We start from the raw sequence: 57,671 nt of genomic DNA on the forward strand, positions 1-57,671 counted from the left end.
CGGCAGCTCTGCTGTACGGCAGCGGTGCACTCGGCGGCGTGATTTCTTATGAAACAGCCGATGCCAGCGATTTGCTGTATGAAGGCCAGAACAGTGGTTTCCGCGTGTTTGGTAGCGGTGCGACGGGCGATCACAGTGTCGGAATGGGTGCCAGCGCCTTTGGTCGCACGGATGACCTTGATGGACTGGTTGCGTGGTCGAGTCGCGACCGTGGCGACATTCGTCAGAGCGACGGCGAAACTGCGCCAAACGACGAAAACATCGGTAACTTCCTGACTAAAGGCACCTGGTATATCGACCCGGCGCAGTCACTTGCAGGCTCTTTGCGTTACTACAATAACGCCGCGCAGGAGCCTAAAAACCCGCAAACCACGAATGCAGACCCGAGTAACCCGATGGTTGACCGCTCGACCATTCAGCGCGACGCACAGCTGAAATACCACATTGGGCCGGACCAAAGCGATTGGCTAAATGCCGATGCCACCGCCTACTGGTCTGAAGCGCGCATCAACGCGCAGGGCCAAACTGATGGTGCTGAGTTCCGCAAGCAAACCACCACTGGTGGAAAAGTCGAAAACCGCAGCCGTGCATTTACCGACAGTTTCGCAGCCCACCTGCTGACTTACGGCGGTGAGTATTATCGTCAGGATCAAAAACCTGGCGGCAACACTACGGGCTTCCCACAGGCCAACATCGACTTCGGCTCCGGCTGGTTGCAAGATGAAATCACCCTGCGCGACCTGCCTGTTTCCCTGTTAGCCGGTACGCGTTATGACAATTACAGCGGCAGCAGCGACGGCTATGACGATGTGAATGCCGATAAGTGGTCATCGCGTGGCGCACTTTCCATCACACCAACCGAATGGTTGATGCTGTTTGGTTCTTATGCGCAGGCGTTCCGCGCCCCGACCATGGGCGAAATGTATAACGACGCGAAACACTTCTCTATCGGTACGCGTTACACCAACTACTGGGTTCCGAACCCGAATCTGCGCCCGGAAACTAACGAAACGCTGGAAGGCGGTTTTGGTCTGCGCTTCGACGATTTGATGCTGGCGGATGATGGCCTCGAATTTAAAGCCAGCTACTTCGATACCAAAGCAAAAGACTACATTTCTACCACTGTCGATTTCGCCAAAGCGACCACCATGTCCTATAACGTTCCTGATGCCAAAATCTGGGGTTGGGATATGACGGCGAAGTACACCAGCGCGTGGTTCAGCCTTGATCTGGCTTATAACCGCACCCGTGGTAAAGACACCGGCACCGGCGACTGGATTTCAAGCCTGAACCCGGACACTGTCACCAGCATCCTCGATGTTCCTGTTGCACAAAGTGGCTTCTCCGTAGGTTGGGTTGGCACTTTTGCTGAACGCTCAACGCATATCAGCAGCAGCTACAGCGCGCAGCCGGGTTACGGCGTGAACGATTTCTATGTCAGCTATACAGGCCAGCAGCAGTTGCGCGGGCTAACTACTTCCCTGGTACTGGGTAACGCCTTTGATAAGGAATACTGGTCGCCACAGGGGCTCCCACAAGATGGCCGTAACGGCAAAATCTTCGTTAGTTATCAATGGTAAGGAAGCAATATGACTCAGCGTTATGAAAACTGGTTGCAGCTCAAACAACAGCACCCTAAAAAATATGCTCGCGACATCGCAAAACTGATGAACATCAGCGAGGCCGAACTGACTCATGCTCGCGTAGGGCATGATGCATGGCGCTTAAAAGGTGAAGTTCGCGACATTCTCGCCGCCCTTGAAAACGTGGGCGAAATCAAGTCCATTTGCCGTAACGAATATGCAGTGCATGAACAAGTTGGACGTTTTGAGAACCAACAACTTCATGGCCATGCAGGGCTGGTTCTTAACCCGCGTGCGCTGGATTTGCGTCTGTTCCTCAATCAATGGGCTTTCGCATTCCATATTCGTGAGGAAACTGCTCGCGGCGAGCGCCAGAGCATTCAGTTTTTTGACCATCAGGGCGATGCGCTGTTGAAGGTGTACACCACCGACAACACCGATTTCGCCGCCTGGGGCGATATGCTGGCGAAGTTTATCTATGCCGATAACCCGGCGCTTGAACTGAAAGCCGCTGAAGAAACCGTGATGACGCCAGCGGTAGATGGCCAACAGGTTGATGCTGAATGGCGCAGCCTGCGCGACGTGCATCAGTTCTTTGGTCTACTCAAACGCCACCAGTTGACTCGCCAACAAGCGTTCCGTCTGGTAGCTGAAGACCTGGCCTGCCAGGTTGATAACAGCGCACTGGCACAACTGCTCGCTCAGGCGAAACAAGATCAAAATGAAATTATGATCTTCGTCGGCAACCAGGGCACGGTGCAGATTTTCACCGGCAAGGTGGAAAAAGTTGTGCCAATGGATAACTGGATCAACATCTTCAACCCGCAATTCACCCTGCACTTGATGGGCGACACCATCGCTGAAAGCTGGGTGACGCGTAAACCAAGCGGCGATGGCTTCGTGACAAGCCTGGAACTGTTTGCGGCTGACGGCACGCAAATCGCGCAGCTTTACGGTCAACGTACAGAAGGCGAGCCTGAGCAGCAGCAGTGGCGCTCACAGTTGGAAGCATTGGTAAGCAAAGGGCTGGCCGCATGAAACGCTGGTTAATTGCCCTGCTTGCAATGCCAGTGATTGCGAGCGCCAATGAACGAGTGGTGGCAATTGGTGGCGATGTTACGGAAATTGCCTTTGCACTAGGTTCGGGTGACCAGCTGGTCGCCCGGGACAGCACCAGTCTGCACCCGCAGGCTGCAACAAAGCTGCCGGATGTCGGATATATGCGCCAGCTTAATGCCGAAGGGATTCTGGCTATGCGCCCGACGCTGGTACTCGCGAGTGCACAGGCCAAACCTTCGCTCGCACTTGAGCAAGTCGCCAGCAGCCACGTCAAAGTCGTCACTATTCCGGCGGGTAATTCGCTGGATGCTATCGATGAGAAGATTGACGCAGTCGCGCAAGCGATGGGGAAAACAGCTCAGGGCGATGCTTTGCGCAAGCAAGTGCATAGCAAACTGGCGTTGATTCCGGAAAAACCATTGCCGGTGAAAGTGCTGTTTATCATGAGTCACGGTGGCATGACTGCCATGGCTGCCGGGCAAGAAACGGCGGCAGATGCCGCCATTCACGCCGCAGGTTTGCAAAATGCGATGCAAGGTTTCAAACGTTATCAGCCAATGTCGCAGGAAGGCGTTATTGCTAGCCAGCCGCAATTGATACTGGTGACAGCAGACGGTGTGAAAACGTTGGGAGGTGAAGATAACGTCTGGAAACTGCCGGGGATTGTGCAAACTCCCGCAGGGAAAAGCCGGCAGCTGTTAGTCGTGGACGATATGGCGTTGCTTGGTTTCGGCCTGCAAACACCCGATGCGATCCTTGCATTACGTAAAAAAGCGGAGCAATTGCCTTGATACGCCGTCCCCTGCCCCAACGCGCTCTGCTCGCCATGATTCTGGCGTTACTGGCGCTGTCTTTGGTTGCTGCCAATTTAGGCGCTATGCGCCTTTCTATCGCCGTGTTGTGGCAAGCCCAGGATGAAGCGTTGCGCCATATCTGGCTCAATATTCGCTTGCCGCGCGTGCTGCTGGCGACGCTGGTTGGCGGTGCACTGGCGCTTTCAGGCTGCGTGATGCAGGGGCTGTTTCGCAACCCGCTTGCTGACCCAGGTTTACTTGGGATCAGCAGCGGTGCGGCACTGGCAGTCGGGTTTTCAGTAGTCCTACCAATCGCACTACCGGCAGTCCTGGCATTATATGTCCCAATGCTTGCGGCATTTGTTGGCAGTCTCGCGGTCACGCTGGTGATCTTCTTCTTAAGCCGCCAGGGTAACAACAGTCTTTCTCGTCTGTTGCTGGTGGGGATCGCCATAAATGCATTATGTGGTGCGGCGGTCGGCGTACTTTCCTGGATCAGTAACGATGCCCAATTGCGCCAGTTATCGCTTTGGGGCATGGGCAGTCTTGGGCAAGCCCAGTGGTCAACCTTACTTGCTACCGCTTCGTTTATTCTCCCGGCTTCGCTGGCTATCACGTTTCTGTCCAGACGCCTTAACCTGTTACAGCTTGGAGATGAAGAAGCACATTATCTTGGCGTGGATGTCAAAAGAACCCAACGGCACCTGCTGATTTTAAGCGCGTTGTTAGTCGCAGCAGCCGTCGCCGTAAGCGGTGTGATTGGCTTTGTTGGTTTAGTCGTTCCGCACTTAGTACGGATGTGGCTAGGTGCCGATCATCGCTGGCTTATTCCCGGCTCAGTGCTGGCTGGCGCAATGCTCCTGTTGGTTGCCGATACCCTCGCCCGCACGCTGGTTGCACCCGCTGAAATGCCCGTTGGACTGCTTACCAGCCTGCTTGGCGGCCCATGGTTTTTAGCAATGATTTTCCGCCCAGGGAGGGAAACTGATGGCTGATTTACTGCAGGCGAAAAACGTTACGTTTCGCCCAGGCGAGCGAAAATTACTCGATGACATTAATTTGACGCTGGCTGCCGGTGAAGTCGTGGCACTAATCGGCCCTAACGGTGCCGGAAAATCTACGCTGCTGAGGGTACTGACTGGTTTCCAGCCACCAGACGGTGGCGAAATTACCCTTGCTGGGCGTCCACTAACGGCATGGTCTGGAGATGCTCTGTCGCGTAGACGTGCAGTCATGCGCCAGCGCAGCGGTATGGCGTTCAGTTGGGCTGTTGAAGATGTGATTGCTATGGGGCGTGCGCCATGGCCTGAGAAAGAGACTAAATCTGTCGTCCAGGAAGTGATGGCGCTAACGGGGTGCGATACGCTTGCCGGGCGCGATTTCTGCCAGCTTTCTGGCGGTGAACAACAGCGCGTGCAACTGGCTCGTGCACTGGCGCAACTATGGCTGGATGGGCAACCCCACGGCTGGCTGTTTTTAGATGAGCCGACCTCCGCGCTCGATCTTTATCATCAGCAACATATCTTGCGTTTACTGCGCCGTTTATCGCTGATGGGAACATTGTCGGTTTGCGTGGTGCTGCATGATTTGAATTTGGCCGCACTGTGGGCTGACCGGATTATATTGCTACATGAAGGGAAGCTGGTGGCAAATGGTACGCCGCAACAGGTGCTGGAAGAGTCCACGCTACAGCGTTGGTATAAGGCGGATTTACGGGTATTCAATCATCCAGAATACCCGGTGCCTCAGGTTTGGTTACAGCAGTGACATCCACCATTTTTAGCTTGAGCAGCTCACTTCTAACCGTTTGCCCCAGTCCGGCGGACGTTGTGTCAAATCGTCCGACTGTTCAGCAAATGGCTGGCGCAGTGCTTCATGTAGTTCAGCCAGAACACTTACATCACCTTTATCGGCGGCATCGATAGCACGCTGAGCCAACCAGTTACGCAGAACAATTGAAGGATTGGCAGCTTTCATTGCCAGCTGCCGCTGCTCGTCACTGACCTGCTCGATTTGCAGACGAGTACGATAGCGGGTAAACCAGCTATCAAAAGCGGCTCTGTCGATAAATTCATCCCGTAGCGGTGAGCTTGCTGAATTTTGCTCAGTCAGGCTTAGCATTCTGAAAGTGCGCGTGTAATCGCTACCCTCTTTTGCCATCAGGCCAAACAGTTCCGTGAGAATTTCATTGTCTGCCGTTTGTTCGGTTAACAGGCCCAGTTTGCCGCGCATTAATTCCCCGAATGCTTTCATCAGTGCGAACTGATAGTGGTCGAGCAATTCATTTAGCCATTCGACCGAGATGAACGGTGACAGCGTCTGCGCCAGGCGTTGTAGGTTCCACAGACCTACTGCAGGTTGATTATCAAAAGCATAACGCCCCTGATGATCGGAATGGTTGCAGATAAAATCAGGCTGATAGTCATCAAGGAAACCGTACGGGCCGTAATCCATCGTCAGCCCGAGAATCGACATATTGTCAGTATTCATCACGCCATGGGCGAAACCGACAGTTTGCCAGTTAGCAATCATCTGCGCGGTACGCTCGACAACATCGCGGAACCAAAGCTGATATTTATCTTTTTCATCAACCAGATGCGGCCAGTGATGGGCAATCACATAATCTGCCAATTGCTGTACCTTTTCGGGTTCACGGCGATAGTAGAAATGCTCGAAGTGGCCAAATCGGGCATGGCTTTGCGCCACACGAATCAGCATAGCACCTTGCTCAGTGCTTTCGCGGCGTACCGGAGTGTCGCTGGTGACGATACTGAGCGCACGCGTGGTTGGGATCCCTAACCCATGCATCGCTTCACTGGCGAGAAATTCACGTACCGTTGAGCGCAACACGGCGCGGCCATCGCCCATACGCGAATAAGGCGTTAAGCCTGCACCTTTCAAGTGCCAGTCAAATTTTCGCCCATCATCCAACTGTTGTTCACCGAGCAAAATACCGCGCCCGTCGCCAAGTTGCCCCGCCCAGACACCAAACTGATGCCCGCTATAAACCTGAGCTAAAGGCTGCATACCCGGAAGCAGCATTTCGCCACTCCAGATACCCGCATGAGATTCGTCAAACAATGAGGCATCAAGCCCGAGGTCATCAGCCAATGGACGGTTATAATAAAAAAGCCGGGAATGATGTAGCGGCGTTGGCTTCAGAGCCGTATAAAAGCCGGGCAACTCATCGCGCCAGCTATTGTTAAATACAGGTTTATTGGTCATGTTACCTCCTGCCGATAGTGTAGTGCTTGTACGAGGTTTTAAACACAGCACGTTGGCAGGGGTATTTACTCGAGCGGGTTAATTAGAATGAAACCAGTCGGTTAATGCCTTAGGTGCAATGGCCGGCCAGCAATTACCCTGCATGGCGAGGGTAGTTAATGAGAGGATTTTCTTGCGCGCTGCATCGTCATCAACTCCCGTTATAACTAATGTCTGGCAAAAAGGAGTCAGTTGGGCAAGCATTGCTAGCATAAAGGGTTCAAAAGAACGTTGTTTAATTTGTTTATGAATAAATAATTTATCCATAAATACACGTTTAAATAGCCCATCAAAAATCGGTTTAGTCGTCGCTACTCCCGCACCAAAATTAGCTAACACTAATGAATAATGCTTACACATTGTTACCAAACGCGTATTTTCATTGCCACGATTTAAATCGGGGAAGCTTTCATTGATAGAAAACTCAATGAACGGAAGCCGCGCCAGGCGGGAAGCCAGCGCCGGATTGGCTAAAACCTCATCAACAATTACCGCACTTATATTTACCCAGACAACCATGCTCTGAGCCTTAAAGAATTCTTGATAGTTTTCGAGTAATTCTATTTGCTCATGAAACAATATTAATTGCTGTTCTGGTTTAATAACTGGCGTAACTAATTCTGTTGGAATACGCACCGGCGCATCGACCCCAACAAAATTAACCAATAATTCAACACCTAAAACTTCGCCCTTCGGCAAGTAAACAGGCTGGAAATAAAAATCCGAACGATATTGTGCATCGAGTGAGAGGATCATGTTGCCAGCCGTGTTTCAAATGAGGTGGATGGCATCGTGACACGATGAACATCCAGCGTTAACTGGATTGATTTGATTGTATTTAGACGCAAGGTCATCCTTGATATGTGTATCAGATTCTTTTCGAATATAATTATATTATCCTGGTTATCCTCCTATCGCCAGTTTTAGCGAATATGACGGACAGAATCACGGTGGATTATCGCGGGAGAAAAAGATTCATTCTCATAATCATTTTCCAATAATTTACGGATCGCAAAACGCGCCATTTCACTTATCGGAAAATGAACACTGGTAATTGCAGGTCGAACAAACGCGGCTCTTTCTCCACTGTCGTAGCAAACCAGTGAGATATCCTGGGGAATTCGCAGCCCACGCTCAGTGATTGCCAGCATCGCACCTACTGCCAATTCCTCATTACAACAATAAATAGCCGTCGGTTGGGCACTTTCAAGTAACTGAGATGCAAGCTGATAGCCACCCGGCATGTCGTACTCCCCACCCAGCACCGCAATGGGCACAAGCTGCGCCTGATTCATGGCATCAATAAAGCCCTGAAGACGCAATAAGCTTGAAGATCGCCCACTCGGCCCATGCAAACAAGCAATTGCAGTATGGCCGGCATCAATAAGAACCTCAGTGGCAAGAGCACTCGCCGCACGATGGTCAAACACCACACAGCGTGGTTCAAGCCCTGGTACATCCCGGTCCAGAATAATGAATTTACGGTCTTGTTCAGCCAAATGCACAAGAGTGGCATCGGTGATAGCGCGGACATGTAATATCAGACCGTCGCAACGTAAATTAAACAGTCGCTGAATAGCATTGAGCTCTTTCTCAGCAGTATCCCGCCCTTGAGTCACTAATAGCTGTTTGCCCTGTAATTCAGTTTCACTCTGAATGGTATCCATTAGTGCCCCGAAGAAACCGCCACGATAAGAGGTCGTGACAAGCCCTAAGGTATTGCTTTGACTGGACGCTAAAGCTCGGGCCGCAGGATTCGGCGTGTAGCCTAATTCAGTGATCGCCGCTTCAACTTTGATTCGTGTCTGCGCATTAACTTTACTATCGCCATTCACCACGCGCGAGACGGTCGCCCGGGATACACCTGCGCTGGCGGCAACATCTTCGAGAGTAACCATGAACTATCCTTTAGTGGGAGCGAAATGCTGCCAGATATTACCTGATATTGTGAAACGCACCTGGGTTAGCCACGGAATTGCTGAAGGGAGTCACGTTTAGGGCCAATAGCCCGGCCCGGCCCGAGAAAAAACTGTGCTAGATACGGCGGGCCTGCCAGAATTTCTTGCTCCAGTAGACATTATCGAGCGACGAACGCATCACGCCGCGGCTGGTCGAGGCATGAATGAATTGGTTGTCCGTATCGTAAATACCAACATGCAGGCCACTTTCACCGGACCCCGTTTTAAAGAACACCAGATCGCCCGGGAGTAAATCATCTTTATCAATTTCAGTGCCAATTTTGGCCTGCTGGCGCGTTTCACGTGGCAGTTGAAGATCAAACCGGTCGCGGAAAGTAATTGACACAAAACCGGAGCAATCGACGCCACGACGACTCATGCCACCATAACGATACGGAGTGCCATGCCAGCCACTGAGTTGATCATTAAGCCTGGCAATTACCGTTATCGAGTCTGAGAGACGAGAATTTGGAGGTGGCGCATGATGACTACACCCAGCGAGCACCAGACATGCCACTACAAGAATCCATACACGCATTTTCAGGCTAATCCTCACCCGTTTATAATTTCCAGTAATTTAGCGCTTACCAATGATTTGGTGCAAGTTTTTACCAGCAACTAAAGTGTGGCTATCAGCATGCTATGCCCTTCAACCTGCATTCTGCGAAAGTGCATGTTATAGGCTATCGCTAAATGTTGCACAGACAGCACATCATCCCGCTTACCTTGAGCAATCATTTTACCCGCACGCAATAACCAGACAGTATGTGCATGACGTAAACTGTGGTTCAAATCATGGCTGCTCATCACTACCGCAATGCCCGCTTCGCATAACGCCATCAGAATTCTGTCCAGCGCAGTTTGCTGAGCAATATCCAGACTGTTCATTGGCTCATCCAACAGCAGCAAGCGCCCATGCGGGTTAATTTCAGGGTGAATTTGCAACACAACTGCTGCCAGGCGAACACGCTGCCATTCGCCACCAGAAAGCTGGTTAACACTGCGAGTGAGTTTATCTGTCAGACCCAGACTGCCAACGAGCTTGAGCATCACGCTATCATCAGGACTGACTTGCTGATGCATTTGCAGGTAGTGCCAGACAGGCATGGAAAATGGTGGCATTTGTTGCTGAGAGAGATAAGCACGATGGCGAGCCAATTGCGTGGGTTGCCATTCATTCAGGTTGCTGCCGGCAAAGGTTATTTCTCCGCCCCCCAAACTCAACCCCGCAGCTCTCATTAACAATGTGCTTTTCCCCGCACCATTTGGCCCGACGAGATGCACCAGTTCGCCCGTGTGTACAGTGGCGGAAATCGGCCCAAGCCGCTCCGCCACAACCACATCGTTAAGCTGTAACAACGACATTATCTCGCTAGCGCCGACTTAATAGCATCAATAACCGCTGGATCATCAGGCGTCATATCAGGTGAAAAACGTTGAATAACCTGGCCATCGCGCCCGATAAGGAATTTTTCGAAATTCCACAGAATATCGCTAACATGAGCGGGCGCACGACCTTTGCTGCTCATGCGTTCAAAAAAACCACTCCCATCAGGCGCAATTGCATTTGGCGCAGCAGCCACTAATTTTTGGTACAACGGGTGGCGATTCTCTCCGTTGACATCCACTTTGCTAAACATCGGGAACGTTACACCATAAGTGGTGCTGCAAAAGGTTTTGATCTCTTCTTCGCTACCCGGCTCTTGACCCAGGAACTGATTGCATGGGAAACCGAGAACCGAGAAACCTTCGTGCTGCAGCTCTTTTTGCAGATTCTCTAACTGTTCGTATTGCACCGTCAGACCGCATTTAGAGGCTACATTTACCACCAGCAGTACTTTACCTTTCCAGTTTTCAAGCGTTGTCGCTTCACCGTCAATGGTGGTGACTTCAGTATTCAGAATGTCTTGCATTGTGTTCCCTTAAATTGAAATCAAACGATGGATTATTTCCCAGCTTTTAATAGTAGCCATATAAATAGCGGAGCGCCCAGCGTTGCTGTCACAACACCTATCGGCAATTCGGCTGAAACCAACGCCAGACGTGCAATGACATCAGCGCCGAGCAACACTGTTGCACCTGCCAGCGCACTGGCAGGCAATAAAATACGATGATCCGTTAACCCCTTCAGACGCAGCATATGCGGGATGACCAGGCCGATAAAACCAATAGCGCCGGCAAGTGCCACGCTCACACCGACCAACCAGCCTGTTGCAATAACCATAATATTGCGCCACAACCAGACAGGCAGACCTAGCTGACGAGCTGACATTTCACCCAATGCCATTAAGTTTAATGGTGCATAGTTCCGACATAACCACAGCATCACCGGAAGCAGAGTTATCATCAGCCACCATTGCCGCCAGTCTACACCTCCAAAACCACCCATCATCCAATACATTAACTGGCGTAAGTCGAGGCTTGAACTGAAATAGATAGCCCAGGTCATCAGCGCGCTACAGATAATCCCCAGGGCCACACCTGCAAGCAGCAATCGGCTATTAGAAAGATGGCGCCGCGAGAAACGCAGCAGGATAAAAGTGATAATCAGCGCACCGGCGATCGCGCAAATACCCAGAATCCAATCTGGCAACATCCCTTGTCCAAGTAATACCGCTGCTACCAGCGCAACACCTGCACCATTGGAGACACCAAGCAGGCCAGGTTCGGCCAGTGGGTTTTCGAAAAGGGCCTGCATAATGGTGCCAGAAATCGCCAATGCCGCGCCAACCAAGAGCACTGCTAAGGTACGGGGCATACGGATCTGCCAGATGAACAACTGTGCATCCTCACGCATCCAGTGTTGAGGAGCAAACCACTGGTCCCCGGCGCTTAAACTCAGCACCACCATCCCCAACATTGTGGCAAACAATGCAAGTAGCCAACGGCGTTCGTGGCGGCGTTGTTGAGCGACAAAAGTGAGCATCTGCTTGGAAAGATCCGATGAGAGAGAATTCATGCAACTGATTTTACGGGGAGTTTCCTACATTCGACAAGCGCTAAAGGAAGCGCGCGGGTCTGCGCGTGAGATTTCTTCTATTCTACGCTCGTAATAATATATGAAAGGTAAATAGATAATAATTTACGGAGGAAATAGCACGGATGGCTTCACTACCATATATAACCAACCACAGTGATCATAAAACCCCACCACGTCATAATTAGCTTTGTAATTATTTAATAAATAACCATTGTTTATCATAGGCATTAAGAATATTAAATCGAGAATAAACGAAGTGTGATTATAAGGAGGCAAGGCGTGATCATTGCAGACTGCAGGGATTAAAATAAATAAAAATTCAAGGAAAGGTAATTACCGTGTCTGACAACACTCTGCAAAATACATATCTGCGAACTCCCGACAGAAACCTTATTTCTGATCTCATTACAGGAAAACTGCGCCCGGGTGCAATATGGCATAAGCGTAATTATCGACTTAAATTTATGATGCGCACTGCCCTCTTCTACTCACCCACTCGCCGGATGCTTGAGAGTCTTGCACTGCGACCTGATTTTGAGCAGATGTTAAAGGCGCAAATAACGTTACCAAGTAAACCACATCGTCAATATTTAGTTCGGGGATTAAACGCCAACCAACGTGCTGATGCGGTGATCGGGCATTATCAGTTCGTGGACTCATTATCATCGAAGCAGTTGTCCGGCGCATTAATTGCGGGACAAGAAAAAAAACTGGTGACCCTTACAGGAAAAGATGACAGTCAGTTTTCGCTCTCGTCTTCTTGTGCAGGAAGTGCCGAACGTGAAGGGGAAAGTACACTGTGGCTTCGGGACGGCAACCAACACGTGCTCGCCAGCCTCACTTTTAGCGTTTTACGCGCCAAAGACCAATGGCAGCTTGTGATTGGTGGCCTACAGGGGCCAAGACGGGAAGTACCTCATGAGGTAATAAAGCAGGCAACACGAGCCTGCTATGGTCTGTTCCCTAAACGTCTGCTGATGGAGTTTATCTGGCAATTTGCAGCCCGGAGCGGAATTTCCAGCTTATATGGCGTCAGCGATAATGGTCATGTCTTCCGGGCGTTGCGTTACCGGTTAAGTAAAGGCCGCCATTTCCACGCAAGTTATGATGATTTCTGGCAATCCATTGAAGGTGTAAAAGACCACGCATGCCGTTGGCAGCTTCCTTTGCAGTTGGAACGAAAAACTCTTGAGAGCATCGCCAGTAAGAAACGGGCGGAATATCGTCGCCGCTTCCAGTTACTGGATGATATGGCGACGCAAATTGCGAATCTGGCATAGAGATAGTTCTTGCTGCAGCATTAAAATGAGATGAATTGCTGGATTTTAAGCAAAGAAAAAGGCCGCTAAAGCGGCCTTTTTGGTTAATTCAGGTTACTCGTCTTTCGGCGACGCGTTTTCAACCCTACTCTTCAACTTCTGACCAGGTCGGAAGGTCACTACACGGCGTGCCGTGATAGGAATATCTTCACCAGTCTTCGGGTTACGCCCGGGACGTTGGTTTTTATCGCGTAAGTCAAAATTACCAAAGCCTGATAGTTTAACCTGCTCGCCGTTTTCCAAAGCGCGACGGATCTCTTCGAAAAACAGTTCTACCAACTCTTTAGCATCACGTTTGCTAAGCCCTAGCTTATCAAACAGATATTCTGACATTTCAGCTTTTGTAAGCGCCATACGTTCAATCCCTCAATGATGCCTGGAATCGCTCTTTTAATGCCTCTACACATTTTGCAACGGTAGCGGCCATCTCCTCTTCTTCGAGTGTACGGCCCGTATCCTGCAGGATAAGGCTTATGGCAAGGCTCTTATAACCTTCGGCTACACCTTTACCACGGTACACATCAAACAAGTTTACGCCAACTACCTGATTTGCGCCAACTTTCTTACACTCTGCCAAAATATCTGCTGCGGGAACGTTTTCTGCAACCACAACTGCAATGTCACGACGGTTCGCAGGGAAACGAGAAATCTCTTTAGACTCAGGCACAGCGCGGTCTGCAAGCTTGTTCCACAGTACTTCGAACACCAGTGTACGACCATTGAGTGAAAGCTTACGTTCAAGTTCCGGGTGCACAACACCAATGAAACCAACGTATTCCCCACCTAAATAAATGGCAGCACTTTGGCCTGGATGCAAGGCTGGGTTGCTTGCTGCTTTAAATTCGATGTCTGAAAGTTTACCGGTCAGATCCAGAACTGCTTCCAGATCGCCCTTCAAATCATAGAAGTCGACGGTGTTACGCGCCAGATCCCAATGCTCTTCGTAGCGGTTACCACAGATCGCACCAGCCAGCATAAGATCCTGACGAATACCCAGGTCTGCCTGCGTATCAGGAACAAAGCGTAAACCTGACTCAAAGATGCGCACACGCGCCTGCTGGCGGTTTTGGTTATAAACCACTGTATTGAGCAGACCGGTCAGCAGGGACAAACGCATTGCTGACATTTCGCTGGAAATTGGGCTTGGCAAAATCAGATTTTCTTCACCCGGGTGCAACAGTTGTTGAACTTTAGGATCAACAAAGCTGTAGGTGATCACTTCCTGGTAGCCTTTATCGACCAGCATTGTTTTCACACGCTTGAGCGAAAGGTCAGCTTCACGGTGAGTACCCATGATCAGACCCGCTTGAACAGGCTCGTTAGGAATGCTGTTGTAACCATAAACGCGCGCCACTTCTTCAACCAGATCTTCTTCAATCTGCATATCAAAGCGCCAGCTTGGAGCCACTGCCGTCCACTGGTTATCACCTTCAGTCACTTCGCAGCCCAGACGACGCAGAATGTCGCCAACCTGTACATCTGCAATATGATGGCCAATCAGACGGTCCAGCTTGCTGCGACGCAGAGTAATTGTGGCAGCTTTTGGCAGATGTGCTTCATTAGTCACATCAATTACCGGGCCTGCTTCACCGCCACAGATATCGATCAACAGACGAGTAGCACGTTCCATTGCTTTGTACTGCAACGCTGAATCCACACCACGCTCATAACGATGAGAAGCATCGGTATGCAAGCCATGGCGGCGCGCGCGGCCGGTAATAGACAGTGGGCTGAAGAATGCACACTCAAGCAGTACGTTCTGGGTTTCATCATTCACACCAGAATGTTCACCACCAAAGATGCCGCCCATTGCCAGCGCTTTGTTGTGGTCAGCAATGACCAGAGTATCGGCATTCAACTTCGCTTCGTTACCATCAAGCAGTGTCAGGGTTTCGCCCTCTTCTGCCATACGTACAACGATGCCACCTTCAATGCGGTCTTTATCGAACGCATGCATCGGTTGGCCGAGTTCCAGCAGCACGTAGTTAGTTACGTCAACTACCGCATCGATAGAACGAATACCGCAACGACGCAGTTTTTCTTTCATCCACAGCGGCGTAGGCGCTTTGACGTTGATACCTTTAACCACACGACCCAGGTAACGTGGACATGCTTCAGGCGCATCGACACGAATTGGCAGCGTGTCGGTAATAGACGCCGCGACAGTAACTATTTCTGGCACGTTTAATGGCAGTTGGTTCACAACCGCAACATCACGGGCAACACCGATGATACCGAGGCAATCGGCACGGTTTGGCGTTACGCTGATTTCGATAGTGTTGTCGTCAAGCTTCAGGTATTCGCGGATGTCAGTACCAATCGGCGCATCCAGCGGCAGCTCAATAATACCGTTATGGTCATCGGAAATACCCAGCTCGGAGAATGAGCAGAGCATGCCTTCTGATGGCTCGCCACGCAGTTTTGCAGCTTTAATTTTGAAATCGCCTGGCAACACAGCACCAACGGTTGCCACAGCAACCTTCAGGCCCTGACGGCAATTTGGTGCACCACAAACGATGTCTAACAGACGGTCGCCACCGACATTAACTTTTGTTACACGCAATTTGTCAGCGTTTGGATGTTGGCCGCACTCAACCACTTCACCCACAACCACACCGTTGAATTCGCCCGCAACGGCATCAACACCATCAACTTCAAGACCAGCCATAGTAATTTGACCGGAAAGCTCTTCACTACTGTTGGCTGGGTTTACCCATTCGCGTAACCAGAGTTCACTGAATTTCATTGGATATCCCGCCCTTATTTAAACTGTTTGAGGAAACGTAAATCATTTTCGAAAAATGCACGCAAATCGGTTACGCCGTAGCGCAGCATGGTTAAACGTTCCATGCCCATACCGAAAGCAAAGCCTGAATAAACTTCTGGGTCGATACCAACGTTACGCAGAACGTTCGGATGCACCATGCCGCAGCCTAATACTTCCAGCCATTTACCATTTTTACCCATTACATCAACTTCTGCGGATGGTTCGGTGAACGGGAAGTAGGACGGGCGGAAACGAATCTGCAAATCAGCTTCGAAGAAGTTGTTCAGGAAATCGTGAATCGTGCCTTTCAGGTTGGCGAAGTTGATATTGGTATCAACAATCAAGCCTTCCATCTGATGGAACATTGGCGTGTGTGTCTGATCGTAGTCGTTACGATACACGCGGCCCGGCGCGATAATACGAATCGGCGGCTGCTTGTCTTTCATCGTGCGAATCTGAACGCCAGAAGTCTGGGTGCGCAGTAAACGAGTTGCATCGAACCAGAATGTATCGTGGTCAGCACGAGCTGGGTGATGGCCTGGGATATTCAGTGCATCAAAGTTGTGGTAATCATCTTCGATTTCCGGGCCAGTAGCTACGGTGAAGCCTAACTCACCAAAGAAGCTTTCAATACGGTCGATGGTGCGAGTAACTGGATGCAAACCACCATTTTCAACACGGCGGCCAGGCAGTGAGATATCGATAGTTTCTTCGGCCAGGCGAGCATTCAGTGCCGCACTTTCAAGTGCATTTTTGCGAGAATTCAATGCTTCCTGCACTTTCTCTTTGGCTTCGTTAATTACTGCACCCGCAGCTGGGCGCTCTTCTGCTGGCAATTCACGCAGGGTGGTCATCTGGAGGGTCAGATGACCTTTTTTCCCTAAATACTCGACGCGTACGTTGTCTAACGCGGCAACATCCTGGGCCTCGTTTATGGCGGCCGTTGCGTTGGCAACCAGCTCTGCGAGATGTGGCATGGTATTCCTCTTATGCCGGCATAATTACCGGGGTAGTTGATCCGTATACAAAGATAAAAAAGGATGCAAAAAAAAAGCCTCCTAATGGAGGCTTTCGGCGCTATTTTTCGTTTCTTTTCTTACGCGCAAAGCCCCCTAGTTCAGGTGCTAAAGTAAAAAAAGAAACGGAAAATAGCAGCATTCATGCTTGCAGTTACCTTATTGAGCAGTGTTAAACATTACCGTTAGAAATTAAAAGAGGGAGCAAGCTCCCTCTAATAACTGGCTTACGCCAGAGCTGCTTTCGCTTTTTCAACTAGTGCAGTAAATGCCACTTTGTCGAATACGGCGATGTCAGCCAGGATCTTACGGTCGATTTCAACAGAAGCTTTTTTCAAGCCATTGATGAATTTGCTGTAAGAGATCCCGTTCTGACGAGCTGCAGCATTGATACGTGCAATCCACAGCTGACGGAATTGACGTTTACGTTGACGACGGTCACGGTAAGCGTATTGGCCAGCTTTGATAACAGCCTGGAAAGCAACGCGGTATACGCGTGAACGCGCACCGTAGTAGCCTTTGGCTTGTTTAAGGATTTTTTTGTGACGAGCACGTGCGATAACACCACGTTTTACGCGAGCCATATTAGCTCTCCTGTTCTATATTCTGAATTAATTAAAAAGTGCTACTTATGCGTACGGCAGGCAAGCGATGACCAGGCCCAGATCCCCTTTGGAGACCATACCTTTCGGACGCAGGTGACGTTTACGCTTAGTAGACTTTTTAGTCAGAATATGACGCAGGTTAGCGTGCTTACGCTTAAAACCACCACCGGCGGTCTTTTTGAAGCGCTTAGCGGCGCCGCGTACAGTTTTAATCTTTGGCATTTAATAACTTTCCACTTCGCATTGTTAATAAAACGAACCAGAAGGCGAACAAAACTCACGAGGCCGAAACCTCGCGAGAACTGTTACTTGATGGCCTTACTGTTTCTTCTTCGGAGCGAGCACCATGATCATCTGGCGGCCTTCGATCTTCGATGGGAAGGATTCGACGACTGCCAGTTCACTCAGATCGTCACGGACGCGGTTAAGCACTTCCATACCAATCTGTTGGTGAGCCATTTCACGACCGCGGAAACGCAGTGTGATTTTAGCTTTATCACCCTCTTCCAGAAAGCGAACCAGGCTGCGGAGTTTTACCTGATAGTCGCCATCATCGGTACCAGGTCGGAATTTGATTTCCTTGACCTGAATAACTTTTTGCTTTTTCTTCTGTTCCTTAGAAGATTTGCTTTTTTCGTAGAGGAATTTGCCGTAATCCATAATGCGACAAACAGGCGGTTCAGCATTAGGACTGATTTCAACTAAATCAACCCCAGCCTCCTCGGCTTTTTCTAAAGCTTCATTCAGACTGACAATACCAATAGGTTCGCCGTCTAAGCCTGTCAGACGAACTTCTGTGGCACGAATTTCTCTGTTTATGCGATTAGGACGCGCCGGTTGAACTCTTTTTCCGCCTTTAATAACTCTATTCCTCTAGTTGATTAAGATTGCGACTGCGAATTTCATTCTGCAGTTTTTCAATCAATTCGTTTACGTCCATGCTCCCCAAATCTTTGCCACGACGGGTACGAACAGCAACTTTGCCTGCTTCGACCTCTTTATCGCCACAAACTAACATGTAAGGGACACGACGCAACGTGTGTTCACGGATTTTAAAGCCAATCTTCTCATTTCTCAAGTCTGCTTTTACACGAATGCCTGCATTTTGCAGTTTACGGGTCAATTCTTCGACGTAATCAGACTGTCCATCAGTGATATTCATGACCACTGCTTGTACCGGCGCAAGCCAGGTTGGGAAGAAGCCCGCAAATTCTTCGGTAAGGATACCAATGAAACGTTCCATTGACCCGAGAATTGCACGGTGAATCATTACCGGAACCAGACGTTCGTTACTTTCGCCGATATAAGACGCGTTCAGGCGTGATGGTAAAGAGAAGTCCAGCTGCACAGTGCCGCACTGCCATGCACGATCCAGGCAGTCATACAGGGTAAATTCAATTTTAGGGCCATAGAATGCACCCTCACCCGGTTGATAATCAAACGGTATATTATTTTCTTGCAGCGCTACGGCCAAATCCGCCTCTGCACGATCCCACATTTCGTCGGTACCGATGCGTTTTTCCGGGCGGGTAGACAGCTTCACAACGATTTTTTCAAAACCGAAGGTGCTGTACATGTCATAGACCATGCGGATACAGCTGTTCACTTCATCGCGAACCTGCTCTTCGGTACAGAATACGTGAGCATCGTCCTGAGTAAAACCACGAACGCGCATCAGGCCATGCAAAGCGCCTGACGGCTCGTTACGGTGACAGCTACCAAACTCAGCCATACGTAATGGCAGGTCGCGGTAAGACTTCAGACCCTGGTTAAAGATCTGCACGTGACCTGGGCAGTTCATTGGCTTGATGCAGTATTCACGGTTCTCGGAAGAAGTAGTAAACATCGCATCTTTATAGTTGTCCCAGTGGCCGGTTTTTTCCCACAGCACACGGTCCATCATGAACGGGCCTTTCACTTCCTGATACTGATACTCTTTGAGTTTGGAGCGTACAAACACCTCCAACTCACGGAAGATAGTCCAGCCGTCATTATGCCAGAACACCATACCTGGCGCCTCTTCCTGCATATGATACAGGTCGAGTTGCTTACCAATTTTACGGTGGTCACGTTTAGAGGCTTCTTCCAGGCGTTGCAGATATGCATTCAGTTGCTTTTTATCTGCCCACGCGGTGCCATAAATACGTTGCAGCATTTTGTTGCTGCTGTCGCCACGCCAGTATGCACCAGATGTTTTCTGCAGTTTGAAATGATGGCAGAAACGCATATTCGGTACGTGCGGACCACGGCACATATCAACGTATTCTTCATGATGATACAGACCAGGCTTATCATCATGGCTGATGTTTTCATCAAGAATCGCAACCTTGTAGCTCTCGCCACGGTTGACGAAAGTTTCGCGGGCTTCGTGCCAGCTCACTTTCTTCTTGATGACATCGTAATCTTTCTCAGCCAGCTCGTGCATACGCTTCTCGAGCAGCTCAAGATCTTCCTGCGTCAGCGTGTGGTCAATGTCAACGTCGTAGTAAAAACCGTTATCAATAACCGGGCCAATCGCCATTTTAGTGTGCGGCCACAGTTGTTTGATGGCATGACCCAATAAGTGGGCGCATGAGTGGCGGAGAATCTCCAGGCCAGCTTCATCTTTAACGGTGATAATCGCGAGTTTAGCATCGTGCTCAATAACATCAGATGCATCAACCAGTTCGCCATCAACACGGCCAGCGATACACGCTTTTGCAAGGCCAGGACCGATGTCCAGGGCTACATCCAGCGGGCTAACAGCATGGTCGTAATGGCGTTGGCTGCCATCAGGAAGAGTAATAACAGGCATTAATAAGTCCTTATCTGCAGTGGTGACCCACACGTAAGATCACATGCAACATGTATTTTACTTTAGTTTCAATAGATTGCGTCACCTTCTCGCCTACAATTGCAAGGCCGGGTCCACAATTCCTGCGTGAATGTGCGGTTCACAACTTCACGACGGTTGAGAATACTATCACTTTAAGGAGGGTATGTCGCGTTTCGCAGTCCAGAATCATCTTGATACCGGTAATATTAACTGACTGTTTTATCCCCATTTTTTCACGCAACTATCAGTGAAAATACGTTTGTATTCTCGAAAAAGATGCAAATGAAACTAATAAGATTTTCTAAACATTGCGCTGACCAATAATTACATTATCGGTTTATAAGATTAGGAAAATAAAAAACCGGGCATCTTGCTCCGGTTTTTTATTTCATACGAATTTGAAAAATGAGCGATCAATTAGCAAGTTCGTATAAATGAAAACTAAACATCACTGGTTAGTTATTAATACCACTCGCCAGCAACCAAGGTATGGACATCAAAAGCATCATCCATTGAACGGCCAGTTGACTGAGCGCCCGGCTGGATATTTGAACCAGCTTCAATATCAGTGGCATGCCATGTATTAGATGGTGCTGTCTGCGTGGTGGCTGTAGTGCTTGTTAAAGTGGTGGTAGTTGCAGGTTGAGCTGCAAATGCACCAAATGAAATCACAGAAAGTACGACTGCTGCAGCGGTATATTTAATTGTTTTCATATTCATTATTCTCTTATTTAGTGGACCAGCAGGCATATTGCCTTACACCAAATAAGAGTAGATCCAGATCACACTTTTTCCCAGTCAATTTATTTGTCAAAGAGTTTCAAAGATACTGAATATATGTCGAAGTGATAGATTGTGGAGAGATTATGAAGGAAAAGCAGGCATATTTGATTTTATTTAAAACAAAACCATGGACCAAAATAATATTAGCACATAGTGATAAAATAAAACATTAAAGCCGGGAGTTACCCGGCTTTGCCAATTACATCTTATAACCAAGAGTAACTGCGGTACGTCTATCTGTATGCTCTGGAGCTGAATCAGGTGGATTTGAGTTCCAGGTAACGTTGTAGCCAACCCGCAAACCAAAGTGCTCATTGATTGCAACTTCAAGAGCAGTTTCAGAGTTTACCGTCGTATCCTGACTACCCAGCACAGAAACACCCTGGATAAATTTGGCGTTATCGGTCAGTTGCCAGTTATAGATACCTGACGCATAACCCAGCGGCTGGGTCTTATGCCCGCCATCTGTGTACTCGTCATAACGCACGCCAGGACCAAATTCCACACGCAGACTGTGTACCGGGCCACTGAGGAACTGACGACCATAACCTGCGGTCAGCACATCACGCGACTGATATCCGTTGTAGCGGTCTGTTAACCAGCTTGCCTGACCAAATAGATAATCGCTATCAGTCATGTTGTAACGGCTACGACCACCAGCAGCATAAGTCTCAGAAGAGCGCTCATCGTTAGAGGACGTGTTGTTTGCATTACCCCAAAGTGACCACGCGGTAGAGGTGTCGTACCAGGTCATGTTGGTGTCCGCAGTCAACGAAGAGCTTGTGGTGTTACCTGATTGCGCAAGATAACCCGCATTCAGGTTACCTTCGAACGGTTTCTTAGCGGTAGATGGGTCATCCATGACAGTGAAAACCGAATTATCTGCAATTGCAAAGTGACTCAATAGCGCACTTCCGGTCAGCAAAATTGCAGCCGGTACTGTCTTAACTAAATTCATTTAATCGTCCGTACAACATAAAAAGAAACCATCAAGGTTCCGGAATCTCTTCTGTGGATCAAATAATTATGAGCCAAGAAAGGTTACAAATTATAAAAAAGCCCGAATAACATAGCAATGAATTCTTCTTTCATTTTTTGAATAAGAGAGCTCTTAAAACATCTTTATTTTCATAAACATAGTGTTCTATTGCTTTTTACAAATCATTTGATAAATCATTGTGTTAATTGACATTCTTTGGGCTAAAACAGTGCTACGCTTTATCCCAACGCTAAATTAAGGAGGATATATGGCTCGGATTTATACATTGACACTTGCTCCCTCACTCGATAGTGCAACATTAACCGCACAAATTTACCCGGAGGGAAAACTCCGTTGCACCGCTCCAGTGTTTGAACCTGGCGGTGGCGGCATTAACGTTGCACGTGCGATTGTGCATTTGGGAGGCCAGGCAACAGCCATATTTCCTTCCGGTGGCGCGACCGGGGAACACCTTTGTGCCCTCCTGCTTGATGAACATGTCGCTATTGATACTGTTAATGCATGCGACTGGACTCGACAAAACTTACATGTTCATGCGGAATCAACTGGCGAACAGTATCGTTTTGTGATGCCAGGAGCCGCACTCACCGATGATGAATTCCGTTTGCTCGAAGAAAAAATATTGTCCATTGAACCCGAAGCCATTCTGGTTATTAGTGGCAGTCTCCCACCAGGTATTAACGTTTCTAAACTTTGCGCATTAGTAAAAGCAGCTCAAAAAGCAGGAATCCGCTGCATCGTGGATAGCTCTGGCGAAGCCTTAAAAGCAACCCTTGAAATCGGCAATATTGAGTTGGTTAAACCAAACCAAAAAGAACTCAGTGCATTAGTAAACCGTGATCTCACTCAGCCTGACGATGTGCGCCAAGCTGCACAAGAGATTGTCGACAGTGGCAAAGCGAAACGCGTGGTGGTTTCTCTTGGTCCACAAGGTGCTCTTGGTGTTGATGCCAGCGGTTGTGTGCAAGTTGTTCCACCGCCAGTCAAAAGCCAAAGTACGGTTGGCGCAGGCGATAGCATGGTCGGAGCAATGACATTGAAACTGGCGGAAGGCGCACCTTTATTAGATATGGTTCGTTTCGGTGTCGCCGCAGGTAGTGCTGCCACCCTAAATCATGGCACTCGTTTGTGCTCACTGGAAAATACGCAAAAAATCTACAATTACTTGCGTAGTTAGCGACTAAATCCTGAATGGTGGCTTGTCGTTTCGCCAAAAGTCGCCATTTCATATAGATCAACTATGCTAAAACCTTTGGGATAACAATGAGGTGAATAATGAGTAGCGGAGACATCGTGCGCTATGTTGTCACATTTAAGTTCCAGGAAAATAATCTCACGGATCTTAACGAGCTCAATAACCAACTGACACGCGGCGGTTTTTTGCTCACTATGTCAGATGACGAAGGGAAAATTCACGAGTTAGGTATCAATACTTTTGGGTTAATAAGCACATCAAGCCAGACAGAAGTTGAAGAGTTATCCCGTGGCCTTGGCCAGTTAGCACTGGGTATCGAACCCGAAGTGTCAGTAACAACATGGGAAAACTGGCTACAAGAAAGTAAATAACCTTGTTTTAAATATCATGACCGGGGATGTGCGTCAGTTCGAAGTTTGACCTGGTTAACAGCGGTAAGCTAATGATCTACCAGAAAACCTGGGGAGAAGCATCATGTGGCAAGCTATTAGTCGTCTGTTAAGTGAACAACTCGGCACTGCTGAAATTGAACAACGCACGGAATTACCCGGCGGAGAAATACATGCCGCATGGCGAATTCACTATGCCGGTCATGAGATCTTTGTCAAAAGCGATGCGCGTGAAATGTTACCCATCTTCACTGCTGAAGCCGACCAGCTTGAGTTACTTTCGCGCAGCAATACGGTACGCGTACCTAAAGTCTGGGCGGTTGGCAGCGATCGCGATTACAGCTTCCTGCTGCTCGAATACATGCCATCAAAACCGCTGGATGCGCATAACGCCTTTTTGCTGGGGCAACAGCTGGCACGGTTGCATCTATGGAGCGAACAACCGCAATTTGGCCTCGATTTTGATAATGATCTTTCCACTACCCCTCAACCCAATGCCTGGCAACGACGCTGGTCAACTTTTTTTGCGGAGCAACGCATTGGCTGGCAGTTAGAACTCGCAGCTGAAAAAGGGATCCAATTTGGTGATATCGATCTTATCGTTGATTTTGTACACCAAACACTTGCCTCCCACCAGCCGCAGCCATCATTGCTACATGGTGATTTGTGGTCAGGAAATTGCGCAATGGGGCCTGATGGTCCATTTATTTACGACCCGGCGTGTTACTGGGGAGATCGGGAATGCGACCTGGCAATGTTGCCATTGCATCCTGATCAACCACCGCAAATCTATGACGGTTACCAGTCGATATCCCCTCTTCCCACTGATTTCCTCCTACGCCAACCGGTCTATCAACTCTATACCCTACTTAACCGGGCGATTCTTTTTGGCGGCCAGCATTTAGTGGTCGCACAAAAAGCATTAGATAGAGTTCTGGCGGCGTAAATCCAATCCTCCAATGCGGGGAGACTCATCTCCCCGCATTGCCTGCTCTCCAAAACATTTCCCTATCAAAAAGCATTCTATTATTTGAATCAATAATTAACCGATTTTTATAAAAATGAATCAATACATTAATTTAATCATGAATCGGACATAATGTCCGATTGTTCATTTTTTATGTGATTTCCTCCACAGTCAATCATTTAGATTTTTATATACTATGGATATACACCAAACAATAAAAAAACAGAGGATGCCAATATAAAACAACCCACCTGAATCAATGACTTTTTAATGTTATTAAAAACACGCCATTACGATTTCGCACGTATTTTATGCGAGGGGGGGGGTATTCACCAGACACCAATAGCAATTGAGGTTCTTCATTATGTTCGGACCCTATAATCAACAGCGCCAGAAATATATCCTTTCAGAAATAAAGAAGAATCAATCCGTAAAAATTAAAGAGCTTGCAAAAATACTAAACGTTACAGAAAGGACAATACGCCGGGATATTAAGGAGCTGGAATTAACGGGAATGATTCGACCGCGTTATGGTGGTGCTGTTCTACTCAGCACTAAAGAATCCGCTCTTTATAAAAATAACCAACCTTATCTACATACAAATATGAAAATTAACTCATTTGATATGACTGTACTTTCCCCTGAAAATACGGGAAAAGTATTTGTTTTAGGTTCATTCAATACGGATCTGGTATACCGCTTGCAAAATTTTCCTTGCTCTGGTGAAACCACCCGAGCCCTGTATTCATGTTGCTTACCTGGGGGGAAAGGAAGTAACCAGGCTATTGCAGCCTGTATGGCGGGCGCACGAACAGATTTTGTCGCAAAGGTAGGTAACGATGATTTCGCCGCTAAAGCACAACAATTCCTTAACAATTTCGGCTTCGAAGCATTAACTCTTTTTACCCAACCCGAGACTCCTACCGGAAGTGCTGTTGTCATGGTGTCCGAAGAGGCGGGTGATAACGCCATTATCATCAACCCTGGTGCAAATCAGACCTTTACCGCAGATGAAATCATCAGTTGCTACGGTGCTATCAAGAAATCCAATGTTTTCCTAACTCAAATGGAAAATAACCCAGATGCAACCGCACTAGCCCTAAAATTTGCCCACTCTTGTGGAATAACCACCATTTTTAACCCGGCCCCGTGGCGCGAGGAAGTGCGCGACATGCTGCCATGGGTAAGCATTGCAACACCTAATTTGACCGAAGCCGAATCCATCACGGCCACCTCTATTCGGACAAATGAAGAGATCCTCCGTGCTGCGGAAGCTATCCACCAAATGGGGCCGCAAATTGTCATTATCACGCTTGGGAGCCAAGGTTGCTGGTTCTACGATGGCAAACAACATCGTCAAGTTCCAGCCTACCCTGCAGTCAACATTGATACTGCTGGCGCAGGAGATGCCTTTAATGGCGCGCTAGCCGCTCAGCTTGCTTGTGGCCTTAGCCTTTCAACCGCACTCAACTACGCCAGTGCATTTGCCTCTTTAGCCGTTGAACGAGAAGGTGCTGCGAATATGCCTGAGCATCACTTCGTCATTGAGAAAATAAAAAACTCAGTGAGCTAATTATTTTTAAGGGAATTAAAATGACACGGATCATAATTAGTTTGATTTTGTTAGCAACTTCATTTCTTGTACAGTCCGAACAAAAATATGGCTGGGGGAATATCCATTTTGACTATCAATCCTGGGACTCAGGCGTTAAAGATCTTGAATATGAGCAGGCTTTAATTGGTATTGAAGGCGGTATGGGTTTCGATTGGGGAGAGATGTATGGTTTTTATGATTATGAAAACATCTTAGACAAAGAAGGTAATCAGGGGCAGACCGCCAATGGAGAAATCCATACTTATTTATGGAGCAGCGGCGTAAGTCTATTTACTAAAGTGTATAATTCGCAAAGTCCCGACTTTAAAGAAACCAACCAATTTATTGGGTTAGGTTATACCGATATAAAAGGTGATGGCTGGTGGTTTAAACCATGGATAGCACGGCAATATATTACCGCCCATAATAATTTTGGCCCCGCGCATGATGTTAACGGTCTAAATGGCTTCAGTATCGGCTGGAATGCAGGTTATGCCTTCACTCTATTCAACCAGGATTTATTGCTTACCAACTGGAATGAAATAGAACTAGACCGCAACGATGATTACACAGCCAATAACTCTGGTCGTGAAGGTTTAAATGGTGGTTTAAATATCACATGGAAACTAACCAACCATATTTCAACAACATTTATGTATCGCTATTTTTATAACAAGTTGGGGGCGGATGGTTACGGAGATATTTTAATTTATCGTCTCGCTTATGACTTTTAACTTACGGAATCTATTCATATGAAAATCTCACTATGGCCGGAACTCACGCCGGTACAACGCGCAGCACTGATGTCCCTTCCGTCCGACGGCGTGATTCCTGTCGTGATGGATAGCGATACTTATAATGAAATTGACGATCAGATAGCCATCGCCTGGGCTTACCTGCATCCGGAACGTATAGACCTTCAAGCCATTTATGCCGCCCCTTTTACCAACCATTTTTTTGGCGAGGGCAATTCTCACACCTATGTTGATAATCCTGCCGTAGGAATGGAATTGAGTTTTGACGAAATTCACCGGGTATTTGAAAAATTTCCACACCGGCAGCCACTCCCAGCAATATTTAAAGGTTCTACGCGGTACCTGACCAAGAGTGATGAAATAGAAATATCACCAGCCGTAGAAGATTTAATTATTCGCGCACGCGCCGCGACACAGACGCTTCAGGTTCTCTGTATTGGTGCGCCAACTAATGTTGCCAATGCGCTACTTACTGCCCCTGATATTATCCATAAAATCCATGTTATTTGGCTTGGCGGCAACAGTTATGACTGGAAAAATAACCAAGAATTTAATCTGATGCAGGATGTTTTCGCCAGCCGCATACTGTTTGATAGCGGTGCCGCACTTACGCAAATCCCCTGCTTTGGCGTAGCCAACTGTATGGCAACCTCAGTACCAGAATTACAATTTTATCTTTCGAATACCAGTCGTTTTGGCAACTACATCGCCGAGATAGCATCACGCTGTCCGTGGATTGGCTTCGCTTCTCGCAAAGTTATTTGGGATATCACCACCGTAGGCTATGTACTGAACCCTGAATGGTTTACCTGCCAGTATCTGGCTGCACCACTGGTTAATGACAATCTGAACTGGAGTTTTGATAACCGTCGCCACCAGATTCGGGTGGTGAAATTTATCGAACGAGACGATCTGTTTAAAGATCTGTTTCGTAAAATTATTGATGCCGATAAGGAATAAACATGCGCATATTTATTCTTTGCCTATGTATTCTTGTTCTGCTGGCCATCGCACTGCTATTTTCGTCAAATCGCAGAGCAATTAAGTTACGCACAGTCATCGGTGCTTTTACTATTCAGGCATCCGTGGCGGCATTCATACTTTATGTTCCCGCTGGCGAGAGAATCTTACTTTCCATCTCTAACAGCCTTTCTGGAGTGCTAACTTATTCATCTGAGGGGATTAATTTTCTTTTTGGTGATTTAGGCCGCTTTAAAATGGGCTTCCTGTTCGCGTTTCACGTTTTGCCGATCATTATCTTTATGTCAGCACTCTTCTCCGTGCTCTATTACCTCGGCATTATGCAATGGGTGATCCGTATTATCGGTACCGCCATTCATAAGTTGTTAAAAACCAGTCCCGCAGAATCCATGGCGGCTACTGCAAATATTTTTGCCGGTAACACCGATGTATTCGTGCTAATGCGCCCCTACGCCCCAAAAATGACACGCTCAGAACTTTTTGCTTTGATGTGTGGCGGCGTTGCTTCCATCGCTGGGTCGGTTCTGGTCGGTTACGCCAGTATGGGGATTGAAATGCGTTATCTGGTTGCGGCCTCTTTCATGTCCGCGCCCGGCGGGCTATTAATGGCAAAAATTCTCTACCCGGAAACCGAACCTGACAAGGTTGCCGATATTCACATTGAGGATAATGAAAGCCATGAAGAAAGGCCGATTAACATCGTTGAAGCGGCAACTAACGGAGCTATATCTGGCCTGAAGTTAGCGGTGAATGTCGGTGCAATGCTACTGGCATTAATCGCATTGATTGCCATGGTCAATGGTCTGCTTGGCTGGGCATTTAATCTTTTTGGCGTCGCTAACATCACGCTACAACTCATATTTAGTTATCTCTTTGCTCCCATTGCATGGCTGTTGGGTGTACCTGGAGCCGAGATGCTGCAAGTTGGGAGTTTGCTGGGACAAAAGCTGGTGCTAAATGAGTTTGTTGCCTACACCAGTTTTATATCACTCAAGTCGGAACTCTCCGAGTACTCGCAAATCATCGTGATTATGGCACTGGCAGGATTCGCTAATCTGTCCGCACCCGCGGCACTGATTGGCGTACTGGGTGGTATTGTTCCCGCACAGAAAAGTTTTATCGCTCAAATGGGTGCAAAAGTCATTCTGGCAGGCACTCTATCCAATCTGATGAGTGCAGCTTTAACCGGGTTGTTTTACTTAATCGCCCACTGAAGCAAAACATTAACCGCTCTCCATCTCCAGGAGAGCGGTCTTATTAGATGAAACCCAGTAATGAAAAGAAGAAGTAGCCGATGACGATAATGATGATGGGTAAAACATAGAGCGGGAAAATTTGCAGGAAAATCGTGTGTCGTGGAACGACAATTTTTGCATCGATCTGCGCTTTCGTTAACCCTTCGGGGCCTTTTGCTTGTTCCAGAATCAATTGATCTTGCACACCTTCACGCAAAAACTTCGCCTGGCGGCTCATACGTGCCCCAGATGCCTGTAATGCGAGGCCAACAAATATCAGTGCGTAGATGACCCAGAACAGTATGTTTGCCTGCTGGTGGAACTCCGGTTGAGGCGAGTTGTACCAGAAGAAATTTAAAAATGGCGTATTGAAACGCATCATCTCAATCATGACATGAGCAAAATCCAGCATCACGGCATTAATGCCTGCCTGTTTTTCGCTATGTGCATCCATAAACTTCAAAATCGAAATCAGTGTAGAAATTACCGCCGGGATAAAAATTACCCAGCCAGCCACACGTTTGAGTACGGCAATGCGTCCAGCTTGTTGATACGTCATTCGTTCCCCTTAGTTAAGACGCAACTTGTACGCACAAAGTCTACCTTGTCCGGTGTGATTTCGCCTGAGCTTTACGGGCGAATTTCACAAAGCAGTGGCATCCTCGGGTAATTCCAGCTATTGATTAGAGATCTTATCTTTAATACATAAATGACAGGAGTCGATAAATGGCTGTTACTCGCCAAATTGTAGCTGCAATTTTTGATATGGACGGTTTGTTGATTGATTCAGAACCGTTATGGGATGAAGCAGAGCTGGAGGTTATGGCAAGCATAGGCGTAGATATTTCCCGCCGTTGCGAACTACCCGATACGCTCGGCTTGCGTATCGATCTGGTCGTCGACCTGTGGTTCTCACACCAACCGTGGAATGGTCCAACGCGTGAAGAAGTGACCAACCGTGTCATTACCCGAGCCATCTCCTTAGTTGAAGAAAAACGCCCTCTCTTGCCAGGTGTGCGTGAAGCAGTTGCATTGTGCAAAGCACAGGGGCTGAAAGTAGGTTTAGCTTCTGCATCACCTCTGCATATGCTTGAACGCGTTCTGGAAATGTTTGATCTGCGTGACCAGTTTGATGCCATCGCCTCAGCTGAACACCTGTCTTACAGCAAACCGCACCCTCAGGTTTACCTGGATGCCGCAGCAAAATTAGGTGTCGATCCCCTTACCTGTGTGACACTTGAAGATTCCGTAAATGGAATGATTGCCACCAAAGCTGCACGGATGCGTTCAATCGTGGTTCCCGCCGAAGAAAACCATGATGATGTGCGCTGGTGTCTTGCCAACGTTAAACTCCCGTCACTGGTTGAATTACGCGCTGAACACCTCCTTGGCTAATCTTTTATAAGGTGCGGGACTCCCCGCATCTTTCTCGAAATCATACCTCCGTCAAAATTATTGAAACACTATTTCATATTAATTTGAATTTCCCCCATCCCGTATCTATTCTTGATTTACACGCGCATATGCGCTTTTCCGGATACCGGGGTAACTATGATTCTCGATGCTTTTAATCTGCAGGGTAAAGTCGCTATCGTCACAGGTTGTGACACTGGATTGGGTCAGGGAATGGCGATCGGCCTTGCTGAGGCTGGTTGTGACATCGTTAGTGTGAACCGCAAAATTCCGCACGAAACCGCGCAAAAAGTGGAAGCGTTGGGGCGACGTTTTCTCGCCATCCAGGCAGATTTAAGTCAGCACGAGGTCATTCCGGGCATCATCGAACAAGCTGTGGCGGGAATGGGGAAAATAGACATTCTGGTCAATAACGCGGGCACCATTCGCCGCGAAGACGCCCTTGAATTTAGCGAGAAAAACTGGGACGACGTGATGAACCTGAACATTAAATCAGTGTTCTTTCTCTCTCAGGCGGTAGCAAAACAATTCATCAGGCAAGGTGGTGGCGGGAAAATTATTAATATCGCCTCAATGTTGTCATTCCAGGGCGGTATCCGGGTTCCCTCTTATACGGCATCAAAAAGCGCGGTGCTCGGTGTCACGCGACTGCTGGCAAACGAATGGGCACAACACAGTATTAATGTGAATGCCATTGCACCGGGATATATGGCTACTAACAATACTCAACAACTGCGTGATGACGAAGTGCGCAGCCAGGAAATACTCGACCGTATTCCAGCCGGCCGATGGGGTGCTCCCGCGGATCTACAAGGCCCAATAGTTTTTCTCGCGTCAAGCGCGTCCGATTACGTCAACGGATATACCATTGCAGTCGACGGTGGCTGGCTAGCCCGGTAAATCCGCTATCGCCGGGTAACCGGCGGTAGCAAAATGTTACGCCGTCACCTCTTCCGTCTACTGTATAAAATCCCTATACTGTATGAATCGACAGTTTTCATCCAGGTAGTATCATGACGGCGGAAGGCCATCTTCTTTTTTCCATTGCCTGCGCAGTTTTCGCAAAAAACGCCGAACTCACGCCCGTGCTTGCTCAAGGAGACTGGTGGCATATTGTGCCGTCAGCCATTCTGACCTGCTTGTTACCAGATATCGACCATCCAAAGTCGTTTCTGGGCCAGCGCCTGCCGTGGATTTCCAAACCTATCGCCCGTGCCTGCGGTCATAGGGGCTTTACACACAGTTTGTTTGCGGTGTTTGCAAGCCTTGCACTGTTCTATCTTAAAGTCCCTGAAACCTGGGTTATTCCCGCCGATGCGTTACAAGGCATGGTGTTGGGTTATTTGAGCCATATTCTGGCAGATATGCTTACGCCTGCTGGAGTTCCACTGCTGTGGCCATGCCGTTTGCGCTTTCGCTTTCCGATTGTCAGACCGCAAAAAGGCAACCAACTTGAACGCGTTTTGTGTATGGCGCTGTTTGGTCTGGCTGTGTGGATGCCGCAAAGTTTGCCCGATAACAGTGCGGTGCGTTGGTCATCACAGGTGATAATTTCAATGCAAATGACCTTCAACAGCCTTTTAAATCACCATTCAGCACAATAATTAGACGAAACTAATCAAAATGTAATAATCAATTCCTTTTGAATATAAGTGTCGTTCTAAGCTTCTGGTACGATTTACACAATAAAGATGGCAATCAGTCCATCTATTTAAAAAACACTCAGGAGATACGGGGATGAATTTTCCACTTATAGCGAACGTTATCGTGTTCGTTATTCTGCTGTTGTTGCTGGCGCAAACTCGCCACAAACAGTGGAGTCTGGCAAAAAAAGTACTGCTTGGTTTAGCAATGGGCGTAGTATTTGGCCTGGCGCTGCACACCATTTATGGCGAAGACAGCCCGGTACTTAAACAATCTATCCAGTGGTTTAACATCGTTGGTAACGGTTATGTACAACTGTTGCAAATGATCGTCATGCCATTAGTGTTCGCCTCAATTCTGAGCGCGGTAGCTCGTTTGCATAATGCCTCTTCACTGGGGAAAATCAGCTTCCTGACTATCGGAACCTTGCTGTTTACCACTTTGATCTCGGCACTTGTCGGCGTGTTGGTGACCAACCTGTTCGGCCTGACGGCTGAAGGTTTAGTACAAGGTACAGCTGAAACCGCTCGTCTAAGCACCATTGAAACCACCTACGTGGGCAAAGTGGCTGACCTGAACGTGCCGCAACTGATTCTGTCATTCGTGCCGAAAAACCCGTTTGCTGACTTGACTGGAGCGAATCCAACCTCAATCATTAGCGTAGTGATTTTCGCGGCCTTCCTGGGTGTCGCCGCACTGAAATTACTCAAAGACGATGCGCCGAAAGGTGAACGTGTTCTGGTGGCTATCGACACGCTGCAAAGCTGGGTAATGAAGCTGGTGCGCCTGGTCATGCAATTGACGCCATATGGTGTACTTGCGCTGATGACCAAAGTTGTTGCCGGTTCAAACCTGCAAGACATCATCAAACTTGGTAGTTTCGTGGTTGCGTCTTATCTCGGTCTGGCAATTATGTTCGGCGTGCACGCAGTATTGCTGGCCGTAAACGGCGTGAGCCCGCTGAAATACTTCCGTAAGGTCTGGCCTGTACTGACTTTTGCCTTCACCAGTCGTTCAAGCGCCGCCAGCATTCCATTGAACGTTGAAGCGCAAACTCGCCGTCTGGGTGTTCCTGAGTCCATCGCAAGCTTCGCTGCGTCCTTTGGTGCCACCATTGGTCAGAACGGTTGTGCTGGTCTGTATCCTGCCATGCTGGCGGTGATGGTCGCTCCAACCGTCGGGATTAACCCGCTGGACCCTATTTGGATTGCAACTCTGGTTGGTATCGTAACCGTAAGCTCCGCAGGTGTTGCGGGCGTCGGTGGCGGTGCAACCTTCGCAGCCCTGATTGTTCTGCCAGCCATGGGCTTGCCGGTCACACTGGTAGCATTGCTGATTTCTGTTGAGCCACTTATTGATATGGGTCGTACTGCTCTGAACGTTAGCGGTTCAATGACTGCCGGTACTATCACCAGCCAGTTGATGAAGCAGACGGATAAAGAATTACTCAATAGTGATGAAGAAGCGGAATTGGCGCATCGCTAATCAGTAGCAAAACCACCTTATAATCTGCGACAATAAACGGTTCCTTTAACAGGGAACCGTTTTTTTTATTTATAACTTAGAGCCCCTATCAGGGTGCCAAAATACTTTCGCCTTCAACGGACCTCTTCCCTCAATGAAACGACTCTGCATTCTACTTTTCTTCTTTGTCTCTGGCGCCTGGGCAGAAAATGTCGATAGCCCTTACCTGAAACATGCGCAGGAAGGTGACAGCCGCGCGCAATTCTATCTTGCCGATACCCTGGTTAGTGCCGGCGAATATCAGCAGGCAGAAAGCTGGGCTGCAAAATCAGCCGCTCAGGGTGATGCCGACGCCATGGCGTTATTGGCTCAACTCAAAATACTTGATCCTGCTACCGCTAATTACCCACAGGCTAAATCGTTAGCAGAGCAGGCCGTACAACGAGGCAGCCAGTCTGGAAAAGTGACTCTGGCACGCATTTTCGTTAATACCCAAGCGGGTAAACCCGATTACACCAGGGCCATTGAACTGCTTGAAAGCGCCTCGCAGGATATAGAAAGTGACTCGGCAGTCGATGCGCAAATGTTCCTGGGGTTAATCTACGCCAACGGTGTAGGGACAGCGCAAGATGACGAAAAAGCCACTTTCTGGTTTAAACGCAGCTCTACACTCTCCCGCACCGGATACGCTGAGTACTGGGCTGGAATGTTATTTTTAAACGGCGAAAAAGGTTTTATCGCTGTCAATAAACAGCGTGCATTGCAGTGGTTAAATTTGAGCTGCATGGAAGGCTTTGATACCGGTTGTGAAGAGTTTGAGCGGCTCAGTAACGGCGGGTAAGTCAATCAGCGTTCAGGGCCTGCACCCAGCAGGCCTTTAAACTCACGTCTATTAAAACAGCTCTGAGCTAGTTCTTCTCTCAGTAAATCTCATTTTCATGTCTGACCTGTATTGCCCAGCGTTGTGCCGATTCCGGTAAGGTAAAGGGCGGTGACTGGCGGAACGCATTTCCTACCAGCACAAAAGCCACGTAGCGATTGCTTAGCAGCCACACATCCTTAAACCCATCCACTCGAAAAGCATGAGAAGGTGGTGAGGGTTCAACACGCGGTTGGTACGTAAGAACGGGACGAGTATTCGGTTGGCGTAAAGGTTTCATAGGCAATGGAATCAAAACTAAATTGATGAACAACTTCGCTATGATAACGGAGAACTGTCCCATAAGTCTCGCGTCGAGATGACCTTGTCCTATAGTTAAAGCTGTTTTGGGCCATACGAAGCCCAATTAGAGCAGGACTAAAACAGGAGATGAGTTCAATGTCGACTAACGATAAGCACCCTCTGAATCACAGTGCGCCTATACATGACGCCAATGAATCGAAGCCTGGTATGGATTCGCTGGCACCCGAAGATGGCTCTCATCGCCCTTCAACTGAACCCAGCCCTCCGGGAGCGCAACCCACTGCGGCAGGGAGTTATAAAAGCCCGGACACCTCCAACGAAAAATTGAAATTGCTCGATAAGCATCGCAAAAACGGTGAAAACTACCCTCTGACCACCAATCAGGGCGTGCGCATTGCTGATGACCAGAACTCGCTGCGTGCTGGTACGCGTGGGCCTACGCTTCTGGAAGATTTTATCCTGCGGGAAAAAATCACCCACTTTGACCATGAGCGGATTCCCGAGCGTATCGTTCATGCGCGCGGATCAGCGGCACACGGTTATTTCCAGCCCTACAAAAATATGGCGGAAGTGACCAAAGCAGATTTTCTTTCCGACCCCGACAAAATCACCCCGGTATTTGTGCGCTTTTCAACGGTGCAAGGTGGCGCAGGATCGGCCGATACAGTGCGTGATATCCGCGGATTTGCCACTAAGTTCTACACTGAAGAAGGCATTTTCGATTTAGTCGGTAACAACACTCCGGTATTTTTCATTCAGGATGCACACAAATTCCCGGACTTTGTCCATGCAGTGAAGCCTGAGCCACATTGGGCTATCCCGCAAGGTGGCAGCGCGCACGACACCTTCTGGGACTATGTCTCGCTGCAACCTGAAACACTACACAACGTCATCTGGGCGATGTCTGACCGTGGCCTGCCGCGCAGCTACCGCACCATGGAAGGTTTTGGGATTCACACTTTCCGCATGATTAACGCAGAAGGTAAAGCTACTTTCGTGCGCTTCCACTGGAAACCGACCGCGGGTAAAGCTTCTCTGCTGTGGGATGAGTCGCAAAAACTGACCGGACGTGATCCTGATTTCCACCGCCGCGACCTTTGGGAATCGATTGAAGCCGGTGACTTCCCGGAATATGAACTGGGCTTGCAATTAATTCCGGAAGAAGATGAATTTAAATATGACTTTGACCTGCTCGACCCAACCAAACTGATCCCCGAAGAGCTGGTGCCGGTTCATCTGGTGGGCAAAATGACGCTCAACCGTAACCCGGATAATTTCTTTGCCGAAAATGAACAAGTGGCATTCCATCCGGGCCATATCGTTCCAGGATTAGATTTTAGTAACGACCCGCTGTTGCAAGGTCGTTTGTTCTCTTACACCGATACACAAATCAGCCGTCTCGGCGGGCCGAACTTCCATGAAATTCCGATAAACCGTCCGACCTGCCCTTATCACAACTTCCAGCGTGACGGCATGCATCGCATGGATATCGACAACAATCCAGCCAACTACGAACCCAACTCCATCAACGACAACTGGCCGCGTGAAACACCTCCAGGGCCAAAACGTGGCGGTTTCGAAAGTTACCAGGAGCGTATTGAGGGCCATAAAGTCCGTGAACGCAGCCCATCGTTTGGCGAATATTATTCACAACCGCGCCTATTCTGGCAAAGCCAGACTCCGGTGGAACAGCAGCACATCATCAGTGCCTTTAGTTTCGAATTATCCAAAGTCGCGAGGCCGTATATCCGCGAACGTGTACTGGATCATTTGACACATATTGATATTTCCCTTGCCCATCCGGTCGCAGAAAATCTCGGAGTTGAACTGTCTGATGAACAGATGCATGTTGCGCCGCCAAAAGATGTGAACGGCCTGAAGAAAGATCCAAGCCTAAGTCTGTATGCCGTGCCAAGCGGTTCAGTGAAAGGCCGTGTGGTGGCTATTTTGCTGAGTGAAAAAGCCAATGCTGCGGATGTCCTGGTAGCGATGAAGGCGCTGAAAGCTCAGGGCGTGCACACTAAATTACTGTTTTCCCGCATGGGTGAAACAAGCGCTGATGACGGCTCCCTGCTCCCGGTGGCCGCTACGTTTACCGGTTCGCCATCGGTCACAGTGGATGCGGTGATTGTTCCCGGCGGCGATCTCACTTCAATTCTCAATAACGGTGACGCAGCTTATTATTTACTGGAAGCTTATAAACACTTAAAGGTCATTGGCCTTGCAGGTGATGCCCGCCAGTTCAAAACTCAGCTAGGAATCGATAATAACCAGGGTGAGGAAGGTGTGGTAGAAGGTGACACTGTCACGACTGCATTTACCGATGATTTCCTGAAACTCTTAGCTGCGCACCGCGTTTGGTCGCGCAGTAATAAAATTAGCCATATTCCTGCTTAACCCACAAAAAAGCCGTCACATCAGTGACGGCTTTCTATTCAAAATATTTCCCTAAATAATTCGCGTGGCAGAAAGGCTAATGGGTAAAGTCAACTCATCTGCAACTCGAAGTATGACGGGGAATTATTTTTTAACCTGCGGGTCAGTATCGTACTCAGCACAGGTCTGATAACCCGAATTCATCACATGCCCGGTTTCATCAAGCGCTACGAAATAAGTTTCTGTTTTCCCATCACGCTGGCCAAGAATGTAAGTCTGGCAAGTACCACGTGCGTGAATCATGGTCACTTCTGAAGACGGTTTGCCTGCAACCTGTTGAACTTGCTCACGGCTCATGCCTTTTTTCACATCTTTTACAACCGGTGTTGCTACCTGATCTTTGGTACGATCGTAGGCCGTACAACCGGCAAGCATTGTCATAACCGCTGCTGCACTTAAAATTCCTGCAAAAGTCTTGTTCATATTTTATCCTCGTTTTTCAGGGTATTGCTCATGCGTGTTAGATAAGCCTGGAATATAAAAGCGCATTTTTCAACTAAGCAGACCAAATGAGTAAATTTTAGGATTATTAAACAAAACACCAGGTTAGCTCCAAAACGTACCAGATAGCTCTAAATCACACCAAACGGCACAACCTCTCTCCCATGAGTCTTGTCGTTTTAACCACAAACGGGTAGTTTTAACAAATCTGACTTTTGCTACCTGCATACGCAGGTAAATTGCACCGGAGGGTTAAATGGCTCTGCAACAAGAGATTATTCAGGCACTAGGAGTGAAACCACAGATCGACCCAGAACACGAAATTCGTGTCAGCGTTGATTTCCTGAAGTCGTACCTGAAAAGATATTCATTTATTAAGTCGCTGGTGCTGGGTATTAGCGGCGGCCAGGATTCAACCCTTACCGGTAAACTCTGTCAGCTCGCCATCAATGAACTGCGTGATGAAACCGGTGACGAAACTTACCAGTTTATCGCCGTACGCTTGCCGTTTGGCGTGCAGGCCGATGAACAAGACTGTCAGGATGCCATTACCTTTATTGAGCCAGACCGCGTGCTAACCGTGAATATCAAAGGTGCTGTACTGGCGAGCGAACAAGCGCTGCGTGAAGCAGGTATTGAGTTGAGCGATTTTATTCGTGGCAATGAAAAAGCCCGTGAGCGCATGAAAGCACAATACAGTATCGCTGGCATGACTAAAGGCGTTGTTGTGGGTACTGACCATGGTGCTGAAGCGGTGACTGGATTCTTCACCAAATACGGCGATGGCGGCACCGATATCAACCCAATCTTCCGTCTTAACAAGCGCCAGGGGAAAGCGCTGCTTAAAACACTGGGCTGCCCGGAACATTTATACCAGAAAGCACCAACCGCTGATCTTGAAGATAACCGCCCTTCTCTGCCTGATGAAGCTGCCCTGGGCGTAACCTACGAGCAAATTGATGACTACCTGGAAGGCAAAACCCTGGACGATGCCACCAGCAAAATCATCGAAGGCTGGTATCTGAAAACCGAACACAAACGCCGTCCACCAATCACCGTATTTGATGATTTCTGGAAACAGTAGTTTCTGAAAATAATGTTGGATGGCCGCCGCGTCATCCAACATTACTCCGTTCTGGATACACATGGATAGCTCTGCAAAACGTGCCACGGCTTTTGGCCTGGTGGCCATTCTCCTCTGGAGCACCTCAGTTGGTTTATTGCGCAGTATCAGCGAACATTTTGGCCCCGTTGGCGGTGCCGCACTGATTTATACCGTCAGCGCAGTTTGCCTGTGCCTGGCGCGTGGTTTACCGAAAATTCGTGAAATCCCACCCCGCTACTTGTGGATTGGTGGCGCGCTATTTGTCACTTATGAAATCTTCCTCGCACTGGCTATCGGGCTTGCGCATAGCCGCAGCCAGTCATTAGAACTGGGAATGATTAACTATTTATGGCCGAGCCTGACCATCTTGCTTGCCCTGTTTATCAACCAGCAACGCAGTAATTTATGGCTCTGGCCTGGTCTTGCGCTGTCACTGGCGGGCATCATTCAGGTGATGAAAGGCGATGGTGACTGGTCACCGATTCAGATGTGGCACAACATTCTGGATAACCCGCTGGCATACGGCCTGGCTTTTGCCGCTGCGTTAATCTGGGCACTGTATTGCAATATTACGCGCCGCTGGAGTGGTGGGAAAAATGGCGTATCTCTTTTCTTTTGTGCCACTGCGGTAGTGTTGTGGGTTAAATTTGCTTTCGTTAGCGAAGCACCTATTCACTTTACGCTGCCTTCGACACTACAACTCCTGTTCATGGGTGTTTCTACAGCTGTTGCCTACACGGCCTGGAATCACGGCATTCAGCGCGGGAACATGACTTTGCTGGCAACCGCATCGTACTTTACGCCAGTGCTATCGGCATTAATCGCAAGCCTGTGGTTGGGTTTACATCCGGGTTGGGCGTTCTGGCAGGGTGTGATGATGGTAGTCGGCGGGTCATTGTTATGTTGGTTAGCGACCCGCCGTTATAGCTAACGCTTCATACTTCGAGCCGCAGCGGTGTTGGCTGCACTCACAAACCCCAGTCACTTACTTATGTAAGCTCCTGGGGATTTGCTCCCTTGCCGCCTACCTGCAACTCGAATTATTTTGCGTTATGAATTGGTAGCATCGGTAATTTCAGATCATGCGCTTTCGCGCATTCAGCGGCACTCTCATAACCCGCATCGGCGTGGCGCATCACGCCGGTTGCTGGGTCATTCCACAGCACACGACCTAAGCGCACGGCTGCTTCTAGCGTACCATCGGCTACAATCACCACGCCAGCATGTTGCGAGAAGCCCATTCCTACGCCACCACCATGGTGCAAACTCACCCAGGTCGCCCCGCCTGCGGTATTTAGCAGCGCGTTGAGCAATGGCCAGTCGGAAACCGCATCAGAGCCATCCTTCATGGATTCCGTTTCACGGTTTGGCGAAGCCACAGAACCACAATCCAGATGGTCACGACCAATTACGATTGGTGCTTTCAGCTCGCCGTTACGCACCATTTCGTTAAACGCCAGCCCAGCAAGATGACGCTCGCCAAGACCTAACCAGCAAATACGCGCCGGCAGCCCCTGGAAAGCAATACGCTCCTGCGCCATATCCAACCAGCGATGCAGGTTCTGGTTATCCGGGAATAGCTCTTTGAGTTTCGCATCGGTTTTCGCAATATCTTCAGGGTCACCTGAAAGCGCTACCCAGCGAAACGGCCCTTTGCCTTCGCAGAACAACGGGCGAATATAGGCCGGAACAAAGCCCGGGAAATCAAAGGCATTTTCCACGCCTTCATCAAACGCCACCTGGCGGATGTTATTACCATAATCCACCGTCGGGACACCCATTTTCCAGAAATCGAGCATCGCCTGAACGTGCACCGCCATAGAGGATCGCGCGGCTTTTTCCACGGCTTTCGGTTGTGAGGCACGCTCACTCTGCCAACGCTCCAGCGTCCAGCCCAACGGCAAATACCCGTTTATCGGATCATGGGCCGAAGTCTGATCCGTCACAATATCAGGCTTAATGCCCCCCGCTTTCGCGCGTCTAACCAATTCTGGTAGCAGATCGGCGGCGTTGCCTAATAGACCGACGGAGATCGCTTTTTTCTCCGCGTTCGCTTTTTCGATCATTGCCAGCGCTTCATCAAGAGTTGTCGCTTTATAGTCGAGATAACGAGTACGCAGACGGAAATCAATGCGCGACTCCTGGCACTCGATGGCTAACACCGAAGCGCCTGCCAGCACGCCCGCCAGCGGCTGTGCGCCACCCATACCGCCCAGCCCAGCAGTCAGGATCCATTTGCCACGCAAATCCCCACCGTAATGCTGACGACCAGCCTCGGCGAAGGTTTCAAAAGTGCCCTGCACGATGCCTTGCGCGCCGATGTAAATCCACGAACCCGCGGTCATCTGGCCGTACATCATTAGCCCGGCTTTATCGAGCTCATGGAAATGATCCCAGTTTGCCCAGTGCGGTACGAGGTTGGAGTTGGCAATCAGCACGCGCGGAGCATCAGCGTGAGTGCGGAAAATACCGACTGGCTTGCCCGATTGCACCAGCAACGTTTCATCGGCCTTGAGTGTACGCAGCGAGGCAAGGATCTGTTCAAAGCAATCCCAGTTGCGAGCTGCTTTACCGATCCCGCCATACACCACCAGATCTTCCGGGCGCTCGGCGACATCAGGATCGAGGTTGTTTTGGATCATGCGGTAAGCCGCTTCAATCAGCCAGTTTTCGCAGTGCAATGTCGTACCATGCGGTGCGCGTACCGTGCGGGCTACCGCCTGTTTTACAGATTCAGTCATTGTAGTGGCTCCCGGCATCAGGCCGACGTAGAAGGGAAAAGTTGTGTAATAACAGCAGGTAATTCACCACTACAGCCCCACTGGCGCATGCTTTCGATATCCGGAGCCAGTAGGCGGTCTTTATCAAGGAAGGCAACACGTTCACGCACGCCATTAAAGACCTGCTCCATGATTGGCGAACTGCTTAATGGGCGGGAAAACTCGATCCCCTGGGCTGCAGCCATCGCTTCAATACCCACTACGGCGGCGGTGTTGAAACACATCTCGCCAAGGCGGCGCGCGGCATAAGTTGCCATTGAAACGTGGTCTTCCTGGTTTGCTGAAGTAGGCAGGCTGTCCACACTTCCCGGATGAGCCAATGACTTGTTTTCAGATGCCAGCGCTGCGGCTGTCACCTGCGCAATCATAAAGCCTGAGTTAATTCCGCCCTCTTTCACCAGGAATGGCGGTAAGCCAGAAAGACCGGTATCCAGCAGTAATGCCAGGCGACGTTCAGAAATTGCGCCAATTTCAGCAACTGCCAGCGCAATAATATCGGCGGCGAATGCCACAGGTTCAGCATGGAAATTCCCACCGGAAATCACCTCTCCGGTTTCGCTAAATACCAGTGGGTTGTCAGATGCGGCGTTAGCTTCAATTTGCAATACGCGTGCTGCATGGCGCAGGTTATCGAGGCATGCTCCCATTACTTGCGGTACACAACGGATGGAATAAGGATCTTGCACTCGCCCACAATGCTGATGAGAGTCAACAATTTCACTGTCGGCAAGCAAAGCTCTGACTGCCGCCGCTACGTCGATTTGCCCGGTCTGCCCACGCGCTTCATGAATTCGTGCATCGAAAGGTTTCACTGAGCCTTTAATTGCTTCCAGTGATAACGCCCCAGCGATAAGGCCTGCACCAAACACTTTTTCGCCTTCAAACAGGCCGCGCAGCGCCAGTGCGGTAGAAACTTGCGTGCCGTTAAGTAACGCCAGCCCCTCTTTTGGACCAAGCACCAGCGGCTCGACCCCGGCAATTTTCAACCCGGCGATTGCTGGAAGCTCCTCGCCATTGATACGCACATTACCTTCACCCAACAACATCAGCGAAAGGTGCGCCAGCGGTGCCAAATCTCCCGATGCACCAACCGAGCCTTTTTCCGGGATAACCGGCATCACACCCGCGTTAAACAGACGCAATAAACTATCGATAACATCCATACGCACGCCAGAGTGGCCACGCGCAAGGCTAATAATTTTGCTGGCCATCACCAGACGTACCACATCATCTGGCAACGGTTTCCCAAGACCTACGCTATGCGAAAGCACCAGATTGCGTTGCAATTCAGCCAGATGCTCTTTGGCAATGGTGGTTTGCGCCAGCTTGCCAAATCCCGTATTAATGCCGTAAACCACATCGCCATGATTGACGATAGCCTCAACGGTTTGCTGGGACTTAATGACCGCATCAATGGCCCCAGAATCAAGGCTCAAAGTCACGACTCCATGGTAGATTTCACGCAGTGTGGCGAGCGTTACGTGCCCCGGTGTAAGACAGCAAATCTTTTTTTGCAGCGACATAGCGACATCCTGATGGCATCAATTCATGTGAACGTATAGAGTTGTATAGACAACCTAACTAATAAACCCAAATGACCGCCAGCGGGTCATAGGTAATTTTTATTGAACAGTGAGCGAGATCGCGCTTTCGCCGCAAAATGCAATTTTTAAGGAACCGTTGATGTCTGAAATCCAACCTCTGGATCAATTGCGTGCCGCCATCAGTGATTTACCTGCGCCCATTTACCTGCGGGTAAAACAAGGAATCATCAGCCAAATCCGCAGTGGGAACTGGCTTGCTCATCAGAGAGTGCCTTCGGAAACGGAACTGGTTAATGCGCTGAATGTCAGCCGAATGACTATCAACCGGGCGTTGCGAGAACTCACAGGCGAAGGCTGGCTGGTACGAATGCAAGGTGTGGGAACCTTTGTGGCTGAGCAAAAAGGCCATACTGCAATGCTTGAAGTGGGCAGCATTGCCGAAGAGATTACCGCGAGAGGTCATCACTACCGCAATCAGGTGGTAGCGCTTGAACAAGTTAAGGCAGATGAAAAACTGGCACATGCCTTTTCAGTCAACGTTGGCGAGCCGCTGTTTTATTCGCAACTGATTCACTACGACAACGATATGGCAGTACAGCTGGAAACTCGCTATGTGAACCCGGCGCTTGCCCCAGACTATCTACAACAAGATTTCCGTCTGGAAACGCCACACCATTATCTGAGCAAAGTCGCACCGCTAACTTCGGGTGAGCATATTGTGGAAGCGGTGTTGGCAGATGAAACGCAGCAAGGATTGCTTGAAGTGACGACTAACCAGCCTTGTTTATTGATTCAACGCCGCACCTGGCACCATTCGCAGGTGGTGACGGTAGCCCGACTGCTGTATCCGGGCTCGCGTTATCAATTGGTCGGCAGTTTTACCGGGCAGTGATCAGAGATAAGTAATTTCGCTAAACAGCAGCTTTCCTTCCGACTTCAGTAAGCGCAAGGTGTGGCGGCCATCTTGCCACCACGCACCTTGCTCTGGCGTCAGTAGTTTGTCGCCCAGTTGCCACTCACCGCTGAGCACATAAACAATGCCGCCACGCGGAGCGAAGGTCGTAAACGTGCGGTCAGCAACACGCACTTTGGCACGGCAACGGTCACGATGCGTCATGATATTGAAATCCATCGACATACCCTGCTTTAGCTCGGCTTTAACCGTGTAATCACCGGCAAAAGCAAAAGGCTGAAAGTGCTTTAGGGTATGACGAAACGCCTTTCCGGCATCCAGAACCACCTCCCCTCCTTCAAGCAAGGTGATGACACGGTCTACCTGAGGGAAAGCTGAAAACTCGCCGCTACTGGCGATTGACGCGATACTGGCGCGCCAGTTGAAATCGCGCGTAGCGGGCGGAAAACAGCAAATTTCGCGGGTTTCTCCGGCCCCGTTACGCCACAAGCTGACGGGCACTTTCCGTATATCAAAGAATTCCATCACCACTCCTGAAGAGTGCGCATCACCTGCGCAAACTGTGCATTACTTTGTTCATCGAGTGGGTGCTGCCTGTCGGTTATCACCTGTTTTCCAGCAACCCACACGTCTCGTATTTGTTCGCAGCGTCCACCAAACAACCAGCGGTTAAGAATCGCGTAATCTTCAACATGCGCAAGCCATGAATCACGCTCGAGTACCAGCCAGTCCGCACGCTGCCCCGGAGCAATCATCCCCATCGTCACACCGCAGGCTTGTGCCCCGCCAACTGCAGCCTGCCGCCACAAAACTTCGCCAACCTGAGGCAATTCTGGCAACACAATGCGGTTGCGCCTTTTTTCACGCAGGCGCTGTGCGTACTCAAGCCAGCGTAATTCTTCCAGTGCACTAACCGACACATGGCTGTCAGAACCCACGCCCCAATGGCCGCCCTGGGCGATGAAATTGGTCGCAGGGAAGATGCCATCGCCGAGATTTGCTTCGGTTGTTGGGCATAAACCTGCCACTGTGCGGCTTTCAACAATTTGGGTTAACTCTTCAGGCGACAAGTGCGTGGCATGAACCAGGCACCAGCGGTCGTCCACGGCAAAGCGGTTATATAGCCATTCCACCGGGCGCTCATTGCTCCAGGCAAGGCAGTCGTCGACTTCTTTCTCCTGCTCCGCAATATGGATATGAACCGGCAAGCGGTAATCACTCGCTTCCAGAACATCTTCCATTTGCTCCTGTGTCACCGCTCGTAATGAGTGAAAACACAAACCGTGATTAATCAAAGGATAACGGCGTAATACATTGCCCAACGCTTGTTGTTGGCGCAGATAACGATCGACATCCTGGATAAATCTTTTTTGCCCCGCGGCTGGTGGTTGTGCGCCAAAACCTGCATGGCTGTACAACACTGGCAACAGCGTTTGCCCTATCCCACTGTTATCGGCAGCAAGCAGCAGTTGCTGTAGCATCAAATCACCTGACGCATACGGTTTTCCGTTAACGTCATGATGTAAATAGTGAAATTCAGCAACCTGAGTGTAACCACCCTTGAGCATATCAATGTACAAATGAGTGGCAATGGCACCGACTTGTTCAGGGGATAGTTTCTGCACCATGCGATACATCATGTCGCGCCACGTCCAGAAACTGTCCTGCGGATTGCCCGCCACTTCCGTCAATCCTGCCATCACCCGCTGAAACGCATGAGAGTGCAAGTTTGAGATAGAAGGAATCACGACGCCCGGTAGCAGTGTGGCATTTTCTCCTGAAGCACCAACTTCGACGTGAGTAATCGTTCCTTGTTCGTTGACGCTAATACGCACATTGTGCCCCCAACCTTGTGGGAGCATCACAACTGGAGCAAAAAATGCAGGCATGGATTTGATTCCTTCTTTTGCGATGCCAATGATTTAGCGATTAAATCAGACTAACGCAAACCAAATTTTAAACTTGTTTAACCCCGTCATAATTCGCATGACTGAAGTTGCCGAAAAGTACATGCTGCGCTAGCTTGTAGTCAATTGTCTATACAACCTGATGTGGAGAATGTCATGACTTACCCTCGTAGCATCGACAGCCTGTGGAGCGGTGCAACGCTTGTCACAATGGCGAATGGGCAATACCAGTTGATTGAAGATGGTGTTATCGCAGTGCATCAGGGGAAAATCGTTTGGCTGGGCGCTCGCGCTGAGCTGCCCGACATTTCAGCGCAGGCACATCACCACTTTGATGGCGGGATAATCACTCCGGGCTTTATTGATTGCCACACTCATTTGGTATTTGGTGGCGACCGCAGCGCAGAATTTGAAATGCGCCTGAATGGAATGAGTTACGCAGAAATTGCCGCACGTGGTGGCGGCATTATTTCCACCGTCCGCAGTACGCGCGAAGCCGATGAAGATGATTTGCTGCATTCTGCCCGCCAGCGTCTGCAACATTTGCTGCAAGAAGGCGTGACGACGGTTGAGATTAAGTCGGGATACGGGCTGGATATCGAAAATGAAATCAAAATGCTGCGCGTTATCCGTCGACTAGGCGAAATCCTCCCGGTTGAAGTTTACGCCACCTGCCTTGCGGCTCACGCCGTTCCTCCTGAGTTTAGCGGTGATAGCGACAGATGGGTTGAAGTGGTGTGCAAACAGTTACTCCCGCGTGTAGCACAGGAAAAACTGGCTGATGCCGTAGATGCATTCTGTGAGCATCTGGCTTTTAGCCCGGCCCAAACCGAGAAGGTTTTTAGCGCCGCCCGCACTCTGGGAATGCCTGTAAAACTCCACGCTGAACAACTTTCAGCACTGGCCGGCAGCACTCTTGCCGCTCGTTTTCAGGCGTTATCTGCCGACCACCTTGAATACGCAACTGATGCTGACGCGCAAGCAATGGCTGAAGCCAATACCGTTGCCGTATTGCTACCTGGCGCGTTTTATCTGTTACGTGAAAAGCAACAGCCGCCGGTTGCTGCGTTCCGCAAACATGGTGTGCCGATGGCGGTCGCAAGTGATGCCAACCCTGGCACCTCGCCTGCATTATCATTGCGTTTAATGCTCAATATGGCCTGTACTCTGTTTGGTTTAACCCCTGAAGAAGCGCTGGCGGGTGTCACGCTGCATGCCGCGCAGGCATTGGGTATCCGTGAAAGCCACGGCAGCCTTGAGTGCGGAAAAGTTGCTAACTTTGTGCACTGGCCCGTGGCACGTCCCGCAGAACTGGTCTATTGGTTAGGGGGGCAATTGCCCTGCACCGTTATTTATCAGGGAGAGAAACGTGACAGCACCTTTTGATTTCAGTCGTGGGAAATTGCCAATCCTTATCAGCATTCCACACGCAGGCACCGCACTAACGCCAGACGTTGAATCGGCCCTAAGCGATGCAGCAAAACCATTGCCTGACACCGACTGGCATATCCCAAAGCTTTATGATTTTGTTCACGCATTGGGCGCAAGCGTGATTACCGGCAATTATTCGCGCATGGTTATCGACCTCAACCGCCCGGCGGACGATAAACCGCTCTATACCACCGCCACCACCGGTCTGTATCCTGAAACGCTATTTGATGGCACCCCGGTGTTTATTCCAGGAAAAGAGCCGAGTCCGGAACAACGCAAAGCGGCACTGGACAATATCTGGCAGCCTTACCATCAGCAGTTGCAAAGTGAGCTGGAGAGAATGAAAGCGGAGCACGGCTATGCGCTACTGTTTGATGCTCATTCCATCGCCAGCCATATTCCGCGTTTGTTTGAAGGTAAGCTTCCGGATCTTAATTTCGGTACTAACGGCGGTAAAAGCTGTGATGAGTTGATAGAAGAGCATCTGGTGGCTTGTGCGGCATCACAAAAGCAATTTAGCTGGGTGGCGAACGGGCGCTTTAAAGGCGGTTATATCACCCGCGCCTATGGTCAACCGGCGCAAGGGGTTCATGCGGTGCAGTTGGAACTTGCGCAGTGCAATTATATGGATGAGCAGGCACCGTTTGCATGGCGCTCCGATCGTGCCGAGCAATTGCAACCGTTGCTTGAGCAACTTATCCGCTCAATGTTGAGTAGCGCGCAGCAGATTGCCTGATATTCAAAATGGTGGATGTCGCCTGCGGCTAATCCCCCCTACAAACCATTTTCCGTAGGTCGGATTAGCGCAGTGACATCCGACAAAAACAAGAAAACCGCCGGTCCTGTCCACTGCGATATCGCTATTGTGGACAAGACCGGCGGTCTTAAGTCAGTCGATCAGTTATTCCTGATCAGCAGGCATTTTACCTTCATGTTGAGGACGTTCTGTCAGACGCTTCTCAAAATTGGCATTAAATTGTTTTTTCTGTTCCGGCGTCAGAATGTTGTAGATCTTATTCTGCGTTTCCATATGAGCCATCATGCGAGCTTTGTTCTGCTCAGCCATTTTATCTACCTGAGCCTGCGCTTTAGCCTTATCGAAGCTGTCGCTGGCAATAATGTTGTGCGCCGCACGGCGCTCTTCTACTGAAGGGCGCTCCATTTTACCGCGCTGTTCTTTCATGATGTCGCGCACTTGTTGTTTCTGCGCGTCAGTCAGGTTTAAATCCTTAAACATCATATCGTGGTGACCACCACGCATACCTTTATGGTGCGTCATGGTTGCATCAGTTTTTGCAGCGGTAGTGGTATCAGCCGCGTGAGCCAGGTTCGCCGCGCCGAGAGCCAGAGTTGAAGCAACAAAAAGAGCTGTTAATTTACGCATATTGTTTATTCCTATTCTGATTTCTATTACGACAAGGTTTGCCGCGTTGACGAAATTAAGTTTACGGGGTTGTGCGTCAAGTAATAGTCCCCATAGGTAAAGCATTGAAAGGGAGAAAAACAAAATTGCAGCAATTATGAAGAGAATAAGGATAAACAAAGGGGAATTGAAACAGTATATAACAAAGCAATGATTTTAAAGCAATTATGAAGAGAGTGTATAGCAATATGCAGAATGGATAAAGCCGCCAACTAAGATTTATCTGTATATTGTTGTTTGCCCGGTGAGTATTTATTGGCCCCACTGCTGAGGCCAATACATATTAAATTTCGCGCAGCATTAATCCCGCACGTAATCCCGTTGCAACATTAGGATTAGGGAATAAAACAAACTCGACATCTTCTTTCACCACATATTGCGTGTTGCCATCTTCGGCCAGCAATGTGCCTTTCGGGAATGCGGTGAAGTTCTGTGTTTGCGCTGACATATGCAACACAAAGGCATCACTGTGGCGCGTAATCTGCTGCGCCACTTTATAGCGTAACGGATTACCTTCAATGGGCTCTGGCGCCTCGCCGCTTAGCAATGCCCGCAACGCCTGCTTTGTCACCTCAAACTGGCTGAGATCGTTTTCGCCAAAAGGCTGTGCTTTGCCCAACTCAAGTGTGCAACTGAGCGCATTGAAATGTTCGCTGCTGAAATGGGTAAAAGTACCACCAGGTTCCTGATGAAACACCAGCGCCTGTAATCCCGCACAGCCCAGCCAGGAGAGAAATTCCTCATCATATGGCAATGGACGCGAAGGCAAGACTCCAAAACGCGGGTGATAAGAGCTGCGAATTGCGGTATGCATATCCAGATGCCAGCAGATGGTCTCTTCACATTCTGCCAAAAACAGATCCAACGCATGCTCAAGTCGGCAGGCACGTTGTGTTTCAATGCTTTCAGGGAATTGCTGCCAACCGCCGCTAAACATACGATTCATATCGCTGTGCTGGTAGCGCTGATTGCTGCGCAGTGCCGCAGGATTGCCCAGAATAACCAGCAACCGCCACTGCAACGCTATTTCACCGGCAACCAGGCTGTCCACCAGCTGCGCAAGAATTTCTACCGGCGCAGTCTCGTTTCCGTGGACTCCTGCCGACAACACCAGTGTCTTTTGCGTCGCCTGATGTGGGGCCAGTGTCAAAATACCTTCATCCCACCACTGCCAATGCAGATGGGCATTTTCTCCGGCGCTCGGAGTTGGCACTTTACCCGCCAGGGTTTGCGCCAAAAAATCCAACATTGTGCCTCCTGTTAGAGCCTGCCAGGCAGGCTCTTAATGTTGAAATGGATAAACAGAACCTAAGTCTAGTATACGGGTTAGTTCATCGAGTGCTTCGCGCCCTTCTCGCAACAACTGTGGGTCAGCTAAATCAGCCTGAGTCAGTTGGTCACGATACCAACGGTCCACCCAGTTATTGAGCGTGACAAACAACGTTTCGTTCATCATCACCGCTGGGTTTAACGCTTTTTGTTCCGCTTCGCTCAGTACAACTCGCAGACGTAAACATGCCGGGCCGCCGCCATTTGCCATGCTTTCGCGCAGGTCAAACACTTTGAGTTCGCTGATTGGGTTATCGGCTGCCAGCACTTCGTTGAGATAATTCCAGACCCCTGCATGCTGGCGGGACTCTTCTGGCAAAATCAGCGTCATGCTGCCATCGTCACGGCTTAATAACTGGCTGTTAAACAGATAAGTTGCGACCGCATCGGCCACTGAAACTTTATTTGCGGGAACTTCAATAGGCGTGAATCCAGGCACTTTAACACGCAACTGCTCGTATAACGCATGTTGATGAAGAAATGCCTGCTCATGGCAGAACAATACCTGGCGGTTCGACACCGCAATTACGTCGTTATGGAACACGCCCTGATCGATAACCGTCGGGTTTTGTTGCGCGTAAACCACTAAGTCCGGGTTAACCTGGTTGAGCCTGACGACAGCCTGACTTGCTTCGAGCGTCTGGCGGGCCGGGTAACGAGCAGGTACCAGCCCTGCTTTTGCCTCTTCGCGGCCATAGACAAAAAGCTGCGTCGATGGCTCGCCATACGCGCCACCGAGGCGGTTATGGTTTGCCGCCCCTTCGTCACCAAACATCGCCACCTGTGGAAGTGCGCCGTGAACAGAAAAATACTGCTCATTACGGAAGATGGCCCGTAACACCTTTTCTGTGGTCGGTGCTTCACTTGCACGGTGGAACTTGTTGTTCAGGTTCGCCACGGTGAAGTGGACTTTGCCATCGAGGGTATCTGCTGATGGGCTGACCGTCGCGGCATTTGCTACCCACATTGAGGAAGCTGAACTCACCGCCGACAGCAGTTGTGGCGCTTGTTTTGCTACGCGTTCAACAATCTGTTCATCGCTGCCACTAAAACCCAACTGGCGCAGCAGCGGAATATTGGGCCGCTCTTGCGGTGGAATGACACCTTGTGCAAACCCCGCATCCGCCAGCGCTTTCATCTTCAGCAAACCTTGCTTCGCAGCAAGCTTTGGGTTGGAAACACGGAACTGGTGTTTGGTTGATGCTTCATTACCGAAAGAAAGCCCGGCGTAATGGTGGGTCAAGCCCACCAGTCCATCAAAATTAACTTCACGCGCTTTCATGATTATTCCTTACCGCTAAAATCAAGTCCCGGGCTCAGGATGGCGGGCAGCGGGAATGACGGGCTTTCCAGTGTCGCCATCGGCCATGCGCAGTAATCAGCCGCGTACCAGGCGCTGGCGCGGTGGTTACCAGATGCGCCCACGCCGCCGAACGGTGCCGCACTCGACGCGCCCGTTAATGGTTTATTCCAGTTAACAATCCCGGCGCGAGCTTCGAGTAACAACTGGTCAAACTGCTCGCGATGCGGAGAAATGAGGCCGCTTGCCAGCCCATAACGTGTGTCATTCGCCATCGCGATAGCATCATCGAAGTCGGCATAACGATAAACGGTCAGTAACGGCCCAAACACTTCTTCATCGGGCACATTTGCGACACCAGTTAACTCGACAATTCCCGGCGTCAGAAGCGAGGTGCCCGCTTTCACCAGTTTTGGCTCCAGCAGCGCTTTGCCGCCACGCGCGATATGTTCCTGCCAGCCAGTTAGCACGCGCTCTGCCGCCTGAACGGAGATAAGCCCGCCGATAAATGGCTGCGGTGTGGCATCCCACGCGTCGGGGCGAATACGCGCCGCCACTTCTACCAGGCGTTTTAAGAATGCATCACCCTGCGCACCCTGTTTTACAAGCAAGCGACGGGCGCAAGTACAGCGTTGCCCGGCGGTGACAAATGCCGACTGAATCACCAGATGAACGGCACCGTCGATATCTTGTGGGTCTTCAACGATCAGCGGGTTGTTGCCCCCCATTTCGAGGGCGAGAATTTTTTCCGGCTGCCCGGCAAACTGGCGATGAAGTTGGTAGCCAGTATTGGCACTGCCGGTAAATAACAGGCCATCCAGCGTCGATTGCTGCGCCAGTGCCTGGCCGGTTTCGCGCCCGCCCTGCACCAGGTTCAACACGCCATCCGGCACGCCCGCCTGCTGCCACAACTTCATCACTTGCTCGCCAATCAGCGGCGTCAGTTCGCTAGGTTTAAATACGATGGTATTGCCAGCCAGCAAGCCCGGCACAATGTGCCCATTCGGCAAGTGGCCAGGGAAGTTGTACGGACCAAAGACTGCCAGAACACCGTGCGGGCGGTGGCGCAATGTTGCTGCACCATCTGGCATCGGAGTGTGCGTTTCGCCGGTGCGCGTGTGGTAAGCCTTAATCGAGATGGAGATTTTGTTCACCATCGCGGTGATTTCAGTCGCCGCTTCCCAGCGCGGCTTGCCCGTTTCCTGGGAAATGGTCACTGTCAGGGCTTCTTTGTTGGCTTCAAGCAGCGCCGCGAACTTTTCGACGATAGCCTGGCGCTCGGCAAACGGGCGTTTTGCCCACGCCGGGAATGCAGCACGCGCAGCGTTACATGCCTGCTCTACCTGAGTTGTATTAGCTGCAACGCCTTCCCACAGCAAATCACCGTTTACCGGGTTATGTTTTTGTAATGATTCGCCCTGCCCGGAAAGCCACTGTCCATTAATCCACTGAGTCATACTTTTTTCTCCTCGGGGCACAAACGCACCAGACGTACTTTATCGCCAGCGCTGCATTTCAGGGCATCTGCGGTAACGGCATCAATCACAAGCCGGTCACCTTTTGGATTTGCCTTAATCAGCATGGCGCGGAAATCGTTATATTTTTCATTGGCTACCAGACACATCGGTAGATCTTCGGTTGCCGGTTGGCCAATAGCAATTTCAACCAGGCGACTTTTGCGAATCGCCCTTACGCGGTCGATATCGCACTCAAGTGTTGGGCCACCGTCAAAAATATCCACGTAATTGCGATAACGGAAACCTTCGGCTTCCAGAACGGCACGCGCAGGGGCTGTTTGCGGATGGACTTTGCCAATCACTTCCCGCGCTTCTGGCGAGAGGAAATCGGTGTAAATCGGGTGCTTTGGCATTAATTCGGCGATAAACGCTTTTTGCCCGGTGCCACACAAGTAATCGGCACGGCTAAATTCCATAGAGAAGAAACGGTTACCTAGGCTTTCCCAAAACGGTGAATGACCATGCTCGTCAATCACACCACGCATCTCGGCCACCACTTTTTCGTTAAAACGGTCACGGAAGGCTGCCATAAACAGAAAACGTGATTTAGAAAGCAGGTAACCGTTGCCCTCTTTGCGCCAGTCAGCGTCGAGGAATAGCGTGCAAAGCTCGCTGCTGCCGGTGTGATCGTGGCTGAGAAACAACGTCGGCAACGCGTTGTAAATATTCAGTTCTTTAGAGGCATGAACATGGGTTCCCACGTGGTAGTTGTACCAGGGGTCGTTTAGCCCAACCGCCACTTCGATGGCACAAATCCCCACCACACGTTCGATGGCAGTATCTTCCAGCACGAAAACATAGCCCTGGTCGCCTTCTGGCAGGCCACCCTGCCAGGTATTAATTGAGCGTTCGATACGTTCAGACAGCGTTTTTTCATCCGCAGGCAGTGAAGTCAAGCCGCCGCCTGTTTTACCCGCCATCTCCAGCAGCCCGGATAAATCACCGCGCTCAACCGGACGGATAATCATCATGATTGCTCTCCCGCAATAAAGCGTTCACAGGCGCGCTCAAAACGATCCAGCCCTTTTTGCACTTCAGCTTCGCTGACAATCAACGCTGGAGCAAAACGTACGACATTCGCCCCGGCGATTAGCATCATCAAGCCTTCCTGTGCCGCGGCCTGTAAGATAAGTTTAGCTTTTCCGCTGTATTCCGGTTGCAGAACGCAGCCAATTAACAGCCCCAGGCCACGTACTTCACTAAACAGCTGATGTTTCTGGTTTATCTTGTTTAAACGCTCAACAAACCAGGCGTGGCGCTGTTTAACACCGTTAAGCACTTCAGGCGTATTGATGATTTCCATCACCCGGCCTGCAACGGCACCTGCCAACGGGTTACCGCCATAAGTTGTGCCGTGAGTGCCTACTACCATCACTTTAGAGAATTTATCGGTGGTCAGCATCGCGCCAATCGGGAAACCGCCGCCCAAAGCTTTAGCGGTAGAAAGTACGTCCGGCGTGATGCCGTAATGCATATAGGCGTACAACTCACCGGTGCGGCCAACACCTGTTTGCACTTCATCAAAAATCAGCACTGCGTTGTGGCGGTCACACAGTTCACGCAAACCTTGCAGGAACGTTGGATCAGCAGGCACCACTCCGCCTTCGCCCTGCATTGGCTCCACAATCACTGCGCAAGTATTTTCATTAATCAATTCGCTGGCAGATTGCAGATCGTTATAAATGGCGTGGCTGATTTGCGGCGGTAATGGCGCAAAATCTTGTGAGTAAGCAGGTTGTCCACCCGCCGAAACCGTAAACAGCGTGCGGCCGTGGAAAGCATTTTTGAAAGCAACGATGCCGCTTTTCTGCGGGCCAAAATTATCGTGCGCATATTTACGTGCCAGTTTTAACGCCGCTTCGTTGGCTTCCGCCCCTGAGTTGCAGAAGAAGACTTTATCGGCAAACGTGGCATCAATCAGCTGTTTTGCCAGGCGCAGAATCGGCTCGTTGGTGTAGCCATTGCCGGTATGCCAGAATTTTGCCGCTTGTTCTTCCAGCGCTTTGCGCAGTTCCGGGTTGGCGTGACCCAGGGCGTTAACCGCAATTCCACCCGCAAAGTCGATATAATCTTTGCCTTGCTGATCCCACAATGTCGAGCCTTCACCTCGTACCGGAATAAAAGAGGCGGGAGCATAAACGGGCATCATCCATTCGTCGAAATTCTGGCGGGTAATTGACTGCGACATAGCGACCTCTTCCGGTAAATAAAAAGTTATTTAGATGTTAAATAATTGAGTGTTTGCGCTGTAAATGTAGATTGCACGCTTCGTGCCAGCCAGCGATATAAATGAATAACAGAGAGGTTGGATTGTTAAATCAATAGCTTACGCACCACCACTATTCACATAAAGTGAATATATAGTGCATAGTTTTACGGTGCCGCTTGGATCGCCAGATAAAAACAAGAAAGATTATGCAGTGGTAAAATATAATACTGGATTTGTGATCGATGATGGGGTTTGCACGTTGTTTACGCCCCAAAACGGGGCGACATGGCGTATTTTGGTGCAGATTTTGCTCAGTTCGAATTCGCCCCCATGAAATAATTTGCCATCAGTCTCGCTTCCCCGCTTTTTCTGCTACCATCCTGCAACATTGTTAAGCAACCACGGCAGCGACTTATGAAATTCGTCTCTTTTAATATCAACGGCCTGCGCGCCCGCCCACATCAACTTCAAGCCATTGTCGAACAACATCAGCCTGATGTTATCGGTTTGCAGGAAACAAAAGTCCACGACGATATGTTCCCGCTCGAAGATGTCGCTAAGCTGGGCTACAACGTCTTTTATCATGGTCAGAAAGGCCATTACGGTGTGGCGTTATTAACTAAAGAGACGCCGATTTCGGTTCGCCGTGGCTTCCCGGGTGATGATGAAGAGGCACAACGCCGTATCATTATGGCGGAGCTTCCAACGCCTTTAGGCAACCTGACGGTGATTAACGGTTACTTCCCACAGGGCGAAAGCCGCGACCACCCTACCAAATTCCCGGCCAAAGCGAAGTTCTACCAAGACCTGCAAAACTTCCTCGATAGCGAACTGAATAAAGACAACCCGGTGCTGATTATGGGCGATGTGAATATCAGCCCGACGGACCTGGATATCGGTATTGGTGAAGACAGCCGCAAACGTTGGTTGCGTACAGGTAAATGCTCCTTCCTGCCAGAAGAACGTGAATGGATGGATCGTCTGAAAAGCTGGGGCCTGGTTGATACGTTCCGCCACGCTAACCCGGAAACCAACGACAAGTTTTCATGGTTTGATTACCGCTCAAAAGGCTTTGATGACAACCGCGGTCTGCGTATTGACCTGCTTCTGGCAAGCCAACCGCTGGCTGAGCGCTGCATCGCTACTGGCATCGATTACGATATTCGTAGCATGGAAAAACCTTCTGACCATGCACCAGTGTGGGCTGAATTTAAACTGTAAGGACGTTGTATGAACATCACCTGGCGCTACGGTTTCTTGCCCGATGCGTAAGTTACTTTTTGCCGCTCTGGTGGTTGTTTTTATCCTGCTAATTATCTTCCTGCCGCCGGGTAGCCTGGCGGCACTGCAACAATACCAGGCACAATTCTCTACCTGGCATCAGCTGCATCCGCTGCAAACGGCACTGGCATTTTTTGTGATTTATGTTGTGGTCACCACCCTTTCGATTCCCGGTGCCACACTCTTAACGCTGCTGGCAGGTTCGCAATTTGGTTTGATTCAGGGAACCGTGCTGGTGGCGCTGGCTGCAACCTGTGGTGCAACACTCGCGATGCTCATCAGCCGCTATTTGTTACGTGACTGGGTACAGCTTCGTTTTGCCGCGCCGATGTCGTCGATTAACCGCGGCATGGAGCGCGAAGGGTTGTACTATCTTTTTGCGCTGCGACTAACACCGGTTTTCCCGTTCTTTCTGATAAATTTGTTGATGGGCCTGACGCCAATCAAAACGCTGCGCTATTTTGCCGTTAGCCTTGTCGGGATGCTGCCGGCGATCGTCGTTTATCTCAACGCAGGGCGCCAACTGAGCCAGTTGCGTACCCTTAGCGATATTCTTTCACCCGGTATGATCGTGATGTTTATTTTGTTGGGTTTGCTGCCGCTGGCGTCACGCCGGTTAGTCCGCATGCTCCGAAAATCATAAGGACCCCACTTTGCGCCTTTTAACGCTTTTGCTGTCGCTTGTTGCGTTCAGCTTCACAGCCTTTGCACAACCCACCAACTGGGACGCTCTGCGCCAGCAGGCGAACGGCCAGACCGTTTACTTCAACGCCTGGGGTGGCGACCCAGCGGTAAATAGTTATCTCGACTGGGTAGCAAGTGAAATGAAGCAGCAGTACGGCGTGACGGTGAAAGTAGTGCGCCTGGCTGATGCCGCTGATGCGGTAAAACGCATCCAGAGTGAAGCCGCCGCCGGACGCAAAGAAAATGGTTCGGTTGATTTACTGTGGGTCAACGGTGAAAACTTCCGCACATTGAAACAAGCTGGATTGTTGAAAGAAGGCTGGGCATGGGAATTACCCAACTGGCGCTATGTTGACCAGAAAAAACCGGTACGCGAAGATTTCTCCCAGCCGACGGAGGGGGCCGAAGCGCCGTGGGGTAGCGCACAGTTGATGTTGATTGGTAACAAGCAAGCGGATATGAAATTCCCACGCAGCGCGGCTGAATTACTGGCATTCGCCAAAGCACACCCTGGCAAACTGAGTTATCCTCGCCCACCTGATTTCACCGGTACGGCGTTTATCGAGCAGTTACTGATCGTGCTGACCCACGACTCACAGGCGCTACGC

The 57,671-nt window shown here is 49.7% G+C and carries 57 protein-coding genes and 1 other annotated feature (2 of these 58 cut by a window edge); of the genes, 27 read left to right on the top strand and 30 right to left on the bottom strand.

What is annotated here, in order from left to right; all coding sequences use genetic code 11:
* The 5 genes in view from EDF88_RS04255 to EDF88_RS04275 are tightly spaced (at most 11 nt apart) and all read left to right on the top strand, a layout consistent with a single transcriptional unit that may run on beyond the window.
* Nucleotides 1-1,580, top strand: the 3' portion of a protein-coding gene (locus tag EDF88_RS04255) for a TonB-dependent hemoglobin/transferrin/lactoferrin family receptor (protein WP_064518309.1). Its footprint begins 397 nt before the window's first position; the window shows 1,580 of its 1,977 coding nt (coding positions 398-1,977); its start codon lies off the left edge, out of view; its stop codon occupies nucleotides 1,578-1,580.
* 9 nt (nucleotides 1,581-1,589) lie between these two features.
* The gene (locus tag EDF88_RS04260) at nucleotides 1,590-2,621 is read left to right on the top strand and encodes a ChuX/HutX family heme-like substrate-binding protein (protein WP_134183109.1); all 1,032 of its coding nucleotides are present in this window, start codon (nucleotides 1,590-1,592) and stop codon (nucleotides 2,619-2,621) included.
* Nucleotides 2,618-3,433 (top strand): hemin ABC transporter substrate-binding protein, encoded by an 816-nt coding sequence (locus tag EDF88_RS04265; protein ID WP_134183111.1) that lies wholly within the window; start codon nucleotides 2,618-2,620, stop codon nucleotides 3,431-3,433. The genes EDF88_RS04260 and EDF88_RS04265 overlap by 4 nt, the downstream gene beginning before the upstream one ends.
* Nucleotides 3,434-3,444: 11 nt before the next feature.
* Nucleotides 3,445-4,431 (top strand): iron ABC transporter permease, encoded by a 987-nt coding sequence (locus EDF88_RS04270; protein WP_279586326.1) that lies wholly within the window; start codon nucleotides 3,445-3,447, stop codon nucleotides 4,429-4,431.
* Nucleotides 4,424-5,203, top strand: a complete 780-nt coding sequence (locus tag EDF88_RS04275) for a heme ABC transporter ATP-binding protein (protein WP_134183113.1) — start codon at nucleotides 4,424-4,426, stop codon at nucleotides 5,201-5,203. The genes EDF88_RS04270 and EDF88_RS04275 overlap by 8 nt, the downstream gene beginning before the upstream one ends.
* Nucleotides 5,204-5,215: 12 nt before the next feature.
* On the opposite strand, the gene selO is transcribed toward EDF88_RS04275, so the two are convergent.
* The 7 genes from selO to btuC all read right to left on the bottom strand — a co-directional run bounded on the left by selO (nucleotide 5,216) and on the right by btuC (nucleotide 11,584).
* The gene (selO, locus tag EDF88_RS04280; protein WP_134183115.1) at nucleotides 5,216-6,661 is read right to left on the bottom strand and encodes a protein adenylyltransferase SelO; all 1,446 of its coding nucleotides are present in this window, start codon (nucleotides 6,659-6,661) and stop codon (nucleotides 5,216-5,218) included.
* A gap of 78 nt (nucleotides 6,662-6,739) precedes the next feature.
* On the bottom strand, nucleotides 6,740-7,456 hold the full coding sequence (locus EDF88_RS04285; protein WP_134183117.1) for an EAL domain-containing protein: 717 nt from the start codon (nucleotides 7,454-7,456) through the stop codon (nucleotides 6,740-6,742).
* A 167-nt stretch (nucleotides 7,457-7,623) separates the two neighbouring features.
* Nucleotides 7,624-8,598 (bottom strand): LacI family DNA-binding transcriptional regulator, encoded by a 975-nt coding sequence (locus tag EDF88_RS04290; RefSeq protein WP_134183119.1) that lies wholly within the window; start codon nucleotides 8,596-8,598, stop codon nucleotides 7,624-7,626.
* Nucleotides 8,599-8,734: 136 nt separating this feature from the next.
* The gene (locus EDF88_RS04295; RefSeq protein WP_034455965.1) at nucleotides 8,735-9,196 is read right to left on the bottom strand and encodes an NlpC/P60 family protein; all 462 of its coding nucleotides are present in this window, start codon (nucleotides 9,194-9,196) and stop codon (nucleotides 8,735-8,737) included.
* A gap of 80 nt (nucleotides 9,197-9,276) precedes the next feature.
* Nucleotides 9,277-10,023 (bottom strand): vitamin B12 ABC transporter ATP-binding protein BtuD, encoded by a 747-nt coding sequence (btuD, locus tag EDF88_RS04300; protein WP_134183121.1) that lies wholly within the window; start codon nucleotides 10,021-10,023, stop codon nucleotides 9,277-9,279.
* Nucleotides 10,023-10,571: a glutathione peroxidase gene (locus EDF88_RS04305; protein WP_134183123.1), complete on the bottom strand. Its 549-nt coding sequence runs from the start codon at nucleotides 10,569-10,571 to the stop codon at nucleotides 10,023-10,025. Before EDF88_RS04305 ends, btuD begins: the two co-directional genes overlap by 1 nt.
* A 32-nt stretch (nucleotides 10,572-10,603) precedes the next feature.
* Nucleotides 10,604-11,584 carry a vitamin B12 ABC transporter permease BtuC gene (gene btuC, locus EDF88_RS04310; protein ID WP_064553914.1) on the bottom strand — a complete coding sequence of 327 codons (981 nt, stop codon included), beginning with the start codon at nucleotides 11,582-11,584 and terminating at the stop codon, nucleotides 10,604-10,606.
* Between the two features lie 392 nt (nucleotides 11,585-11,976).
* On the opposite strand from btuC, the gene EDF88_RS04315 reads away from it, so the two are divergent.
* A complete protein-coding gene (locus EDF88_RS04315) occupies nucleotides 11,977-12,918 on the top strand; it encodes a VirK/YbjX family protein (protein WP_134183125.1) in 942 nt (313 codons plus the stop codon).
* A 93-nt stretch (nucleotides 12,919-13,011) separates the two neighbouring features.
* Here EDF88_RS04315 and ihfA read toward each other — a convergent pair whose 3' ends face one another.
* The 10 genes from ihfA to EDF88_RS04365 all read right to left on the bottom strand — a co-directional run bounded on the left by ihfA (nucleotide 13,012) and on the right by EDF88_RS04365 (nucleotide 21,901).
* Nucleotides 13,012-13,311, bottom strand: a complete 300-nt coding sequence (gene ihfA / locus EDF88_RS04320) for an integration host factor subunit alpha (RefSeq protein ID WP_001229265.1) — start codon at nucleotides 13,309-13,311, stop codon at nucleotides 13,012-13,014.
* A gap of 4 nt (nucleotides 13,312-13,315) precedes the next feature.
* A complete protein-coding gene (gene pheT, locus EDF88_RS04325; RefSeq protein WP_134183127.1) occupies nucleotides 13,316-15,703 on the bottom strand; it encodes a phenylalanine--tRNA ligase subunit beta in 2,388 nt (795 codons plus the stop codon).
* Nucleotides 15,704-15,717: 14 nt separating this feature from the next.
* A complete protein-coding gene (pheS, locus tag EDF88_RS04330) occupies nucleotides 15,718-16,701 on the bottom strand; it encodes a phenylalanine--tRNA ligase subunit alpha (protein WP_134183129.1) in 984 nt (327 codons plus the stop codon).
* A 67-nt stretch (nucleotides 16,702-16,768) separates the two neighbouring features.
* Nucleotides 16,769-16,891, bottom strand: a sequence feature (Phe leader region).
* Nucleotides 16,842-16,886 (bottom strand): pheST operon leader peptide PheM, encoded by a 45-nt coding sequence (pheM, locus tag EDF88_RS04335; protein ID WP_001386830.1) that lies wholly within the window; start codon nucleotides 16,884-16,886, stop codon nucleotides 16,842-16,844. (Overlaps the previous feature by 45 nt.)
* A gap of 76 nt (nucleotides 16,892-16,967) precedes the next feature.
* A complete protein-coding gene (rplT, locus tag EDF88_RS04340; RefSeq protein WP_000124850.1) occupies nucleotides 16,968-17,324 on the bottom strand; it encodes a 50S ribosomal protein L20 in 357 nt (118 codons plus the stop codon).
* Between the two features lie 45 nt (nucleotides 17,325-17,369).
* A complete protein-coding gene (gene rpmI, locus EDF88_RS04345) occupies nucleotides 17,370-17,567 on the bottom strand; it encodes a 50S ribosomal protein L35 (protein WP_005968897.1) in 198 nt (65 codons plus the stop codon).
* Between the two features lie 96 nt (nucleotides 17,568-17,663).
* Nucleotides 17,664-18,206, bottom strand: a complete 543-nt coding sequence (gene infC, locus EDF88_RS04350; RefSeq protein WP_074392078.1) for a translation initiation factor IF-3 — start codon at nucleotides 18,204-18,206, stop codon at nucleotides 17,664-17,666.
* 4 nt (nucleotides 18,207-18,210) lie between these two features.
* Entirely contained in the window at nucleotides 18,211-20,139 is a 1,929-nt protein-coding gene (thrS, locus tag EDF88_RS04355) for a threonine--tRNA ligase (protein ID WP_064518256.1), read from the bottom strand.
* 483 nt (nucleotides 20,140-20,622) lie between these two features.
* Entirely contained in the window at nucleotides 20,623-20,874 is a 252-nt protein-coding gene (locus EDF88_RS04360) for a hypothetical protein (protein WP_064518279.1), read from the bottom strand.
* A 268-nt stretch (nucleotides 20,875-21,142) separates the two neighbouring features.
* On the bottom strand, nucleotides 21,143-21,901 hold the full coding sequence (locus tag EDF88_RS04365; protein ID WP_064518253.1) for a DUF481 domain-containing protein: 759 nt from the start codon (nucleotides 21,899-21,901) through the stop codon (nucleotides 21,143-21,145).
* A 289-nt stretch (nucleotides 21,902-22,190) separates the two neighbouring features.
* Here EDF88_RS04365 and pfkB point away from each other — a divergent pair, with 289 nt between their 5' ends.
* The 7 genes from pfkB (at nucleotide 22,191) to EDF88_RS04400 (ending at nucleotide 29,038) form a co-directional block, all read left to right on the top strand.
* Nucleotides 22,191-23,120 (top strand): 6-phosphofructokinase II, encoded by a 930-nt coding sequence (pfkB, locus tag EDF88_RS04370; RefSeq protein ID WP_064518250.1) that lies wholly within the window; start codon nucleotides 22,191-22,193, stop codon nucleotides 23,118-23,120.
* Nucleotides 23,121-23,218: 98 nt separating this feature from the next.
* Nucleotides 23,219-23,509: a type V toxin-antitoxin system endoribonuclease antitoxin GhoS gene (gene ghoS / locus EDF88_RS04375; RefSeq protein ID WP_134183131.1), complete on the top strand. Its 291-nt coding sequence runs from the start codon at nucleotides 23,219-23,221 to the stop codon at nucleotides 23,507-23,509.
* 103 nt (nucleotides 23,510-23,612) lie between these two features.
* The gene (locus tag EDF88_RS04380; protein WP_064518246.1) at nucleotides 23,613-24,473 is read left to right on the top strand and encodes a fructosamine kinase family protein; all 861 of its coding nucleotides are present in this window, start codon (nucleotides 23,613-23,615) and stop codon (nucleotides 24,471-24,473) included.
* Between the two features lie 385 nt (nucleotides 24,474-24,858).
* Complete coding sequence (locus EDF88_RS04385) at nucleotides 24,859-26,067, top strand: PfkB family carbohydrate kinase (RefSeq protein WP_134183133.1); 1,209 nt, start codon at nucleotides 24,859-24,861, stop codon at nucleotides 26,065-26,067.
* 20 nt (nucleotides 26,068-26,087) lie between these two features.
* The gene (locus tag EDF88_RS04390; RefSeq protein WP_064518242.1) at nucleotides 26,088-26,822 is read left to right on the top strand and encodes an outer membrane protein OmpK; all 735 of its coding nucleotides are present in this window, start codon (nucleotides 26,088-26,090) and stop codon (nucleotides 26,820-26,822) included.
* Between the two features lie 18 nt (nucleotides 26,823-26,840).
* On the top strand, nucleotides 26,841-27,803 hold the full coding sequence (locus EDF88_RS04395) for a nucleoside hydrolase (protein WP_134183135.1): 963 nt from the start codon (nucleotides 26,841-26,843) through the stop codon (nucleotides 27,801-27,803).
* Between the two features lie 2 nt (nucleotides 27,804-27,805).
* Nucleotides 27,806-29,038, top strand: a complete 1,233-nt coding sequence (locus tag EDF88_RS04400) for a NupC/NupG family nucleoside CNT transporter (protein WP_134183137.1) — start codon at nucleotides 27,806-27,808, stop codon at nucleotides 29,036-29,038.
* Nucleotides 29,039-29,081: 43 nt separating this feature from the next.
* Here the strand turns inward: EDF88_RS04400 and EDF88_RS04405 are convergent, their stop codons facing one another.
* Nucleotides 29,082-29,618, bottom strand: coding sequence for a YniB family protein (locus EDF88_RS04405; protein ID WP_064518235.1), 537 nt, complete (start codon nucleotides 29,616-29,618; stop codon nucleotides 29,082-29,084).
* A 167-nt stretch (nucleotides 29,619-29,785) separates the two neighbouring features.
* Between EDF88_RS04405 and hxpB the strand changes: the two genes are divergently transcribed.
* The 5 genes from hxpB to EDF88_RS04430 all read left to right on the top strand — a co-directional run bounded on the left by hxpB (nucleotide 29,786) and on the right by EDF88_RS04430 (nucleotide 34,421).
* A complete protein-coding gene (gene hxpB / locus EDF88_RS04410) occupies nucleotides 29,786-30,454 on the top strand; it encodes a hexitol phosphatase HxpB (RefSeq protein WP_064518233.1) in 669 nt (222 codons plus the stop codon).
* 156 nt (nucleotides 30,455-30,610) lie between these two features.
* Nucleotides 30,611-31,372, top strand: coding sequence for a 2-dehydro-3-deoxy-D-gluconate 5-dehydrogenase KduD (gene kduD, locus EDF88_RS04415; RefSeq protein WP_064518231.1), 762 nt, complete (start codon nucleotides 30,611-30,613; stop codon nucleotides 31,370-31,372).
* A gap of 113 nt (nucleotides 31,373-31,485) precedes the next feature.
* Entirely contained in the window at nucleotides 31,486-32,076 is a 591-nt protein-coding gene (locus EDF88_RS04420; RefSeq protein WP_064518229.1) for a metal-dependent hydrolase, read from the top strand.
* Between the two features lie 133 nt (nucleotides 32,077-32,209).
* Nucleotides 32,210-33,601, top strand: a complete 1,392-nt coding sequence (locus tag EDF88_RS04425; protein ID WP_134183139.1) for an L-cystine transporter — start codon at nucleotides 32,210-32,212, stop codon at nucleotides 33,599-33,601.
* 133 nt (nucleotides 33,602-33,734) lie between these two features.
* The gene (locus tag EDF88_RS04430; protein ID WP_064518225.1) at nucleotides 33,735-34,421 is read left to right on the top strand and encodes a tetratricopeptide repeat protein; all 687 of its coding nucleotides are present in this window, start codon (nucleotides 33,735-33,737) and stop codon (nucleotides 34,419-34,421) included.
* Nucleotides 34,422-34,500: 79 nt separating this feature from the next.
* Here EDF88_RS04430 and cedA read toward each other — a convergent pair whose 3' ends face one another.
* Entirely contained in the window at nucleotides 34,501-34,740 is a 240-nt protein-coding gene (cedA, locus tag EDF88_RS04435; RefSeq protein WP_074392080.1) for a cell division activator CedA, read from the bottom strand.
* Between the two features lie 158 nt (nucleotides 34,741-34,898).
* Between cedA and katE the strand changes: the two genes are divergently transcribed.
* Entirely contained in the window at nucleotides 34,899-37,160 is a 2,262-nt protein-coding gene (gene katE / locus EDF88_RS04440) for a catalase HPII (RefSeq protein ID WP_064518223.1), read from the top strand.
* Nucleotides 37,161-37,283: 123 nt separating this feature from the next.
* On the opposite strand, the gene osmE is transcribed toward katE, so the two are convergent.
* The gene (gene osmE / locus EDF88_RS04445; RefSeq protein ID WP_064518222.1) at nucleotides 37,284-37,622 is read right to left on the bottom strand and encodes an osmotically-inducible lipoprotein OsmE; all 339 of its coding nucleotides are present in this window, start codon (nucleotides 37,620-37,622) and stop codon (nucleotides 37,284-37,286) included.
* 274 nt (nucleotides 37,623-37,896) lie between these two features.
* On the opposite strand from osmE, the gene nadE reads away from it, so the two are divergent.
* On the top strand, nucleotides 37,897-38,724 hold the full coding sequence (nadE, locus tag EDF88_RS04450) for an ammonia-dependent NAD(+) synthetase (protein WP_134183141.1): 828 nt from the start codon (nucleotides 37,897-37,899) through the stop codon (nucleotides 38,722-38,724).
* Between the two features lie 61 nt (nucleotides 38,725-38,785).
* A complete protein-coding gene (yddG, locus tag EDF88_RS04455) occupies nucleotides 38,786-39,676 on the top strand; it encodes an aromatic amino acid DMT transporter YddG (RefSeq protein ID WP_134183143.1) in 891 nt (296 codons plus the stop codon).
* A gap of 109 nt (nucleotides 39,677-39,785) precedes the next feature.
* Here the strand turns inward: yddG and hutU are convergent, their stop codons facing one another.
* Both hutU and hutH read right to left on the bottom strand, forming a co-directional pair.
* On the bottom strand, nucleotides 39,786-41,486 hold the full coding sequence (hutU, locus tag EDF88_RS04460; protein ID WP_134183145.1) for a urocanate hydratase: 1,701 nt from the start codon (nucleotides 41,484-41,486) through the stop codon (nucleotides 39,786-39,788).
* A gap of 17 nt (nucleotides 41,487-41,503) precedes the next feature.
* A complete protein-coding gene (gene hutH / locus EDF88_RS04465; RefSeq protein WP_134183147.1) occupies nucleotides 41,504-43,048 on the bottom strand; it encodes a histidine ammonia-lyase in 1,545 nt (514 codons plus the stop codon).
* 160 nt (nucleotides 43,049-43,208) lie between these two features.
* Between hutH and hutC the strand changes: the two genes are divergently transcribed.
* Nucleotides 43,209-43,961: a histidine utilization repressor gene (hutC, locus tag EDF88_RS04470; protein ID WP_064518211.1), complete on the top strand. Its 753-nt coding sequence runs from the start codon at nucleotides 43,209-43,211 to the stop codon at nucleotides 43,959-43,961.
* Here hutC and ves read toward each other — a convergent pair whose 3' ends face one another.
* Nucleotides 43,962-44,507, bottom strand: a complete 546-nt coding sequence (gene ves / locus EDF88_RS04475) for an environmental stress-induced protein Ves (RefSeq protein ID WP_034456033.1) — start codon at nucleotides 44,505-44,507, stop codon at nucleotides 43,962-43,964.
* Nucleotides 44,507-45,871, bottom strand: coding sequence for a formimidoylglutamate deiminase (locus EDF88_RS04480; RefSeq protein WP_134183149.1), 1,365 nt, complete (start codon nucleotides 45,869-45,871; stop codon nucleotides 44,507-44,509). The genes ves and EDF88_RS04480 overlap by 1 nt, the downstream gene beginning before the upstream one ends.
* A 174-nt stretch (nucleotides 45,872-46,045) precedes the next feature.
* On the opposite strand from EDF88_RS04480, the gene hutI reads away from it, so the two are divergent.
* Both hutI and hutG read left to right on the top strand, forming a co-directional pair.
* Nucleotides 46,046-47,275, top strand: coding sequence for an imidazolonepropionase (gene hutI / locus EDF88_RS04485; RefSeq protein WP_134183151.1), 1,230 nt, complete (start codon nucleotides 46,046-46,048; stop codon nucleotides 47,273-47,275).
* A complete protein-coding gene (hutG, locus tag EDF88_RS04490; protein ID WP_064518204.1) occupies nucleotides 47,259-48,056 on the top strand; it encodes an N-formylglutamate deformylase in 798 nt (265 codons plus the stop codon). The genes hutI and hutG overlap by 17 nt, the downstream gene beginning before the upstream one ends.
* A 165-nt stretch (nucleotides 48,057-48,221) precedes the next feature.
* On the opposite strand, the gene spy is transcribed toward hutG, so the two are convergent.
* From spy to EDF88_RS04520, 6 genes are all read right to left on the bottom strand, one after another.
* Nucleotides 48,222-48,704, bottom strand: coding sequence for an ATP-independent periplasmic protein-refolding chaperone Spy (gene spy, locus EDF88_RS04495; RefSeq protein WP_064518202.1), 483 nt, complete (start codon nucleotides 48,702-48,704; stop codon nucleotides 48,222-48,224).
* Between the two features lie 322 nt (nucleotides 48,705-49,026).
* Nucleotides 49,027-49,992, bottom strand: a complete 966-nt coding sequence (gene astE, locus EDF88_RS04500; protein ID WP_064518200.1) for a succinylglutamate desuccinylase — start codon at nucleotides 49,990-49,992, stop codon at nucleotides 49,027-49,029.
* Nucleotides 49,993-50,025: 33 nt separating this feature from the next.
* Complete coding sequence (gene astB / locus EDF88_RS04505) at nucleotides 50,026-51,354, bottom strand: N-succinylarginine dihydrolase (RefSeq protein ID WP_134183153.1); 1,329 nt, start codon at nucleotides 51,352-51,354, stop codon at nucleotides 50,026-50,028.
* A 2-nt stretch (nucleotides 51,355-51,356) separates the two neighbouring features.
* The gene (gene astD / locus EDF88_RS04510) at nucleotides 51,357-52,829 is read right to left on the bottom strand and encodes a succinylglutamate-semialdehyde dehydrogenase (protein ID WP_134183155.1); all 1,473 of its coding nucleotides are present in this window, start codon (nucleotides 52,827-52,829) and stop codon (nucleotides 51,357-51,359) included.
* A complete protein-coding gene (astA, locus tag EDF88_RS04515; protein WP_134183157.1) occupies nucleotides 52,826-53,860 on the bottom strand; it encodes an arginine N-succinyltransferase in 1,035 nt (344 codons plus the stop codon). The genes astD and astA overlap by 4 nt, the downstream gene beginning before the upstream one ends.
* Nucleotides 53,857-55,077 (bottom strand): aspartate aminotransferase family protein, encoded by a 1,221-nt coding sequence (locus EDF88_RS04520; RefSeq protein WP_064518191.1) that lies wholly within the window; start codon nucleotides 55,075-55,077, stop codon nucleotides 53,857-53,859. The genes astA and EDF88_RS04520 overlap by 4 nt, the downstream gene beginning before the upstream one ends.
* 435 nt (nucleotides 55,078-55,512) lie before the next feature.
* On the opposite strand from EDF88_RS04520, the gene xthA reads away from it, so the two are divergent.
* The 3 genes in view from xthA to EDF88_RS04535 are tightly spaced (at most 43 nt apart) and all read left to right on the top strand, a layout consistent with a single transcriptional unit that may run on beyond the window.
* Nucleotides 55,513-56,319 (top strand): exodeoxyribonuclease III, encoded by an 807-nt coding sequence (gene xthA, locus EDF88_RS04525; protein WP_064518189.1) that lies wholly within the window; start codon nucleotides 55,513-55,515, stop codon nucleotides 56,317-56,319.
* A 43-nt stretch (nucleotides 56,320-56,362) separates the two neighbouring features.
* A complete protein-coding gene (locus EDF88_RS04530) occupies nucleotides 56,363-57,022 on the top strand; it encodes a TVP38/TMEM64 family protein (protein ID WP_064518187.1) in 660 nt (219 codons plus the stop codon).
* A gap of 28 nt (nucleotides 57,023-57,050) precedes the next feature.
* On the top strand, nucleotides 57,051-57,671 hold the 5' portion of the coding sequence (locus EDF88_RS04535) for an ABC transporter substrate-binding protein (RefSeq protein ID WP_243839586.1). Its footprint extends 537 nt past the window's final position; only the first 621 of its 1,158 coding nucleotides appear in the window; it begins with the start codon at nucleotides 57,051-57,053; its stop codon lies beyond the right edge, outside the window.

Origin of the sequence: Buttiauxella sp. BIGb0552, assembly GCF_004366275.1 — a bacterium.
Lineage (GTDB): Bacteria > Pseudomonadota > Gammaproteobacteria > Enterobacterales > Enterobacteriaceae > Buttiauxella > Buttiauxella gaviniae.

Bases quoted from the DNA above. Each gene is read 5' to 3' on its own strand.
- EDF88_RS04260 (WP_134183109.1), top strand. From the start codon at position 1,590: ATGACTCAGCGTTATGAAAACTGGTTGCAGCTCAAACAACAGCACCCT.
- EDF88_RS04265 (WP_134183111.1), top strand. From the start codon at position 2,618: ATGAAACGCTGGTTAATTGCCCTGCTTGCAATGCCAGTGATTGCGAGC.
- EDF88_RS04275 (WP_134183113.1), top strand. From the start codon at position 4,424: ATGGCTGATTTACTGCAGGCGAAAAACGTTACGTTTCGCCCAGGCGAG.
- selO (WP_134183115.1), bottom strand. From the start codon at position 6,661: ATGACCAATAAACCTGTATTTAACAATAGCTGGCGCGATGAGTTGCCC.
- EDF88_RS04285 (WP_134183117.1), bottom strand. From the start codon at position 7,456: ATGATCCTCTCACTCGATGCACAATATCGTTCGGATTTTTATTTCCAG.
- EDF88_RS04290 (WP_134183119.1), bottom strand. From the start codon at position 8,598: ATGGTTACTCTCGAAGATGTTGCCGCCAGCGCAGGTGTATCCCGGGCG.
- EDF88_RS04295 (WP_034455965.1), bottom strand. From the start codon at position 9,196: ATGCGTGTATGGATTCTTGTAGTGGCATGTCTGGTGCTCGCTGGGTGT.
- btuD (WP_134183121.1), bottom strand. From the start codon at position 10,023: ATGTCGTTGTTACAGCTTAACGATGTGGTTGTGGCGGAGCGGCTTGGG.
- EDF88_RS04305 (WP_134183123.1), bottom strand. From the start codon at position 10,571: ATGCAAGACATTCTGAATACTGAAGTCACCACCATTGACGGTGAAGCG.
- btuC (WP_064553914.1), bottom strand. From the start codon at position 11,584: ATGCTCACTTTTGTCGCTCAACAACGCCGCCACGAACGCCGTTGGCTA.
- ihfA (WP_001229265.1), bottom strand. From the start codon at position 13,311: ATGGCGCTTACAAAAGCTGAAATGTCAGAATATCTGTTTGATAAGCTA.
- pheT (WP_134183127.1), bottom strand. From the start codon at position 15,703: ATGAAATTCAGTGAACTCTGGTTACGCGAATGGGTAAACCCAGCCAAC.
- pheS (WP_134183129.1), bottom strand. From the start codon at position 16,701: ATGCCACATCTCGCAGAGCTGGTTGCCAACGCAACGGCCGCCATAAAC.
- rplT (WP_000124850.1), bottom strand. From the start codon at position 17,324: ATGGCTCGCGTAAAACGTGGTGTTATCGCACGTGCTCGTCACAAAAAA.
- rpmI (WP_005968897.1), bottom strand. From the start codon at position 17,567: ATGCCAAAGATTAAAACTGTACGCGGCGCCGCTAAGCGCTTCAAAAAG.
- thrS (WP_064518256.1), bottom strand. From the start codon at position 20,139: ATGCCTGTTATTACTCTTCCTGATGGCAGCCAACGCCATTACGACCAT.
- EDF88_RS04360 (WP_064518279.1), bottom strand. From the start codon at position 20,874: ATGAAAACAATTAAATATACCGCTGCAGCAGTCGTACTTTCTGTGATT.
- EDF88_RS04365 (WP_064518253.1), bottom strand. From the start codon at position 21,901: ATGAATTTAGTTAAGACAGTACCGGCTGCAATTTTGCTGACCGGAAGT.
- pfkB (WP_064518250.1), top strand. From the start codon at position 22,191: ATGGCTCGGATTTATACATTGACACTTGCTCCCTCACTCGATAGTGCA.
- ghoS (WP_134183131.1), top strand. From the start codon at position 23,219: ATGAGTAGCGGAGACATCGTGCGCTATGTTGTCACATTTAAGTTCCAG.
- EDF88_RS04380 (WP_064518246.1), top strand. From the start codon at position 23,613: ATGTGGCAAGCTATTAGTCGTCTGTTAAGTGAACAACTCGGCACTGCT.
- EDF88_RS04385 (WP_134183133.1), top strand. From the start codon at position 24,859: ATGTTCGGACCCTATAATCAACAGCGCCAGAAATATATCCTTTCAGAA.
- EDF88_RS04390 (WP_064518242.1), top strand. From the start codon at position 26,088: ATGACACGGATCATAATTAGTTTGATTTTGTTAGCAACTTCATTTCTT.
- EDF88_RS04395 (WP_134183135.1), top strand. From the start codon at position 26,841: ATGAAAATCTCACTATGGCCGGAACTCACGCCGGTACAACGCGCAGCA.
- EDF88_RS04400 (WP_134183137.1), top strand. From the start codon at position 27,806: ATGCGCATATTTATTCTTTGCCTATGTATTCTTGTTCTGCTGGCCATC.
- EDF88_RS04405 (WP_064518235.1), bottom strand. From the start codon at position 29,618: ATGACGTATCAACAAGCTGGACGCATTGCCGTACTCAAACGTGTGGCT.
- hxpB (WP_064518233.1), top strand. From the start codon at position 29,786: ATGGCTGTTACTCGCCAAATTGTAGCTGCAATTTTTGATATGGACGGT.
- kduD (WP_064518231.1), top strand. From the start codon at position 30,611: ATGATTCTCGATGCTTTTAATCTGCAGGGTAAAGTCGCTATCGTCACA.
- EDF88_RS04420 (WP_064518229.1), top strand. From the start codon at position 31,486: ATGACGGCGGAAGGCCATCTTCTTTTTTCCATTGCCTGCGCAGTTTTC.
- EDF88_RS04425 (WP_134183139.1), top strand. From the start codon at position 32,210: ATGAATTTTCCACTTATAGCGAACGTTATCGTGTTCGTTATTCTGCTG.
- EDF88_RS04430 (WP_064518225.1), top strand. From the start codon at position 33,735: ATGAAACGACTCTGCATTCTACTTTTCTTCTTTGTCTCTGGCGCCTGG.
- cedA (WP_074392080.1), bottom strand. From the start codon at position 34,740: ATGAAACCTTTACGCCAACCGAATACTCGTCCCGTTCTTACGTACCAA.
- katE (WP_064518223.1), top strand. From the start codon at position 34,899: ATGTCGACTAACGATAAGCACCCTCTGAATCACAGTGCGCCTATACAT.
- osmE (WP_064518222.1), bottom strand. From the start codon at position 37,622: ATGAACAAGACTTTTGCAGGAATTTTAAGTGCAGCAGCGGTTATGACA.
- nadE (WP_134183141.1), top strand. From the start codon at position 37,897: ATGGCTCTGCAACAAGAGATTATTCAGGCACTAGGAGTGAAACCACAG.
- yddG (WP_134183143.1), top strand. From the start codon at position 38,786: ATGGATAGCTCTGCAAAACGTGCCACGGCTTTTGGCCTGGTGGCCATT.
- hutU (WP_134183145.1), bottom strand. From the start codon at position 41,486: ATGACTGAATCTGTAAAACAGGCGGTAGCCCGCACGGTACGCGCACCG.
- hutH (WP_134183147.1), bottom strand. From the start codon at position 43,048: ATGTCGCTGCAAAAAAAGATTTGCTGTCTTACACCGGGGCACGTAACG.
- hutC (WP_064518211.1), top strand. From the start codon at position 43,209: ATGTCTGAAATCCAACCTCTGGATCAATTGCGTGCCGCCATCAGTGAT.
- ves (WP_034456033.1), bottom strand. From the start codon at position 44,507: ATGGAATTCTTTGATATACGGAAAGTGCCCGTCAGCTTGTGGCGTAAC.
- EDF88_RS04480 (WP_134183149.1), bottom strand. From the start codon at position 45,871: ATGCCTGCATTTTTTGCTCCAGTTGTGATGCTCCCACAAGGTTGGGGG.
- hutI (WP_134183151.1), top strand. From the start codon at position 46,046: ATGACTTACCCTCGTAGCATCGACAGCCTGTGGAGCGGTGCAACGCTT.
- spy (WP_064518202.1), bottom strand. From the start codon at position 48,704: ATGCGTAAATTAACAGCTCTTTTTGTTGCTTCAACTCTGGCTCTCGGC.
- astE (WP_064518200.1), bottom strand. From the start codon at position 49,992: ATGTTGGATTTTTTGGCGCAAACCCTGGCGGGTAAAGTGCCAACTCCG.
- astB (WP_134183153.1), bottom strand. From the start codon at position 51,354: ATGAAAGCGCGTGAAGTTAATTTTGATGGACTGGTGGGCTTGACCCAC.
- astD (WP_134183155.1), bottom strand. From the start codon at position 52,829: ATGACTCAGTGGATTAATGGACAGTGGCTTTCCGGGCAGGGCGAATCA.
- astA (WP_134183157.1), bottom strand. From the start codon at position 53,860: ATGATGATTATCCGTCCGGTTGAGCGCGGTGATTTATCCGGGCTGCTG.
- EDF88_RS04520 (WP_064518191.1), bottom strand. From the start codon at position 55,077: ATGTCGCAGTCAATTACCCGCCAGAATTTCGACGAATGGATGATGCCC.
- xthA (WP_064518189.1), top strand. From the start codon at position 55,513: ATGAAATTCGTCTCTTTTAATATCAACGGCCTGCGCGCCCGCCCACAT.
- EDF88_RS04530 (WP_064518187.1), top strand. From the start codon at position 56,363: ATGCGTAAGTTACTTTTTGCCGCTCTGGTGGTTGTTTTTATCCTGCTA.